This window comes from Dyella psychrodurans, from assembly GCF_003363265.1.
GTDB classification, from domain to species: domain Bacteria; phylum Pseudomonadota; class Gammaproteobacteria; order Xanthomonadales; family Rhodanobacteraceae; genus Dyella_B; species Dyella_B psychrodurans.
In genome coordinates this window covers 1-56,071 of the sequence record NZ_QRBF01000009.1, presented here as the reverse complement: position 1 = coordinate 56,071, position 56,071 = coordinate 1, and the positions used below count along the sequence as shown (strand labels likewise).

The window sequence follows — 56,071 nt, the reverse complement described above, 5'->3', positions numbered from 1 at the left end:
TTTGCTTTTCGCCGTCTGTGCGATGCCCTGGTGGACCTGCCGTTCGCCTTGCCCACGGCGGTGGCGGGCATCGCGTTGACGGCGCTCTATGCGCCGCATGGATGGCTGGGCAGTCGACTGGCACCGTTCGGCATCGATGTGGCCTATACGCGTCTTGGCGTGCTTCTCGCGATGGTGTTTGTCGGTCTTCCGTTTGTCGTGCGCACGCTGCAGCCGGTGCTGGAAAGCATGGAGAGCGATCTGGAGGAGGCGGCCTACACCTTGGGCGCGTCGCCATCACAGCGATTCTTTCGCGTGCTTCTGCCGCTGCTCGCGCCGACTTTGCTGACAGGTTATGCGCTTGCGCTGGCGCGTGCGATCGGCGAGTACGGATCGGTGGTCTTCATCTCGGGCAATCGCCTTTTCAAGACGGAGATTGCGCCGTACCTCATCGTGCAGAAGGTCGATTCGCAATACGACTACCGTGGCGCCGCGGCGTTGGGCGCGGTGATGCTCGCGGCATCCTTGCTGTTGCTGGTGGCGATGGCTTGGCTGCAGCGTTGGACGCGACGATGGGCGGTGACACGCTGATGGCTGCGATATCGGCCATCGTATCGATCGGTGTGCGACCGTCGTGGTCGGCCAGCGTGGTGCGCGTCGTGCTGGTGTCCGCTGCCCTGATGGTGTTGGCATGGTTGCTGGTCCTGCCGCTTGCCGCGATCTTCGCGGAAGCGTTCCGCCAGGGGTGGTCGTTTTATCTGGATGCGATAAGCCAGCCCGACAGCATGGCCGCCGTGCGTCTGACGCTGACCGTCGCGGCCATCGCGGTGCCGCTGAATCTGGTCTTCGGACTGGCGGCGGCGTGGGCGATGACGCATTTCACGTTTCCCGGCAAATCGCTGCTGGGAGCGCTGATCGACTTGCCGTTCTCCGTGTCGCCGGTGGTCGCGGGCATGATGCTGATCCTGGTTTACGGCAAGGACGGCTGGCTGGGTTCCTGGTTCGAAGCACACGATGTCCAGGTGATTTTCGCCTTGCCAGGTTTGGTGCTGGCAACCGTCTTCGTCACGCTGCCGTTCGTGGCGCGCGAGCTGATTCCGCTGATGCAGGCGCAAGGATCGGAGCAGGAGGAAGCCGCGCTCACGCTGGGTGCGAGCGGTTGGCGGATTTTCTTCCACGTGACGCTTCCGCGCGTGCGATGGGCGCTGCTTTATGGCGTGCTGTTGTGCAACGCGCGTGCGATGGGGGAATTCGGCGCCGTTTACGTGGTGTCGGGTCACTTGCCCGGTTTGACCAATACCTTGCCGCTGCAGGTGGATCAGCTCTATCAGGAAAATTTCTCCGCTGCGTTTGCGGTGGCTTCGCTCCTTGCCTTGTTGACGCTGCTTACGCTGGGGTTGAAGCGATTGCTGGAGTGGCGTCACGGCGAAGCGCGCAACGGACATTGAGGAACAAGGTCTCATGGGTATCGACATCTCCCATCTTCGTCGCCGGTTCGGTCAGTTCACCGCATTGGACGATGTCAGTCTTTCGATTGCCGATGGTGAATTCGTCGCGCTGCTGGGGCCTTCAGGGTCGGGCAAGACGAGCCTGCTGCGCATTCTCGCCGGGCTCGATCTGCCCGATGCGGGCAGCATCCTGCGCGATGGCGAAGATCTGCTTGCGCTCGATGCGCGTCGCCGTGGCGTAGGCCTGGTGTTCCAGCACTATGCCTTGTTTCCGCACATGACAGTGGCGCAGAACGTGGCCTTCGGTTTACGTGTTCGTCCGTGGCGCCTGCGGCCCCGTGCGTCGGCGATCAAGGCGAGCGTGGAGGAATTGCTTCGGCGGGTGGAGCTCGACCACTTGTCGACGCGTTATCCGGCACAGCTTTCAGGTGGGCAACGTCAGCGTGTCGCATTGGCGCGCGCGCTGGCCATCCAGCCGAGGCTGTTGCTGCTGGACGAACCGTTCGGTGCGCTGGATGCGCAGGTGCGCGTGACGCTTCGTCGCTGGTTGCGCGAGTTTCATCGATCGCTGGGCATCACCACGTTGTTCGTGACCCACGACCAGGACGAGGCGCTGGAGATGGCCGATCGCGTGGTCGTGATGAATCAGGGGCGCATCGAGCAGATCGGGACGCCGGAACAGATCTATCGCCATCCCGCCACGCCGTTTGCATCGCGCTTCATCGCGCGGGGACAGCCGATACCTGGCGAGGTGGAGCATGGAACCTTGCGTGTGCTCGATCGCGTGTGGGCCGTCGGCGGATTTGCGGAGGATCAGATCACGTCGATCACCGTGCATGTGCGGCCGGAAGACATCTTCCCGACACAAGCCCATCGCGAAGGCTTGGCTGCCCGTGTGCTGAATGTGCGGCATGTTGCCGGTACGGTGCGCGCCAGTCTGGCGATGGCAGGTCTGGAGGAGCCACTCGAGGCGGAGTGGAACGAACGCGAGTGGCATCGGCATCCGGTGGCCGTCGGTGATGTCATCGATGTGCATATTCAATCGCTGACGGTGTTCGGCAGCGATGCGGACGGGCGCGTGGTGGCGCGCAAGGAATTCCAGCCGCCGCACGGTGCGGCGCCTGTCACCCTTGGGCCGTGGCGGCGAGTGGAAGCGTGACGGTGCGGTAGCTGGGCCGATTCGGCGGGGTTTTATCAGCGAAGTGCGGGATGCGGTCATAATGTTCCCATGACTGTTGCATCCCCATCGCTCGAATCCCCCGCGCTGCGTGCCCTGATCGATGATCGTTACGCCCAGCTCGTCGCCCGTTGTCGTGCGGCGGGTGTGCCGTTGCACGACGATGCAGGCGTGGCGGAACGCATCCGCCGCACGCTGCTCGCCAGCGATTTTGCTTTCGAGACATGGCGCAGCCAGCCGCAGCTGCTGGCACCGCAGGGATTGGAGCGCCTGCGTTCGGGAAGCGACGCTTCCGCGCGCATCGATGCGCTCAAGCTCGATACCGACGAGGCGGCGTGCATGGGCACGCTCCGGCGTTTTCGCCATGCCGAGGCCCTGCGCCTGGTGTTTCGCGACGTCAATGGCCTGGACGAGTTGCCGGAAATCCTTTCCGCCACGAGCGTGCTTTATGAAGCATTGCTAGGCAGGGCGCTGGATTGGTCGGAGCGCGCGCTGGTCGAGCGTTACGGTCATGCGCGCAACAGCGACGGTGAGCTCCAGCGGCTGGTGGTGATCGGTTTCGGCAAGCTGGGCGGCAGCGAGCTCAATTTCTCCTCCGATATCGATCTCGTGCTGGCGTATCCGCATGGCGGCGAGAGCGACGGTACGCGCACGCTCGACAACAGCGAATATTTCGTGCGCCTGGGGCGTCAACTCGTACGCTTGCTCCACGAGCCAACCACCGATGGCATTTGCGCGCGCGTGGATCTGCGTTTGCGTCCTTTCGGCAATTCGGGTCGGCTGGCATTGCCTTTCAGCGCGATGGAACAGTATTACCAGCGCGAGGGTCGCGACTGGGAGCGCTATGCGTGGATCAAGGCGCGCACGGTGGCTGGCGATCGCAGCGAAGGCAAGCAATTGCAGGAGATGCTGAGGCCGTTCGTCTATCGCAAATACCTCGACTACACCGCGTTCGCGGGGTTGCGCGAGATGAAGGCGTTGATCGATGCGGAAGTGGCACGCAAGGATCTCGCCGACAATCTCAAGCTCGGTCCGGGTGGCATTCGCGAGATCGAATTCATCGTGCAGTTGGTGCAGCTGATTCGCGGCGGTCGCGAACCGAGCTTGCGTGTGCGCGGTCTGTTGCCGGCGCTGACTGCGTGTGAAGCACGCGGACATATCCCCGCGGCGCGCGCACGTGCCTTGCGCGACGCCTATGTGTTTCTGCGGCGCCTGGAAAACCGCGTGCAGATGCTGCGCGATGCGCAGACGCACGATTTGCCCGAGGATGCGCTGACGCGAGAACGCCTTGCGCTCGGCCTGGATTATCCGGCATGGGAACCCCTCGCCGAGGAACTGGCAAAACATCGCGAGATCGTGGCGACGGAATTCGCCGCCGTGCTGATGCCTGAAGGCGGTTCGCGGGCGAGCGTGCCGGCTGCCGATGCCGTGTTGTGGAAGCGCGCGTGCGACGAATCGCTCGATGCCAAGGCGATGGAAGCCTCCGGTTTTGTGCCGGGCAGCGAAGCGGCCGAGGCCTTGCTCAAGCTGCAGCAGGCGGCGCAGTTACGTGCGATGTCGGCGCGTGCGCGCGAACAGTTGGATCACGTCATGCCGCAGTTGCTGGCGGTCGCTCGCGACACCGCGGCGCCGGTGCCGTGTCTCCTGCGTTTGAGCCGCCTGGTGCAGGCTGTGGCGCGGCGACCTTCCTATCTGGCGCTGCTCGAAGAGCAGCCTGCGGCGCGAAAACGCCTGGCGCAGCTGTTTGCCGACAGCGCCTTTCTCGCCGAGCGGGTGATTGCGCACCCCTTGCTGCTCGATGATGTGCTCGATCCGCGCATCGATCAGCTGCCGCTCAAGCGTGCCGACATCAGCGCCGAAATCGCACACGTGCTGACCACGCTGGACGAGCGCGAAGCCGAAGTCGAGCTTGAACGCATCAACGAATTCAAGTCGAGCATTGCATTCCGGCTGGGATTGGCATTCAACGACGGTCGGGCCGATGCCGTGGCCACTGCGCGTCGCCTGGCCGCGTTGGCGGAATCGGTGGTAAACGCGGTGGCGGCGCTGGCCGAGCGCGAGGTGATCGCCCAGCATGGCCGGTTGCCCGGCGAAGGTTCGGGTTTTTCGATACTCGGCTACGGCAGCCTGGGCGGTGAAGAGCTGGGTTTCGCGTCGGATCTCGATCTGGTGTTCGTCTTCGACGGACAACGTGCGCAGGCGATGAGCGACGGGCCGCGGCCGCTGGAAGGTTCGCGCTGGTATCAGCGGCTGACGCAGCGCGTGATGAACTGGTTGACGGTGTTGACGCGCGCCGGCCGTCTCTACGAAGTGGACACGCGATTGCGGCCGGACGGATCCAAGGGATTGCTCGTGGGCAGCCTGGAAGCGTTCGTGGCCTACCAGGAGAGCCGTGCGTGGACCTGGGAGCATCAGGCGCTGTTGCGTGCCCGGTCGGTGGCGGGCGATGCGGCCTTGAACGCGGAGCTGGCGGAGGTTCGTCGTCGCACACTTTCCGTGCCGCGCGAGCGGCGTGCGGTACTGGTCGAAGTGAGCAAGATGCGCCAGCGGTGGCGTTCGGAACGCGACCGCTCGAGCGAGACGCAGATCGACCTCAAGCAGGGGCATGGCGCGCTGCTCGATATCGAATTTGCCTTGCAAGGGTTGGTGTTGGCGCATGCTTCGCAGTGGCCTGCGCTGCTTTCGGTGACGGCCAATGCCGGATTGATCGAAGCGTGTCGCGATGCCGGATTGCTCGACACCGCCCAGGCGAATTGTTTTACCCGTGCACATGCGGAGTTGCTGCGTCGCGCATTGCTATGCACGCTGGATTTGCGTTCGCGCATCGCAGCTCGCGATGCGGAGCTGGAGGCGTTGTGCAGCGATGTGAATGTGGTGACGCGTGCGCTTGGGTTTGATTTCTAGGCGCTGTCTATCAATGCGGAGTGACTCCCTCCCCTGCTTGCAGGGGAGGGGCGGGGTGGGGTCATGCAATCCTGCGTTGAGGCAAGATTGTTTGACCCCCTCCCAACCTCCCCCTACGAAGTAGGGGGAGGAGCTCAGGCAACAAGGATGCGCCGGCGCAACGCTTCGGCAATGGCCTCGGTTTCGCGCAGCGGCTGCTGATGCGGTGCGGTCTTGTCAGTGAGGTCGTGCAAAAGGCCCGCGTCGCGCAGGCTTTGATGGAATCGCGCAAGTTTGCCGGTCAGCGGTGCTGCCACCCAGGTCTGTACGGTGCAGCCGACCGCGCACGCTTCGCTGAGCATATTCACCGAATCTGGCGTCACGACGAGCCGATCGGACCAACCCAGCACACCGGGGTAAGGATTGCTGTCTTCATCAGGGTCGGGCCAGATCAAGCCGGGCAGGTCGCGCAGACGGGCGCGCATCACGTCCATGACGCTGGCCGGCGTGCGACGCGAGCCAAGCACCAGCAAACTTCCCCCATCGGCACGCTGGTGAGCAAGCAGCAGATCGCACAGCCGCTGTGCGTAAGGCTTGTCGATACGAATGCTCCCGCGAGGACCGCCCAGCAGTACGCCGATGCGCGGCCGGGGTAGAGCACCCAGGGTGGGGAACGCATCGCGACCGTCTTTCAGCCACGCATCGTCGATGGGGTTGAGCGATCCCAGGGGGTTCAGCACGTTCGTACCGGTTGTGCCGTCGTGGCGGGGGGCGATGACCGTGTCCCAGTGGGAGGGATCGATGCGCGGGTCGAGGATCTGCACGGTATGACAGTGCCCCTGTGCGCATCGGCGAAGCACGCGGGTAAGCAGTGCGGCGCCGCGGCCGCATCCGATGGCCACGGTGGGCCACGGCGGAGCAAAGACGGTGCGTTGCGAGGCAGGCAGGACGAGCCGCCCGCCAAGCGCGAGCCGCGGCGCCAGCCACGACCACGGCGCGCGCGGCGAGAGCACGAGATGGCGGACCGGCATGCCCAGCCGTTCAGCCAGTGCCAGCGCCTGGCGCTGATTGCCGGCGGCCTGGTCGGTGATGGCCCAGCATTCGCCCGGCAAGGCGGCCGTGATCATGGGATTGTCGCCCGCTGGTGCACAGTTCGTTTCGTCCCGTTTACTCGTGAGTGGCCAGGCTTGCCCTTACACTCTTGTCCGTTGCGCCATGACGGCGCGTCTATCATGCAGAGGATACCGATGAGCGAGAAGCTTGCCGAGGCAGCACTGGATCAGTTGTTCCGCACTGCCCGCACCTACAACGCTTTCCTGCCCAAGGAAGTGACCGACGAGAAGCTGCATGCGCTGTACGAATTGACGAAATTCGGTCCGACCAGCGCGAATTGCTCGCCGATGCGCGTGGTGTTCGTGAAATCGGCGGCGGCCAAGGAAAAGCTCAAGCCGTTCCTCTCCGAAGGCAATCGCGCCAAGACGATGGCCGCGCCGGTCACGGCGATCGTGGCCACCGACCATGAGTTCTACGAAAAGCTGCCGCAGCTGTTTCCGCATGCCGATGCGCGCAGCTGGTTCGTCGGCAATCAGGACCTGATCGACCGCACCGCGTTCCGCAACGGCACCCTGCAGGGTGGTTACCTCATCATGGCCGCGCGCTCGGTGGGGCTGGATTGCGGTCCGATGTCCGGCTTCGACAACGCCGGTGTGGACCAGGCGTTTTTTGCCGGTACGCCGATCAAGTCGAACTTCCTCATCAATATCGGTTACGGCGATGCCAGCCGTGACCTGTTCCCGCGCAGCCCGCGTCTGTCGTTCGACGAAGCGTGCCGCGTGGAGTGATCCGTGTCGTCTGTCCGCATGACCAGAACCCCTGGCACTTGTCTTGGCACCTGGTCGTCCGGAAGTTTTGCGGGCGGAAAGCCATCGCCCATCCGCAGCTGTTACCCCGATAACCCCTGATCCTCACGTTCGGAGAAATTTATGCGCACGTTCCGCTACGTCCTGTTGGCTGGCCTGCTGGGAGCCGCTCTGTCGGCCCAGGCCGCACCGGTGACCTACAAGCTCGACCCCGGCCATACCATGGTGCTGTTCAGCTGGAACCACTTCGGCTACTCCAACCCCGTCGCCGATATCGGCATCAGCGATGCCACGCTTGTGTTCGATGACCAGAATCCCGCCAATTCGTCGGTGGAAGTGACCATGCCCCTGAGCAAGCTGGACACCCACGTGCCGGCGTTGGACAAGCACCTGAAGGAGCCCGATTTCTTCAATGCCGACAAGTACCCGACGATCACCTTCAAGAGCACCAGCGTGAAGTCGCTGGGCGACAACAAGTACGAAGTGGTCGGCGACCTGAACGCGCACGGCGTCACCAAGCCGGTGACCCTGGACGTGACGCTCAACAAGGCCGGTGTTCATCCGATGCTCAAGGTGCAGGCGATCGGCTTCGACGCCAGCGGTACCCTCAAGCGCTCGGACTTCGGCATGGGCGCCTACGTGCCGATGGTCAGCGACGACATCAAGCTCACCATCACCACCGAAGGCGCGGTGCCTCACGCGGGTGGCGGCAAGTAAGTTTTTCGGTTTTCTCTGCAAGACCCTGGAGCCTGCGCCGTTCGGCGCAGGCTTTTTTATTCAGGGGACAGCTCGGGTTAGGCCATGTCAGCCACTGGCCTGCTAACATTCTCGATCCCACTGTCTCACCCGGAGCAACGTCCCATGTCGGGTTCCACTGCGGCGGTTACGCCGATCCTGGCGAATGCCCAAAATCGTTACGAAGTGACGCGTTCGGACCTTCCGTTGTCCTGTCCGATGCCCGGCATGGCGCTCTGGAACTCTCATCCCAAGGTTTATCTGCCCATCGTCGAAGACGGTGGCGAATCCATTTGCCCTTACTGCGGGGCACATTACGTCCTGCGTGACTGATCGCCTGCCGCCGCCCGGGTCTTTGGGCGCCTACCGGCACGATTGGTGCTTGCTTTGATGGATGAGAGTCGCAAATGAGGGAACCATGTCTGTTGCCGCCACGCCGGCCCGGGCACTGACCGTAGTGCAGCTGATCCCTGCGCTGCGCGCCGGCGGCGCGGAGCGTTCCGTGCTGGAGGCAGGGCAGGCACTGGTTCAGGCCGGCCACCGTTCGGTGGTGATCTCGGCGGGCGGTCGCATGACGGCCCAGCTCGAAGCCGAGGGCAGCGAGCACATCACGCTGGACATCGGTCGCAAGTCGCTGGGTACCCTGGCGCGTCTGGGTCGTTTGCGGCGCATCTTGCGCGAGCTAGGCCCGGACGTCGTTCACGTTCGATCGCGGCTGCCGGCCTGGATGGGCTGGTGGGCGCTCAAGGGCATGTCGCCCAAGCCCCACTTCGTCACCACGGTGCACGGTCTCAATTCGCCCGGCCGCTACAGCGCCATCATGCTGCGCGGCGAGCGCGTGGTGGTCGTGTCCCAGACGGTGCGCGACTACCTCATCAGCCACTATCGCAATCTGGACACCGCGCGCATCCGCATCATCCCGCGCGGCATCGATCCGGCGGCCTTTCCCTATGGTCACCGGCCCGACGAGGCCTGGCAGAAAGCCTTCTTTGCGCAGTACCCGAATCTGGCCGGGGCCCCGTTGCTCACGCTGCCCGGCCGCGGTACGCGCCTGAAGGGCCATCGCGACGCCATCGAACTGGTGGCGGAACTCAAGCAGCGTGGCATCGAAACGCGCCTGCTGCTGCTTGGCGTGATCGAGCCGGGACGCGAAGCGTACATCAGCGAGCTGGGAGATCTGATCAAAGCCCGCGGCATTGCCTCGCAGGTCGTGATGACGCAGCCACGCGAAGACGTGCGCGACATCTACGCCATGTCGGCGTTGATCCTGCAGCTGTCGAACAAACCCGAAGCATTTGGCCGGACGGTGGTGGAAGCGCTTTCGCTATGCCGCCCAGTACTCGGCTACGCACACGGCGGTGTCGGCGAACTGCTCGCCGAGCTCTATCCGGCCGGCCGTGTTCCACCCGGCGATCGCGAGCGTCTGGTCGAGCGAGCCGCCGAACTGCTGCGCGTGGCCCCGCCCATTTCGCCGCTGCACCGTTACCGCCTGATCGACATGCAGCACGCGGCGCTTGCGCTTTACGAGGAAGTGGCCGGCTGATCGGTAGGCGGCGACGACTCGCCTACAATGCAGGGATCGTCGCTCCGGATCCTGCATGAGTTCCTCTACGCTGGCCCAGAAAAATCGGATGATCTCTCCGCTGCTGCCGTTCTGGCTGGTGGTGGCCTTGCTGCCGTTCTGGCGCAGTGCGGAGTTCGGCACGTTCCTGTGCCTGGTCGGTGTGATCGTCGCATGGCGCCGCGAGGGCGGCGCACTGCTCAGGCATGCCGACGCGCGACTGCTGCTGGCATTGCTCGCTTGCTACATCGGTGCGGCACTGCTTTCGTCGTTCACGGCGATGGAACCCCGCAAAAGCTGGACGACGGTGCTGGCGCTGCTGCGCTACGTACCGCTGGGTCTGTATGCGTGCCATGCCATTCGCGGCGAGCGCGGCCTGCAAGGTTTCTACGTCGCCGTGGCAGTCGTGATCGCGTTCTGGACGCTTGATGCGTGGATGCAGATGCTTACCGGCTGGAGCTTGCGCGGGTATGCCGAGCCGCAGCGCATTTCGGGTCTGTTCGGCGCCGACGACCCCAAGCTGGGGCCGACCTTGTCGGTGCTTTCGCCGTTGGCCCTGTGGGTAGCACGCAAGCGTTGGGGCCTGCGGGGATTGATCGTCGCATTTTTGCTGCTGCTGGGGCCGGTGATGTTGAGCGGCTCGCGTGGCGCCTGGATCTGCTTTGGCGTGGTCGCGTTGCTCTTCGCATGGCGTGAGGCGGGGTCGCCTCTGCGATTCATGGCCGCCTGCGCGATCGGCGCCGTGATCCTCCTTGCCGCAGGTGGAATCGCGTGGAAGACCTCCACGCGATTCGACACCCGGATGCAACACACGCTCACCGCATTGGGCGGCAGCGAACAAGATATCAACGAAGCCATGACCGGCCGGCTCGATATCTGGCGCAACAGCCTGGCGATGATCGAGGCGCATCCGTTCACAGGTGTGGGCGTGCGCGATTTCCGCTACGCCTATCCGCATTACGCGCCGGCGAACGATCACTTCATGACGGCGGAAACCTGCGGCGAAGGCGAGGGTGCCTGCCATGCCCATCAGATCGTGCTGGAAATCCTAACCGAAACCGGCGGTATCGGATTGCTGCTATGGGTGACGGCTATCGTCGTGGCCTGGCGCGCGTGGCGTCGTGCGGATGTCGTGGATCGCGAGGGAGCGTTTCCGGTGACTGTTTGCCTGGTGGCGATGCTTTTTCCGCTCAATACGCACCTGGCGTTTTATTCGGCCTGGTGGGGTTTACTATTTGCGTGGTTGCTGGGCCTGTGGTGCGCGGCGCTGTACGCGCAGGCAAAGGAGCAGAGCCATGGCGCGTGAGCTGCTCTCGGTCGTACTGATCACCTACAACAACGCAGACACGCTCGATGCGTGCCTGCGCGAAGTGGATTGGGCGGACGAGATCGTGGTGCTCGATTCCGGCTCCACCGACAGCACTGTCGTGATCGCGCGCATGCATGGTGCGCGCGTGGAAGTGCATCCGTTCGACGATTACGGTCCTCAGAAACAGCGTGCGTACGACATGGCACGCAACGACTGGGTTCTGAATCTCGACGCCGACGAAATCCTCTCGCCCGGCACACGCGCCATCATCGAGCGCGCTTTGGATGATCCCAAACACGCGGGCTTCCGCCTGCCGCGCCGCGAACGCATGTTCTGGACCGAGCAGCATCGCTGGAGCCACCGCAACGGCCATCTTCGCCTGTTCAACCGCAGACGCGGCGGTATGAACGATGTGGAAGTGCACGCGGCCGTGGAAGTGCGTGGCCCGGTCAAGACGTTGTGGGGCGCGGACTTCGTCAACAATGGCGATGGCGACATCGCCACGCGCGTGGAAAAGATCAATCGCTACAGCAGCGGCATGGTCGCGCACAAGTTGCGCCGAGGGCAGCGCTTCACCGGCTTTCGCATGGTGATCTATCCACCGTTGTTTTTTGTCCGGCAATATCTGCTGAAGCGTTATTTCCTGAGCGGCTGGGCCGGTTTCATTGCCAGCGTACTTGGCGCGTTCTACGTCTTCCTGAAATACGCAAAGCTGCATGAAGCACGCAGGGCGAAGGATAAATCGCGATAGCCAAGCGACTTGCAGCGCCTGCTTTTTTGCTCTTAAAAAGTGCGCGCAACGCGCGCATCGGGTCCCCGTATGCGGTGAGTGAGCTGGGGACGATCAGGCCCGCAGGGGGATCGGCATGGATGCCGATCCCTTTTTGTCAGGGCAGGAGCCCTGTCGAAAAGCCCGGCCCCAGCTCACGCCTCGGAGGGCGTAGCCCGGAGAGCACCGCATCCGGGGTGCTCTTTCTTTTGGTTACTTTTCTTTGAGCACGCAAAGAAAAGTGACTCGGCCGTCGGCAGACGGTCGAAAGCCCGCGGCAGGCGAGCAATCTGGAGATAACGCTCAACCAAAAACCGAGGCCACTGGATCCCGGCCTTCGCCGGGATGACGGGAAGAAACGGAACCGCGAGGCGCGCGTTAACTGTCGCCCAAAATCCGCACAAATTCGTCCGCAATCACCCGCGTACTGAAATGCCGATCCACAAAATCGCGCGCCGCAACTCCCATCGGCTTGCGCACTTCCGTATCACACATGCGCAAAATCGCATTGCGCCAAGCCGCCACATTGCCCGGCGGCAGGAGCATCCCGGTCACGTTGGTCGAAAGCGTCTCAGGAATCCCACCGATATTGCTGCCAAGCACCGGCGCACCCGCCGCCTGCGCCTCCACCGAAACACGGCCGAAGGTCTCGGTCGCGATCGAAGGAAACGCGAGCATCGAGATGGCGCTGTAGTACGGATGCACATCGTCGATCCAGCCCAGCATGTGATGCCGATGCGCAAAGGAGCCGGCGTCGATGCGCTCGCCAAGCAACTGCGAGTCAGGACCGTGACCCAGCCACATGCAATGCAGTCGCGGCTCCTGCGCCATCACGCCCTCCGCCGCTTCGAGCAAGGTAAAGATGCCCTTGCTGTGGTGGATGCGGCCGAAATAGCCCAGCACGATCGCATCCTGCGGAATGCCGAGGTCGTGCAGAATCTCGCTGCGCTTTTGCGGATCGGGCTGGCACCACGCCATGTTCACCGGGTTGTACAGCACGCGCACGAGTTGCGGCGGAACGCCGCGTTCAAGATACGCCTGGCGCGCATGACTGGACACTGCAAAGAAGCGCTGCGCAAGACGCGGCACGAGATAGCCGGAAACGCGCCCCATCGCCGGCGTGCGATGACGGAACAACGCCACCGGAATGCCCAGCAAGCGACTGATCAGAATCAGCGGCCAGTATTCCTTGCCGAAATTGCCGACCAGCCAGTCGGGACGAAGATCGCGTGCCGCCTTGAAGGTGGCGAAGTAGCCGCGCAGATCGAACACGTTGCGAAACTTCGCGGTATACAGGCGCGCGCCCGACCTGGCCAGGCTGTTGGCGATCAACCCGTTCGGGTAGACGACCGCGCTGACTTGATGGCCCGCTTCGACCATGGCCTGGGCCAGGGCCACGAAGTGCGTGGCAGCCCCGGTATTTTCCGGGTTGGTGCCGACGAAAAGAAATTTCATGCGCGTTTGCTCTCGTAACGCTTGTTTTCGTAGTTGGTAAACGCACGCATGGCGAACTGCGGCAGCACATGGTGTCGCGCCACTTGCACGCGCGGAAGACGCCACAGGTCGGTGCCGATGATCGCGCGACCGCGGTGCGTGGTGGTGGCAGCCGCGTAACCGGCCGCGCGGGTGACTTCGGCGACATGATCATTCATGTCACCGTAGGGATAACAGAACTGTGTGACTGGCGCGCCCAGGTGGTCTTCCAGGTCGGCTTTGCTGCCAACGATCTCGTCTTGAAGTTGCGCGTCGCTGCACTGGGTCAGGTGCGGATGGCTGCGCGTGTGCGCGCCAACTTCCATGCCACCCTGATGCCAGGCGCGGAGTTGGGCGGCGGTCATCAGCGGTTTCTGTATGCCGAGTTTTTCCGCGTCCCAGTTGTTATAGCGGCCGATACTGCCGCTCACCACGTAGCAGGTCGCGGTGAAGCCGTAGCGCTGCAGTACCGGCAATGCGGATTCCAGGTTGTCGACGTAACCGTCGTCCAGCGTGACCACCGCGATGCGGCCTTTTCGCTCGCCGCGCAGATAAGGCATCGCATCGGACATCGACAAGCCCGTGTAACCCAGCCGCTTGAGCAGCCACATCTGGCGCGCGAACGCGCCGGGACTCACGTACAGGCTGCGCCAGCGGCGCAGGCCGCGCGGTGCCTGGGCGATGTTGTGGTACATGAAAATCGGACAGGCGCCGGCCTGTCCTGGTGTTGCGGTCATGCGGCGCTCCATATGGGCCACGTGCAAGAGCTTACGGCAAACGCTTGAGCCGGGCGGCAGGTCGACCGATAGGGCGGGTGGCGATGAGGCATGGGGGCGGTGTAGGGAAAAGCCAGCCAGCTTATGTACCGGGGGTGCCTGTCGCTGGCCTGTCAGGTTTCAGTAAATCGGTGGTTCGCCTTCCGGACGGGTCTTGAAGCGCTTGTGCACCCACAGATACTGCTCCGGTGCCTCGCGCACCATGTCCTCGATGCTCAGGTTGATGCGGGCGGTGTCGGCCTCGGCGTCCTTGCTCGGCATGTTCTCCAGCGGTGCTCCGAGCCGCAGCGCGTAGCCCTGGTTGCCGGGCAGACGGCGATGGAAGAACGGAATGACCGCCGAGTTGGACATCCGCGCGAGATGATGGGTGGCGTTGATGGTCGCCGCGATCACGCCGAAGAACGGCACGAAGGCGTTGTCCTTGCTGCGCATGTCCTGGTCGGGCGCGTACCAGAGCGTGCCGCCCTGGCGCAGGTATTTCACCGTGCCGCGGATGTCGTCCTTGTCGAACATCGCACGGGCGTAACCAAGGCGTGCGCGCAGCACGGACCATTCGAACACCGGGTTGTCCATGCGGCGATACATGCCCGCGATGCGGATGCGCTGCGATACGAGTCGTGCACAAAGTTCCAGGTGCGAGAAGTGACCGCCGACCAGCAGCACGCCGCGTCCTTCGCGATGCGCGGCTTCAAGGTGCTCAAGGCCTTCGAATTGCACGGGGATGCGCGCGATCGCGCGATCGGAACCCATCCAGCCGAGCGCGAACTCGATCAGCATCATGCCGATGTCGCGCAGGTGGGCATCCACCAGTCGCTTCTGCGCGGGCGCGTCCAGTTCCGGAAAGCACAACGCGACGTTGGTGGCGGCGACCTGACGCCGCGGCGAGGGGAAGCGCTCGATCATCGCGCCGAGGGTGCGTCCGATCGCCATCAGCACCTTCATGGGAAGCATGGCGATCAGTTTCATGATGCCCACGCCGATCCACGCCGGCCAGAGGCGTGGAGCAAGCAGGGAGCGGGTGAAGGCGGGATAAGGCGTGCCGGGCATCCGACGCATTGTAGCGGTCCGGCAGGGTCCCGGTCTGCTATGGGCAGTGGGCCTTTATACTGCCGCGTCACTGCCGGGAATCTCCGTTGCGCTACCTGTATACGATCCTCATGTACCTTGCCACGCCGCTGATCGTGATGCGGCTGCTGACGCGCGGCATGCGTTACGGCAACTATCACCAGCGCTGGCCCGAACGCTTCGGCATTTTCAAGGCGCCGGACCTGCGCGGCAGCATCTGGGTCCACGCCGTGTCGGTAGGCGAGGTCAACGCGGCCGAGCCGCTGATCAAGGCCTTGCGCGACGATTATCCCAATGCGCCGCTGGTCGTCACGACCGTCACGCCGACCGGTTCGGCGCGCGTGCATCAGCTGTTCGGCAACAGCGTGTTTCATGTGTACCTGCCGTACGACTTGCCGTTTTCGGTGCATCGCTTTCTCAAGCAGGTGCGGCCGAGGCTGGCGCTGATCGTGGAAACCGAAATCTGGCCGAACCTGTATTTCGGCTGCCATCGCCGCGGCATTCCGCTGATGATCGTCAACGCGCGCCTCTCCGGCCGCTCGCTGCGCGGCTATGCGCCGATGCGTGCCTTGCTGCGTTCGGCCCTACGTTGCGTGCGCCAGATCGCCGCGCAATCGCGCACCGATGCCGCGCGCTACCGCCTCCTCGGTGCGGACCCTGCGCAGGTTACGGTAAGCGGCAATCTCAAGTTCGATATGCCCGTGCCGGTTGGAGCGTTGGAAGGTGGCTCTGTTTTTCGTCAGCAATGGGGGCGGCTGCGTCCCGTGTGGATCGCGGCGAGCACACACGAGGGCGAAGAGCTGGCTGTGCTCGAAGCGCACCTGGAAGTGCTGAAGCGGTTGCCGGATGCCTTGCTGTTGATCGCGCCACGTCATCCGGAGCGTTTCCGCGTCGTCGAACACTCCGTTCGCAGTCTCGGTTTTTCGATGGCGATGCGTAGCGCGGATCTCGTGCCCGGCGCGTCGCATCAGGTCTTCCTGATCGACACGATGGGCGAGCTGATGCCGTTTTTTGCCGCGTCCGATCTCGCTTTCGTAGGCGGAAGCCTGGTGCCGATCGGCGGTCACAATGTGCTGGAACCTGCTGCCTTGGCACGGCCGGTGCTGGTCGGGCCGCATACCTTCAACTTCGAGGAAATCACGCTCACGCTGATTCGCGGCGGTGGTGCGAAGCGCGTGTTGCAAAGCGAAGCCCTGGGTGGCGAGGTGCTGGAGCTGTTGCAGGACGAGGTGCGCTGCAAGCAGATGGGACAGCAGGCGCGCGTGGTGTTCGACAGCGAGCGTGGCGCTGTAGGTCGCGTGATGAAGCTGATCGATCGCATGCTCCAGGAATAAAAAAGGCCGGGATGATCCCGGCCTTTTTTATCGAGTTTCTGCAGGATTACTGCAGCAGCGAGTTGGCGTATTCCATGTCTTGGTATTCGATCGTGCCGGCGGATTGCTTGAGCAGCAGCCGATCGAGCACGAGCGTGTGACGCGCCACCGAGTATTGGCTTTGCGCCTGCGTCAGGGTCTGAATCGCGGTCAGCACATCCAGCATGATCTGCGTGCCGACCTGGAAGCCCGCCTTCGTGGCATCCAGCGCTTTCTGGCCGGCGTCCACGGCAGCCTTGCCCGATTGCACTTCGCTGATCTCCGAGTTCACCGAGTTGTAGAAGTTCAGGGTGTTCTGGATCGTTTGGCGACGGGTCAATTCCAGCGAGTCCTTCGCTTCCTCGCGCTGGTCGATCGACTGACGAACCTTCGATTGCGTCAGGCCGCCGGAAAAGATCGGCACGGACAGCGTCACGCCGATGGTGTTGCCCCAGCGGCCATTGCCGGCCGCGTTGTAGCTGCCGTTCTCGAACCACGCGGTCGTTTTCGAGTGGCTGAGGCTGGCGGTGATCGTCGGCAGGTGGCCGGCGCGCGCCGCGTTGACGCTGTGGTCCGCGGCATCGACCGACAATTGCGCCGACTGCAGCGTGGGGTTGTTCTTCATGGCCATGTCGACCCAGGCCTGCGGATCGGAAGGCGTGGGTGCATCCATCGGCAGCTCGGGCCTCAGCTTCTTGAGATCACCCACGGGTTGGCCGGTGATCACGGTAAGCGCCTGGCGGTCGTTGGCGAGCGTATTTTCCGCTGTGATGGTGGTCGCCTTGGCCGACTCGTAGAACGACTTGGCCTGATAGACGTTGGTGACCGCCGCGATACCGACTTTGTACTGCTGATCGGCCTGATCGTAGGTCACGCGAAAGGCCTCTTCGTTCGCCTTGGCGTAGGCCAGCTGATCTTCGTCGCTCAGCACCGTGAAGTACGCGGTGGCCACGCGGATGAAGAGATCCTGCGCCGCGGCGTCGTACGTTTTCTGTTGCGCATCGGAGGTCGAGTGCGCGGCCTGCAGGTTGGCGATGTCGGCCAGGTTCAGGATGGTCTGATCCACTTCGGCGCCGATCGTGCGCGAGCGGATGTGTCCAAAGTCGCCGTTTCCACCGGTGGTGCTGTTGTTGTTGTTCGAGTTGTTCGACAGAGCGCCGCCGCTCTGCTGCTGCAGGCTCAGCGAGCCGTTGATCTGCGGCAGCAACAACGCGCGCGCCTGCGGCACGCCTTCGTGCACGGCAAGTCGGGTGGCATCGGCCTGGGCCAGGACAGGGTCGTTTGCACGCGCCTGACGGTATGCATCCAGCAAATCCTCGCCGTGGCTGGGCAGGGACACTGCAGCCATCGTCAGGGCAAGGGTCAGAAGCTTCAAGCGCATGATTCGCCTCGTAGGTTTCGGGGTCGGTAGCGGGGTTAAAAAACGAAACGGCGGGGTGGTTCTGCGTTAGCGAGGTAGGGCAGGTCGGTTTCGAGCAAGCTCTCTTCCCGGTAACGGCCGTTGCCCTCGTGGGTGAGCAGCACGACCTGTTGCACCGGCGACTCGCCGCGAATGACGAGCAGGCGGCCGCCAGGCTTCAGCCAGCCCAGGAAGCGGTCCGGAATACGGTAGACGGCGCCCGTGACAACCACGGCGTCGAACGTGCCCTGCGGCTGCCAGCCGTTGACGGCCTCGCCCGTCGCCAGCTGCACATTGCCGATGCCGGCGGCCTGCAGGCGCTGGCCGGCGGTGGCGGTGAAGTCGGGGTGGATGTCCACGCTGGTCACGTGCGCGGCGAGGCTGGCCAGGCAGGCGGTGAGGAAGCCCGAGCCGGTGCCGATTTCCAGCACCTGATCTTCCGGCTTCAGCTCGAGTGCCTGCAGCACGCGGCCTTCCAGTACCGGCTTCATCATCACTTCGCCATGGCCGAGCGGCAGGCTCAGGTCGGCAAAAGCCAGCTGACGATGCGCCGGCGCGACGAATTCCTCGCGGCGGACGCGGCTGAGCACATCGAGCACGCGGCCATCCAGCACCTCCCAGGGGCGCACCTGGTTCTCAACCATGTTTTGACGCGCCTGATCGAAGTTCATCGCCATGAGAAAACAAGCCTTTGGGGATCGGAAAAAAGGTCAAAAAGGATAAGCGCTTAGCCCCTGTTCCGACAATGGTTAGGGTGCGGGCATACCCATCGTCGACGAAGTGCCGGAAGTCATCGCGACGACCTGACGTAAGTCATGAAACTAGCTGTGTCCGCGGACACTTACGCACTTTTCCAATGCTGTCGAACCACCAAAAACGGCACGCTGACGGGCAGGCGCGAAAGCGCGTCGAAAGTACTTTTGCCGAGCATATCGTCCAGCTGCCGGATCCGCCCGAGGATCGACTCCCCCTGGCTTGCGCCCGCCACGCACAGCCATGCCAGCCAGCGTGACAGGCTGTGCCGCTCCGTAGCATTCAATGCCGCCACCGCCGTGCGTAGGGCAAAGGCCTGGCGCCGCGCCTGGATACGGTCGCGCTCCAGCCAGATCGCCAGCAAACGCTGCGCCTGGCGGTACGGGGCGCTGAGCGTCAATTCGGGGGTGGTTGAGCACATGGGGCGAGAATTGGGTATCATTCAGAAAATAATTAAACCGTCCCGTATAATAAATTGGGTTTTTAGATTTGTGAAGGTGCAACCATGAACTCGATCCCGCTTCCCAAGGCGCACGGGCCAGGTCGCCCGAAGGACATGGAAAAGCGTGCGGCAATCCTTGAGGCTGCCAAGGCTCTGTTCATTCGCAACGCCTTCGCCGGCACCAGCATGGATGCGATCGCCGCCGAAGCCGGCGTTTCCAAGCTGACCGTCTACAGCCATTTCGGCGACAAGGACAACCTGTTCCGCGAGGTCATCCGCGCGCGCATCCAGGACTTGTTGCCCGAAGAAACCTATGGCTTCGACCCCAGCGCGAAGATCGGCGACATCCTCAACCGCGTCGCCCTCATCCACGCGCATCTGGATTGCGATCCGGAAAACGTGGGCACGTTCCGCGCCATTCTCAGCGATTGCCGCCAGGGCAACCCCCGCTACGGCAAGTTGATGTGGGAAGAAGGCCCCATGCGTACGCGCGCCCTGATGGAGCGCCTGCTGCAGCAGGCCGCCGATACGGGCAAGCTCGATATTCAGGACGTGTCGCGCGCCAGCGTCCAGTTCATGTCGCTGATCAAGGGCGACATGATGATGCGCCGTATGTTCGGCTGCGCCGATTGCGCGCAGGCCTATGCGAAGGAAATCGAGGAAAACGCCCTTGCTGGCGTTGCCATGTTTCTGCGCGCCTACGCCCCGCGGTGAGTCCGCACTCGTCACTGCCCCCGCTTCGTGTTCCAATAAGCACTTAAGGAAGCGGGGGTGCCGACCGCAGTCGGCTGAGAGACACCCTTCGAACCTGATCCGGTTAGCACCGGTGTAGGGAGCTTCGCCGCACGGAACATCGTGCGTGGGCGCCGTCGCTTCGATCCTGTGCGGATTCCGCACGAACTCCGCGCAAACCGTGCGGATAGCTGAAGGACGAATGCCGATGAATGCCTTGCCCTCCGATCTGGTGCGCGCCGCACAAGAACTCTCCGAAGCCGTGACGCGACCCATTCCGGGCTCGCGCAAGATTCACGTGCAGGGCAGTCGTCCGGACCTGAAGGTGCCGATGCGCGAAATCTGCCAGGCGCAGACGCCCACGCTGTTCGGTGGCGAGACGAATCCGCCGGTTACCGTTTACGACACCTCCGGTCCTTACACCGATCCCGACTACACCGCCGATCTCGCAGCGGGCTTGCCCGCACTGCGCGCAGGCTGGATCGCCGAGCGTGGCGATGTGGAAGAACTGTCCGGCCTCAGTTCCAAGTTCGGTCGCGAGCGCGCCGCCGATGCGAAGCTCGATCCCGTTCGCTTCGCGCACATTCGCAAGCCGTTGCGCGCGAAGGCCGGTGCGAATGTCACGCAGATGCACTATGCGCGTCGCGGCATCGTCACGCCGGAAATGGAATACATCGCCATTCGCGAGAATCAGCGTATCGAAGCGCTGCAGAACAGCGCATTGCGCACGCAGCATCCGGGCGAGTCGTATGGCGCATCGCTGCCGAAGCTGATCACGCCGGAATTCGTGCGCGACGAAGTGGCGCGCGGCCGCGCCATCATTCCCGCCAACATCAACCATCCGGAAAGCGAGCCGATGATCATCGGCCGCAACTTCCTCACCAAGATCAACGCGAACATCGGCAACAGCGCCGTGTCGTCGGGCATCGCCGAAGAAGTGGAAAAGCTCGTGTGGTCGATCCGCTGGGGCGGCGACACCGTGATGGATCTTTCCACCGGCAAGAACATTCACGAAACGCGCGAGTGGATCATCCGCAATTCGCCGGTGCCGATCGGCACCGTGCCGATCTACCAGGCGCTGGAAAAAGTCGGCGGCGTCGCCGAAGACCTTACCTGGGAATTGTTCCGCGACACGCTGATCGAGCAGGCCGAACAGGGCGTGGATTACTTCACCATCCACGCGGGCGTGCTGCTGCGCTTCGTGCCGCTGACCGCCAAGCGCGTGACCGGCATCGTGTCGCGCGGCGGTTCCATCATGGCCAAATGGTGCCTCGCGCATCACAAGGAAAATTTCCTCTACACGCACTTCGAGGAAATCTGCGAGATCATGAAGGCGTACGACGTGTCCTTCAGCCTCGGCGACGGCCTGCGTCCGGGCTGCATCGCCGACGCGAACGACGCCGCGCAGTTCGGTGAACTCGATACGCTGGGCGAACTCACGCAGATCGCGTGGAAACACGACGTGCAGACCATGATCGAAGGCCCCGGCCACGTGCCGATGCAGTTGATCAAGGAAAACATGGAGCGCCAGCTGGAGAAGTGCCACGAGGCGCCGTTCTACACGCTGGGGCCGTTGACCACCGACATTGCACCCGGCTACGACCACATCACCAGCGCCATCGGCGCGGCGATGATCGGCTGGTTCGGCACCGCGATGCTCTGCTACGTCACCCCGAAGGAGCATCTGGGCCTGCCGAACAAGCAGGACGTGCGCGATGGCATCATCGCGTACAAGATCGCCGCGCATGCCGCGGATCTCGCCAAGGGCCACCCCGGGGCGCAGGTGCGCGACAACGCACTCAGCAAGGCACGTTTCGAATTCCGCTGGGACGACCAGTTCAACCTCGGTCTCGATCCGGAAAAGGCGCGCGAATTCCACGACGAAACGCTGCCGAAGGATGCGCACAAGTCGGCGCACTTCTGCTCCATGTGCGGGCCGAAGTTCTGCTCGATGAAGATCACGCAGGACGTGCGCGATTACGCGGCCGAGCACGGCGTCGACGAAGTCGCCGCGCTGGACGAAGGCATGGCCGAGAAGTCGGCCGAATTCCGCGCGCAAGGCGCGGAGGTTTATCACAAGGCGTGATGCCGCCCGGCAGTGTCACTCGTACAAAATCCCTCTCCCGGATGGGAGAGGGATTGGACAAGTTCCCTAACTGCAAGCAGTCCGAAGCGGAAAGCAATAGAACAGAAACTGTCGTCAGGTGCCGGATTGACCTTCGGCCCGCGCGTATTCGGTAGGTGAACGCCCGACCAGCTTGCGGAAATCGCCGATAAAGTGCGCCTGGTCGAAATAACCCAGCTTTAGCGCGAGTTCCGTCCAGGCTATGGGTGTGCCCGCCTGCAATTGCGCCACGGCTTCGTGAATCCGGTAGCGGTTGATCACCCACTTGGGACCGATGCCGACGTATTGATGGAACAGCCGCTGCAGCGCGCGCTTGGTGAGTCCGGTCTGCGTTACCAGCTTGTCGACCGACGTGAGGTCTCTGTCTGCCGCGATGTGGGCGACCAGCGTGCTCACGCGTGCGACGTTAGCATCATCGGGAGGTCGATGTGCCAGCAGAAGCCGTTCGGCGAGCGTCGACATGGCATCCATGTCCGGTGCGGCGAAGATGTCCGATTCGAAGCGCGTGGCGTCGTCGTCGAAAATGCGAGACGGTTCGAGAGAACGATCCATCAGCTCAGAAACCGGGGCACCGTAAAAGGGAAAGAAGCCGCCAGCCTTGAACTTGATGCCGAATACGCGGCCCTGTCCTTCAAGCACGCGAATGAATCGTCCCGTGTGCACGCCATAAATGCCGGTCACTCCTGGCTCCACCACGAACTGCACGTTCGGATGAGGCAGGGTTTCCTGCTGCTGCGCGGGCAGGTCGCGCAGATCCCACGACACATGCCAGTAGTGCTCGATCAGGCCGGCCAACGCGGGCGAGGGTGCTTGGCGGGCATGCTGGAATTCGCCGTGTTCCAGCCGCTGGCGCAGCACGCCGCGCGGTTTGCCTATGTCGGTGCTCATGATGAGCGGGTCCGGTCATCGCCAAATTGTCGCGTTTTTCCAATCGCCATGGAGGTACCTTGTACTAAGGTCACGACCGGAAAGCGACTGGAGAATCTCATCATGCAGGCAAGCGGACCCTTCGAAGTGAAACTCGCGCCCCAACCGGCCGCATCGGGCATCGAGCAGGCCAATCTCGGGCGACAGACCATCAACAAAGAGTTCCATGGCGATCTGGAGGCGACAAGCCTCGGCGAAATGCTGTCGGCCATGGGCAACGTGCAGGGTTCGGCCGGCTATGTCGCCATCGAGCGCGTGACCGGCACGCTGCATGGCAAGCGCGGAAGCTTCGTGCTGCAGCACACCGGCACCATGAATCGCGGTGTGCCGCAACTGTCGATCACCGTCGTACCCGATTCGGGGACGGATGCATTGACGGGACTCACCGGCTCCATGCAAATCCAGATCGAGCAGGGAAGGCACGCCTATATCTTTGATTACGACGTGCCGTAATAAAGCTATTTACCAGCCCAATATCACCAGCTTGCCGATGGTAGTGCCCGATTCGAGCCGGCGATGTGCTTCGCGCATGTTTTCCGCGTTGATCGGACTCAGGACTTCGCGCTGAATGCCGCGCAATTCGCCTTCATCGATCAGCGCGGCCACACGCGCAAGGATGCGCCCTTGTTCGGCCATGTCGGGCGTCTTGAAGCGCGAACGCGCGAACATCATTTCCCAATGGATGCCGATGCACTTGGCTTTGTAGGGGTCGCCGATATTCAAGGGCGTCGCCGGTTCGACGATCAGGCCGACATGACCTTGCGGCGCGAGCAGTTCGCCAAGCTCTGTCCAGTACTGCTCGCTCTTGGCGAGATTGAGTGCCGCATCGACTTGCTCGAAGCCCAGTGCGGCCAGCTGCGGCGTCAACGGCTGACGATGATCGATCACATGCTGCGCGCCCATGGCGCGACACCACGCCTGCGTCTCCGGCCTCGATGCCGTGGCGATCACCGTGAAGCCGGCGCGTCGCGCCAGCTGGATCGCGATGGAGCCCACGCCACCGGCGCCGGCAATGATCAGCAGCGACTTGCCTTCACCACCGTTTTCACTGTTGTAAGGCATGCGTTCGAACAGCAGTTCCCATGCCGTGATGGCAGTGAGCGGCAACGCGGCTGCGGCGCAGGCATCAAGGCGGCGTGGACGATGGGCGGCGATCCGCGCATCGACAGCCTGATACTGCGCATTGCTGCCGGGCCGGGTGATGTCGCCGGCGTAATACACCTCGTCACCCGCTTTGAATCCGTTCACCTCGGCGCCGACCGCTTCGACCGTGCCCGCGGCGTCATAGCCGATGATGCGCGGCTGCGATTCCACCTGCGGCTTCGGCGAGCGAACCTTGGTATCGACCGGATTGACCGAAACGGCTTCGACGCGAACCAGCAGGTCGTGGGGCCCGATCTCCGGTTTCGGCAGTTCCACGTCGACCAGCGATTGAGGGTCGTCGATCGGCAGGTAACGCGTAAAAGCGACGGCTTTCATGGGGGATGTCTCCGCAAATCAATCGAAAAAGATGGGGTTGAGACAGCAGGCGCGTGACGTACGGTGGAAAGGAAACGGTACGGCGTGTTTATACGTCCAAATGGATGAACCGGGATGCGGTGCTCTACGGGCTTACGCCCTCCGAAGCGTGAGCTGGGGCGGGGCTTTTCGTCCCCAGCTCACTCACCGCCTACGGGGCCCGATGCGCGCGTTGCGCGCACTCTTCACAAAAGCAAAACCTGAAGAGCGAAGAACAAATGACAGGCACAAAAAAACGCGCCGCCGTTAGGCGACGCGTTTTTTGTGCATTTCAGCTTTTTATTTCTTCGCGCGTTCGACGCCGGCCTTGATTTCGGCCTTGGCTTCCTCGGCGCCGACCCAGCCTTCCACCTTCACCCACTTGCCCTTCTCGAGGTCCTTGTAGTGCTCGAAGAAGTGGCCGATGCGTTCCAGCCAGTGCGCGGAGACGCTCTTGATGTCGTTGATGTGGGCGTAACCGGGGAAGATCTTGGGCGAGGGGATCACGATCAGCTTTTCGTCGTTGCCGGCTTCGTCGGTCATCTTCAGCATGCCGACGGGATGGCAGCGGATCACGGAGCCGGGGACCAGCGGCAGGGGCAGGATCACCAGGGCGTCGAGCGGATCGCCGTCGCCGCCGAGGGTGCCCGGCACGTAGCCGTAGTTGCAGGGGTAGCGCATGGGAGTGGAGAGGATGCGATCGACGAAGATCGCTCCGCTTTCCTTGTCCACCTCGTATTTGACCGGTTCCGCATCCTTGGGAATCTCGATGACGACGTTGATTTCGTGCGGCACGTCGCGGCCGGCGCTAACCATATCCAGGCCCATGGGGCACTCCTTACATCTATCCGAAGCGGGGAAAGCTGCTCAGGATACGGCAAACCTTGCCGCAGCGCACCAAGACGGGGCTGCGGGACGCCGTGTCGTTCAGGCAGGTGTCGAGTTGGACGGCAGGCTGCGTGCGGGGAAGGAGCGATCAGGCCGCGTCGAAATGATCCAGGCACTGGCCGAACAACTGCATGGCTTCGCGCAGTTCGGCCACGGAAAGTCCGCAATAACCGAGGATCAAGCCCTGCTGCGCGGGCGGATGGATGTAAAGCGGACTCATCGGATACAGGCCCAGGCCGCGTTCGTGCGCATACGCGGTCAGCGCTTCGCAGCGGGCCCGATCGTAACCGCGCAACCAGACGACGACGTGCATGCCGGCGGGCGTATCGCTGATCTCGATGCGATCCCGGGCATGTTCTTTCAGCCCGGCGATCAGGGTTTCGCGGCGTACCTTCAATTCCTTGCGCGCCAGGCGCAGATGGCGTTCGAAGCCGCCGTCTTCCATGAAGCGGGCCAGCGCAGCCTGTTCGATGATCGGACAGGCGATGTCGCCGAGATATTTCGCATTGAGAAAATCGACGCGAAGCGCGGTGGGCAATACCATGTACGCAAGGCGAAGGCCGCCGAACATGACCTTGGAGAAGGTGCCGACGTAGATCACGCGATCGCTCTCGTCCAGCGCCCTCAGCGCGGCCAGCGGATGCGCGTCGTAGCGGAATTCGCCGTCGTAGTCGTCTTCGAGTATCCAGCAGTCGTGTTCTGTCGCGTAGCGCAGGAGTTCGAGCCTGCGTTGCAGCGACATGACGGCGCCGGTCGGAAAGTGGTGCGAGGGCGTGACATAAATCAGTCGCGGCGGCTCGGCGGGAAGCCGCTCGCAGATCAGGCCTTCGTCATCGGTATTCACCGGAACCAAATCGACACCGTGAGCCACCAGCGCCTGATGCGCGCTGAAATAGTGAGGTTCCTCCAGCACGACACGATCGCCTTCGTTCAGCAGCACGCGTGCCGCGAGGTCGATGGCTTGTTGCGTGCCGCCGACAATCAACACGTCGTCGGGTTCTGCATGCACGCCGCGTCGGCGTGCGAGGTAGTCGCATGTCTGCTTGCGCAGCGCCCCCAAGCCGGCCACTTCGTTGACGTTCAATCGCGTGTAGGCCGCCGCACGCGCCAGCTCGCGTCCCCACGCATTGTTGAGTGCCGGATTGAGCTGCGGATTGCCGTATTGCAGGTTGTAACGAAGATCGCGATGAATGCGCGGAATGTCCCAGTTGCGCACTTCGCGCGCGCGTTGCGCATAGCGGGAGGGCGCAGGGATTTGAGTCTGGATGTGGTGCAGCACCGGTTTGGCGCGCAGGTCGCTGACATAGCTGCCTGAACCGACGCGGCCGTCGATGTAACCCTCGGCGCGCAGTTGTTCGTAGGCGGCCAGCACCGTGGTGCGCGAAAGCTCGAGTTCGTCGGCCAATTCCCGGGTTGGCGGCAACTGGGTGCCTGCGACGATCCGACCATCGAGAATGGAAGCTTTCAGCGCACGTGTCAGCTGATCGTAGAGCGGTCCTCGCCCATCCAGTTCTAGGTACACGCGATACCCTCCAATTGGTACCTGGAAATTACGAGCAATTGGCTATGGAGGGAATGTGTCTACATACCTAGTCTGAATTCGTCGCTGATTCAGAAAAGTTTCCCGGCCCCTCCCCAGGCTGGAACCTCGGCGGCGATGTCTCCCACAGTCCCCGCCCCCGCGGGGTGGCTTGAAGCCGCCACCCCGCGGGTTCTTCTTAATTGAGCCGCGAAACCGTTGTCATCTTTCGCCAAACTGAAGAGCGTTTGCCCATGTCGATCGCCCATGCCGATTCGCGCGCCGTCGCCGTGAATCGTTTCATCGCGTCCGCAGCCCTGATGGTTTTTCTGCTTGCCTCCGCGGACCTGATTTTCGCGTGCACCTATTGGCATCAGCTGTACGCCGTGCCATGGTCGCGCCTGGTGCAGAACATTGCAGCGGGGTTGCTCGGCAAGCGTTCGTTTGCCGGAGGAGCGCCCACCGTCGTGCTGGGCGCGCTGCTGCAATATTTCATGATGTCCATCATGGTGGGCGCGTACTACGCAATCAGTACGCGCATGCACGTGCTGCGCGAACGACCCTGGCAGTACGGTTTGCTCTATGGCGTGGTGCTGTTCGTGGTGATGAATTTCATCGTGCTGCCGCTGTCGGCGGCACCGAAAGGGCCTGTCGTGCCGAGCTGGATCGTCGGCAGCGTCGTGGTGCATTTGATCATTGGGGTGTCTATTGCGCACGGCGCGCGCTGGGCGGTACGCCGCGACTAAACGGATTTATCACGCTACTTGCGCGAGGGCGCCTGAAAGGGTCGCTCGCGCAGCCATTTGGTGGCAATCCACTTTTCTCCCTTCAAGACCGGCAGGCCCGCGTGCAGGGATGCCGTATCGCCCGTGTCATAGGCGAAATAGACGGCTGAACCGCGTAACGCGGTCACGGTGAGTCCGATTTCAGGAAAGGCCGTGCCGCCGCCGGCTTCCGGCGTGTTGAGATACATCACCACGCTGGCGATGCGCTGGCCGCCCTTGGCGGTGATGGCGGCGAAGCCGGGTTGCTCCGGATCGAACCAGTCGTGATGCGGCTCGTATTGCTGACCCGGCAGGTAATGCAGCACCTGCAGACCCTCGCCGTGATCGACGGGAATGCTCAACAACGTGGCGATGCGTTGCTCGATGCGCTTGACGAGCGTCGTTTCGCCGATGCCGAAGAACATGCCTTCGCTGGTGCGGCGCGCATCCACCTGTTGCTTGCCGCCGCTGTCCACCGTCATGGCGCGTTGCAGGCGCGGTTTCGCTTCGAGGATGAGCGCTTCGCATTCCCCCTGCGACAGCAGGTTGTTGAGCACGCGCAAGACAGGCGACTCGACGCTCAGCGAGACATCGATGGTGCGTCCTTCGGCGATCGCCTGCGGCGGTTCGGGATGGCGCGTGCGGCGGCCCTGGCTCTTTGCCGGCTGCGCATGAGCATCGAGCGCCGAGATCGGCATGTTGAGCACGGTGGCGACGATCGTGCGGCTTTGCCGCGGGTCGTAGCCGGAGTCCTGCATCAGCTTGAGGACGGCATCGACGCTGTGGCCGGCGCGGGTCGTGGAAAGAATCCAGTCGCGTAGTTCAGGGCGGATGGGGAGATGCGATTTCATCGGGAAAGCATGCCACAGCAAGGCATCCGGCTGCGACGCAGCCGGATGCTTTCAAGCACTTACTGCAGGCGATCCCACAGGAAGGTGTAGGCAAGCGCATGCATGTACGCGGTCTGTTTATTGTCCGCGCCGGCACCATGGCCGCCTTCGGTGTTCTCGAAGAACCACACGTTCTTGTAATCCATGCCTTCCATCTTGGCGGCCATCTTGCGCGCCTGCACCGGACCCACGCGATCGTCGCTGGTGGTGGTGTAGAAGAGCACCGGCGGATAGGTCGCGTCGGCTTTCACGTTCTGATACGGCGAGAACGTCTTGATGAAGTCCCACTGCTTGGGATCGTCCGGATTGCCGTATTCGGCGATCCACGATGCGCCTGCGGAAAGGTGCGTATAGCGCTTCATGTCCAGCAGCGGCACTTCGCAGGCGATGGCGCCGAACAAGTGCGGATAAAGCGTAAGCATGTTGCCCATCAGCAGGCCGCCGTTGCTGCCGCCTTCGGCACCCAGATGTGCCGGCGAGGTGACGCCGCGCTTGACCAGATCCTGCGCGACAGCCGCGAAATCCTCATAGGCGCGCAAACGGTTGGCCTGCAGTGCCGCCTGGTGCCAGCGCGGTCCGTATTCGCCACCGCCGCGGATGTTGGCGATGACATACACGCCGCCGCGCTCCAGCCATGCACGACCCATGCTGCCGCTGTAGAACGGCTGCAGCGACACTTCGAATCCGCCATAGCCATAAAGCAGCGTGCGGTTGCCGCCATCGAGCTTCATGCCCTTCGGCGCGATCTCGAAGTAGGGCACTTTTGTGCCGTCGCGCGAAGCGACGAAGTGCTGGCTTACTTCGAATCTGGAGGCATCGAAAAATGCGGGGCTCTGCTTGATCGTCTGCGCCTGATCCTCGCCCAGCACGCCGCGCTCGAGCGACGAAGGCGTGAGGAAGCCGGTCACGCTCAGCCAGTATTCGTCGCTGTTGTCCGGATCGGTATCGACGACCTCGACAGTGCTGAATTGCGGCGCGCCAGGCATGTCTTCGCGCGCCCAGGTGCCATCGTCTTTTGGGGTCAGCACGTCGAGGCGGCTTTTCACGTCGTCCATGATGTCGAGGATGAGGTGATGCCGCGTCCAGGCATAGTTGGACAGCGCGGTGTGTTCGTCGGGCGCGAACAGCGTGGTGAACTGGCGCTTGCCGGCCATGAAATCGTCGTACTTGATGGCAATCAACGCGCCGGACGGGTAGGTGGCGCCGCCGACTGTCCATGCCGAACGCAACTGCACCAACAGCCATTCGCGGTGCGGGTCCGCGTTGGCGGCGTCGGAGGGCACGTCCAGGTGGATCAGCTTGCCGTCCTTGAGCTGATACGTGTCGCTGTGGAAGAAGTCGTGCGCCACGCTGATGAAATCGCGTTCGAAGCCCGGCGTGCGATCGTGCGAGGCACTGACGGCAAGATCGTCGGTCTTGCCTTCGTACACCGTGACCGCAGCGCTGAGCGGCGTGCCGCGCGTCCACACTTTTGCGATGCGCGGATAGCTCGACGACGTCATCGAACCCGGCCCGAAATCGGTACCGACGTAGATATGGTTGTCGTCGATCCAGCTGGCCTGCGTTTTCGCGACCGGCAATTCGAAGCCGCCTTTCACGAAGGATTTGCTGGGGATATCGAACTCGCGCACTTCGACCGCGTCGCCGCCGCCCGGCGACAGCGAGACCAGGCAGCGCGTGTATGCCGGTTTCAGGCAATCGCCGCCCTTGAACACCCAGTGCTTGCCTTCGGCCTTGTTCAGCGCGTCGATGTCCAGCAGCACTTCCCAGTGCGGATCGGACTTGCGGTATTCGGCCAGCGTGGTGCGGCGCCAGATGCCGCGCGGATACGTCTTGTCCTGCCAGAAGTTGTAGAGGTAATCGCCGCGCCGTTCGACATAGGGAATGCGTGCGTTGGAATCCAGCACTTCCAGGATGCGATCGCGCGTCTTGGTGAATTCCTGGCTGTCGGCGAACTGCTTTTGCGTGACGGTGTTCTGGGCCTTCACCCAGTCCATCGAACGTGTGCCGTGGATATCTTCCAGCCAGAGATAGGGATCGTCGCTGGGTGCCGCCGTGCCGGCAGTCGTGGTGTCGTTTGCTTGGGCCATGCCGCCCATTATGACGGCGAGTGCCAAGACGAGCTTGATCGGGTTCTTCGCACGCATGCTTCCGCTCCGTGGTGGGCGCGGGCTGCTGGCCTCGCGCGGAATGTCAAGCATGCATGTCCTGGCCCGCCGCGCCAGTGGAGAAGGTCAGAGGCGGATGTGGGTCAAACGCGATTCCGCAGGACTTGCCCCGCTTTTAACGGTCTGGAGGTGCGCTGGCCGATCAGGCGATTCAGGGCCAGCGCCATGCGCCGCACGGCTTCATCGAGTTCGGTTTCGTTGAGGTAGCTGAAACCCAGGCGCAGGTAAGGCTGCTTGCGCTGATGGAAGTCGTAGCGGCTGGCTTCGTAGAACTGCACGCCTTCGCGTTCGCTTTCATGAGCCCAGGCGGCAAGGTCGATGGCTTCATCGACATGCGCCCACAGTCCCAGGCCGCCGTCTGGAACGCGAAAGTGCAATGCGCTGCCGAGATGGCGATGCAATGCGTCGGCCAGGACATCGCGGCGCGCTTCATAGGTGCGCCGCATGCGGCGTACGTGGCGAAGCAGTTCGCCATCTTCGAACAATTCGGCAATCGCGCATTCCATCGCCACGTCGCTGCGTGCATCGCTGGCGGCGCGCAGCGACGCGAGAGATTCGAACACCGCAGGCGGGGCAAGGACGAAACCGGTTCCGATGCCCGGTGCAAGCAAGTTGGATAGCGATCCCACGTAGATGACATTCGCTCGTCCGCGGCCTGCGGCAATCGGCAGGACCGGTTTTCCAGCGTAGTGGAATTCGTGATCGTAGTCGTCTTCGATGATCGCAAAGCCGTGCAGCAGCGCAAGGTCGGCCAACCGCGCGCGTCGCGACGGCGACATGACGACAGTCGTCGGAAATTGATGATGCGGAGTGAGGAACACCGCGCGGATGCGTTGCGTCGCCAGCAATCGTTCGAGCGCCTCGACATCCAGCCCATCGTCATCGAGCGGCATGGGTACGAGCTGCGCACCCGCGAGACGCAATACGCTCCAGGCAGGCGGATAGCCGAACGCTTCCACGGCCACCACATCGCCGGGCTTGATCAGCATGCGTGCGACCAGATCGATGCCTTGTTCGAGGCTGCGCGTCACCATCAGGCAATCGGCGGTGGCGGGGAGTCCTCGCGTGCTGCCAAGCATGTTCGCCAGCTCTTCGCGCAGGCGCCGATGGCCGCATGGATCGGCGTAGCCGATCAGCGAGTGGCCGCGTTGCGCGATGGCGCGACGAAACGCACGCGTGAGCGCTGCGGCTGGAAACAGCCGTGTGTCGGGCAGGCTGTTGGCGATGACCAGCGTACCGGGTTTAGGCGCCGTGGCGAACGGTGCCGTGTGTTCGGGTGCCGAGAGCGCGTAAGTAGGCGAGTCGCCGGTGGGCGGCACCGCGTGAGCGACCGTCGGCATCGGCACGGAAACGAACGTGCCGCCGCCCACGCGTGTGTTGACGAGTCCTTCGGCCGCCAACTCTTCATAACCTGCGACGACAGTATTTCGATTGATGGCCAACTGCTCGGCCAGCTCGCGCGTACCGGGCAGCGGCTCACCGGCTTTTAGACGTCCGGATCGGATGTCGTCCGCAATCGCGTTCGCGAGCTGCAGGAAGATCGGCAGTTCGTGTTTGGGATCGAGCGCAATCGTCAATTCCCAGCGACGCATAACCGGACTATAGCGCGGACCGGACTAGCTGGCGTCGCAAAAGTGGTGCTTTTTCTGCTGGTCCGGAGTGACCAAGCTACAACCGTTCGTCCTTATGGCTGTATGTCGTTACAACTGAATGAAGGAGCATCCCATGCGTCGGATAACGAGCGTGATGGTAGCGGCTGCGTGCGTCACGGGCCTGATGGCAGCGCAGGTTCCGGTGGCGGCAGCTACGCAATACCAGGTTCACAATCTGGGCTCGCTGGGCGGTACGTCCAGCGCGGGTATCAGCATCAATAACGTCGGTTTGGTCAGCGGTTTTTCCAATCTCGCCGGTAACCAGAGCATGCATGCGGCGTTGTGGCTGGGCGGCACGGCGTTCGATCTGGGAACCCTGGGCGGCGCCAACAGCGGCATCACCTGGCCGGTAAAAAATGAATTCGGCGTGCTGGTGGGCATTGCCGAAACGGCCCAGGTGGATCCGCTGGGCGAAAACTGGAGTTGTTCGGCGTTCTTTCCCACCACCACCGGCCATGTCTGCGTTGGCTTCGTGTGGCGGTGGGGCCATATGCAGGCGTTGCCTACGCTGGGCGGCAACAATGGTTTTGCGACGGGTGCCAACAATTTTGGTTTGATTGTGGGATGGGCGGAAAACACCATTCACGATCCCACTTGCGATCCCACGTCAACGCAGGTGTTGCAGTTCAAGCCTGTCGTGTGGGGGCCGGACGATAACGACATCCAGGCGTTGCCGTTGATCGGCACCGATACCTCCGGCGCGGCCACGGCCATCAACGATCGCGGTCAGATTGTCGGCATATCGGGCATTTGCGATCAGGCCGTCGGTCGCTTCTCCGCCATCCATGCCGTGGTGTGGCAGAACAACAAAGCGAGGGATCTGGGCAATCTCGGTGTCGGTGCCTGGAATACGCCGATGGCGATCAACGAGCGCGGCGTGATCGTAGGTTTCGCCAACGTGCCGGGCGGCGGTGATCCCGGAAATTTCAATGCCCATGCATTCATCTGGACGGCCAGTGGCGGCATGCGCGATCTGGGTACGTTGCCGGGCGATACGATCAGCGAAGCGCTGGGCATCAATGACGAAGGATTGATCGTGGGCGAATCCTGCGGTGCAAACGGATGTCGCGCCGTGTTGTGGCAGAACGGCAACATCGTTGATCTCAATACGCGGGTTGCGCCGGGCTACAGCGATCAGCTGGTTTATGCGAATGACATCAACGATGAGGGTGCCATCACGGGACAGTCCTTGAATGCGACGTCGGGCGTGAGTTTGACATTCCTGGCCGTACCGAATGGACACTGACGAACGGTGAAGCGCGCTGTGAGATTCCCCTCGCCATGAGAGCGAGGGGAATCCATCAGGGAACAATCAGAGCAACGGAATCAGCAACAGCGCCACAATGTTGATGATCTTGATCAGCGGGTTCACCGCGGGGCCTGCAGTGTCCTTGTAAGGATCGCCCACGGTATCGCCGGTCACCGCCGCCTTGTGCGCATCGGAACCCTTGCCGCCGAAGTTGCCGTCCTCGATGTACTTCTTCGCGTTGTCCCACGCGCCGCCGCCGGTCGTCATCGAGATCGCCACGAACAAACCCGTGACGATGGTGCCGATCAGCAGACCGCCCAACGCGACAGGACCGAGCAGGAAGCCGACCAGGATCGGGATCAGCACCGGCAGCAACGATGGAATCATCATTTCCTTGATCGCCGACTTGGTCAGCATGTCCACCGCGCGCGAGTAGTCGGGCTTGGTGGTGCCTTCCATGATGCCTTTGATCTCGCGGAACTGGCGGCGCACTTCTTCCACCACCGCGCCCGCCGCACGACCCACTGCTTCCATCGCCATTGCGCCGAACAGATATGGAATCAGGCCGCCGATCAGCAGACCGACGATCACGCGATGATCGGAAAGATCGAACGTGAACACCTTGCCGGGATGATCGAGCGCAAGGCGGTGCGTGTAGTCCGCGAACAGCACCAGCGCGGCCAGGCCCGCCGAGCCGATCGCGTAACCCTTCGTCACGGCCTTGGTGGTGTTGCCGACTGCGTCGAGCGGATCGGTGACGCCGCGCACTTCCGGCGGCAGTTCGGCCATCTCGGCGATGCCGCCGGCGTTGTCGGTGATCGGACCATAGGCATCGAGCGCCACGATCATGCCCGTCATCGACAGCATCGCCGTGGCGGCGACGGCGATGCCGTAGAGTCCCGCCAGCGAAAACGCACCCCAGATCGCGGCGCACACGGCCAACACCGGCAACGCGGTGGATTTCATCGACACGCCGATGCCGGCGATGATGTTGGTCGCATGACCCGTCGTGGACGACTGCGCAACGTGACGCACCGGTGCGTACTCGGTCGCGGTGTAGTACTCGGTGATCACGACAATGATCGCCGTCAGCACCAGCCCGATCAGCGCGCTGCCGTAGAGGTTTTTCACGCCCAGCGTGGCATCGGCCATCAGCGCGGTGGTGATGGGCCAGAACGCGATGGCGGCGAGCACGCCGGACACCATCACGCCCATGTACAGCGCGCTCATGATCTTGGCGCCGCCACGGGCACGCACGAAGAACGTGCCGATCACCGAGGCGATGATCGAAGCGCCACCCAGCAACAACGGATATAGCACCGAGTTGGAACCGGCCTGATCGCCGAGCACGCCGCCCAGCAGCATGCTGGCGATCAGCGTCACCGCGTAGGTTTCGAAGAGATCCGCGGCCATGCCCGCGCAGTCACCTACGTTGTCGCCCACGTTGTCCGCGATCACGGCAGGGTTGCGCGGGTCGTCTTCCGGAATGCCGGCTTCCACCTTGCCGACCAGGTCGGCGCCCACATCCGCACCCTTGGTGAAGATGCCGCCGCCCAGGCGCGCGAAGATCGAGATGAGCGAGGAACCGAACGCCAGGCCCACCATCGCGTGCAAGGCGTGCTCGGTGTCGTAGCCGAAGTGAGTCAGCGCACCGTAGTAGCCCGCCACGCCGAGCAAAGCGAGGCCCACCACCAGCATGCCGGTGATCGCGCCACCGCGGAACGCAACGTTCAACGCGGCGGCGAGACCGCCGCGCGCTGCCTCGGCCGTGCGCACATTGGCGCGTACCGAGACATTCATGCCGATATAGCCGGTCGCCCCCGAGAGGATGGCGCCGATCGCAAAGCCGATCGCCGTGCCCCAATCCAAGGCGAATCCGATGATGACCAGCAGCACCACGCCAACGAGCGCGATCGTGCGGTACTGGCGGTTGAGGTAGGCGCGTGCGCCTTCCTGAATAGCCGAGGCAATCTCTTGCATGCGTTCGTTGCCCGGCGATTTCGCCAGGATCCAACGCACGGAAAACGCCCCGTACAAAATCGCCACGACCGCGCAAGCCAACGCGATCCACAAGCCATACTGCTGCAGCATCGGTGCCTCCCCTCCAGTTGTGTCGACCGCCCGGACGGACGGTTCCGGTCGAGTATAGGCAGAGGATGTGTGACGGAATGTTGTGCGGCGCAGCGGATCGGCGCGGATTTCACCGATTTCCTCGCGCACGATTCGCTCGCGCTGATGCTCTTCCCCCTGCTTGCAGGGGGAGGTTGGGAGGGGGTAACGCTCTTGCTAGATTGCTTGACCCCTCCCCAGCCCTCCCCTGCAAGCAGGGGAGGGAGTGCGCGATCAATGGGAGAATTCGGGGAGTCGTTTGGCGACGGCGACGTTCTTCATCTGCACATATTTAGGCAAACCGTCGCGGCCATACGGCAACGGTGCCTCGCCCTGAATCAGCGGCGCGAGATAGCGACGTGCGGCAGCCGTGATGCCGAAACCGTCGCGCGTGAGGAAATTCGCCGGCATCTTCTTTTCACGATTGGCGATCTTGTCCAGCGAAGCGGGTTCGATCTTCCAGCGATAAGGCGCATCGGACGAGCGCACGATCACCGGCATCACCGCGTTCATGTCCTTGAGCGCGTATTCCACTGCCGCCTTGCCCACGGCGTAGGCCTGGTCCGCATCGGTCTTGGAAGCCAGGTGGCGAGCGGAACGCTGCAGGTAATCGGGCAGCGCCCAGTGATACTTGTAGCCGAGCTCTTCCTTTACCAGCGCAGCGAGCACCGGCGCCACGCCGCCCAGCTGCGTGTGACCGAATGCATCGCGCGTGCCGGCTTCGGCAAGGAACTGGCCTTCGGCGTTGCGGATGCCTTCAGAGGCGACCACCGTGCACCAGCCCACACGCTCCACCGTGGCTTTGACTTTCGCGATGAACGCGGCCTCGTCGAACACGCGCTCCGGGAACAGGATGATGTGCGGCGGCGCATCCTCGCCTTCGCCGGCCAGTCCCGATGCCGCGGCGATCCAGCCTGCGTGACGACCCATCACTTCCAGGATGAACACCTTGGTGGATGTATCGGCCATCGACGCGACGTCGAGGCTCGCTTCCAGCGTGGACACAGCGGTGTATTTCGCCACCGAACCGAAGCCGGGACAGCAATCGGTGACGGCCAGATCGTTGTCCACCGTCTTGGGTACGCCGATGCAGCGGATGTCGTAGCCCATCGCCTTGCCGAGCTGGGAGATCTTCAGCGCGGTGTCGGCCGAATCGTTGCCGCCGTTGTAGAGGAACCAGCGGATGTCGTGCGCGCGCAGCACATCGATCAGGCGCTCGTACTCGGCGCGATTGGCGTCCAGCGATTTGAGCTTGTAGCGACAGGAGCCGAACGCACCGCCAGGCGTGTGGCGCAGTGCCTCGATGGCGGCGGCGGTTTCCTTGCCGGTATCGATCAGTTCCTCGCGCAGCGCGCCCAGGATGCCGTTGCGTGCCGCGTAAACTTTGACGCCGTGCGCACGCGCTGTCTGGATGACGCCCGCGGCGGTGGCATTGATCACGGCGGTGACACCGCCGGATTGCGCATAGAGCATGCGACCGGTAGCGGGGCGGGCTTTGGACTTCATCGATGCTCTCCAGGCAGATATGACAGTACGACTTCAGTCGCGGAACGCATGCGGATCAGATACTTGGCCGCTTTTCTACCCTTTTGCGGTTTGACGGCACCCCCCGCAGACGGTACTTTGGCCGTATCATTTGAGGAATCCGTGGAACTGCCGCAGTGTGCGGCAGAACGCGGGTCTTGTGGAGTTCTATGCGACTTGTCCTCCTAGGTGCGCCCGGCTCGGGCAAGGGTACCCAGGCTGCCCGGCTCAAGGCCGATCTGGGTGTGCCGCACATCTCGACCGGCGACATGCTGCGCGCGGCGGTGAAAGCAGGTACTCCGCTGGGTCTGAAGGCCAAGGCCGTGATGGATGCGGGCCAACTGGTGTCCGACGACATCCTGCTCGGCATGTTGGAAGAGCGCCTCGCCGAATCGGACGTGAAGTCCGGTTTCATTCTCGATGGGTATCCGCGCAATCTCGCGCAGGCCGACGCGCTCGATCACCTGCTCACCAAGATCGGCCAGCCGCTCGATGCGGTGGTGAAGCTCGAAGTACCCAACGAAGTGATCATCAAGCGTTGCGAGATCCGCTTTGCGGCGGAGCACCGCAAGGACGACGATCCGGTGGTGGTGCGCGATCGCCTGAAGGTCTACGCGGAGCAGACCGCACCGGTCGCCGATTTCTATGTCCGGTGCAGCAAGCTGCAAGTGGTGGATGGTGTCGGCGAGCTGGACGATGTCACCGCACGCGTCAAGCGAGCGCTCGCCGGCGAAACGGCGGCCGCCAACGGCTGACGACACGGGCCGCCACAAGCGGCCTGTTTGTTTTTGCGCGTTGTTCTGCGCGCCACGAAACACGCACACAGGTCTTACATGCGTCTGCACATCCTCGGCATTTGCGGCACCTTCATGGGCGGCGTCGCCGCATTGGCGCGCGAGCTTGGCGAAACGGTGGAAGGTTCCGACGCCAACGTCTATCCGCCGATGAGCACGCAGCTCGAAGCGCTCGGCATCGGCTTGATGCAAGGTTACAAGGCCGAGCACCTGCAACCTGCGCCGGATCTCGTGGTCGTGGGCAATGCGATGGTGCGCGGCAATCCCGCGGTCGAATACATGCTCAACGAGCAGCTGCGCTATGTTTCCGGCCCGCAGTGGCTGGGCGAACGCCTGCTGGTCGAACGCGAAGTGCTTGCCGTCGCCGGTACGCATGGCAAGACGACCACCACCAGCCTGCTGGCGCATTTGTTGGAAAGTGCAGGGCTCGCTCCTGGGTTCCTCGTGGGTGGCGTACCCGGCAACTTCGGCATTTCCGCGCGACTGGGGCAGGGCAAGCATTTCGTCATCGAGGCCGACGAGTACGACAGCGCGTTCTTCGACAAGCGTTCGAAGTTCGTGCATTACCGTCCGCGCATAGCGATCCTCAACAATCTGGAATACGACCACGCGGACATCTTCCCCGATGTCGCCGCGATCCAGCGGCAGTTCCATCATCTCGTGCGCACCGTGCCAGGCAATGGACGGTTGATCGTCAACGCGCACGACGCCTATCTCGCTGAAGTGCTGGCAATGGGCTGTTGGACTCCGGTGGAAACTTTCGGCATCGGCAAGGGCGACTGGCAGGCGACGCTGATCGCCGCGGATGGTTCTGCCTTTGCCGTGCACTACAAGGGCGAGTCGATCGGCGAGATCCGTTGGTCGTTGCTTGGCGACCACAGCGTGATGAATGCGCTGGCCGCGCTGGCCGCGGCTACGGCGGCTGGCGCCGATCCGCGCGCATTGCTGCCAGCCTTTGGCAACTTCGAAAGCGTGAAGCGGCGCATGGAAGTGGTGGGCGATATCGACGGCGTGCGCGTCTACGACGATTTCGCACACCATCCCACGGCGATCGCCACGACCTTGGCCGGCTTGCGCGCCAAGGTGGGCAAAGCACGGATTCTCGTTGCGCTGGAACCGCGTTCCAACTCCATGCGCCTGGGCGCGCATGCCGATGGCCTCGCGCCGTCGCTGGCAGACGCCGATGCCGTGGTGTTCCTGCATCGGCCCGAATTGCCGTGGGACGCCAAGCGCGTGACGGACGCATTGCACGGTCGCGCCATCACGGCGCCGACGGTGGATGACTTGCTCGCGTCGCTGAAGTCGCAGGCGCACGCCGGCGACCACGTCGTGTTCATGTCCAATGGCGGTTTCGAGAATGCACCTCGCCGCTTCGTGGCGGCGCTGAGCGATTCATCGCGCTAACCGATCGGTGTATCGAAGCAGGGCGAGCGCAGCTGATATTCGCGCTGCGCCGCAAACCAGGCGCCGAAACTGAAGCCCAGCGTGATCGAGGCCAGTACGCTGCCGCCGATGACGTAACCGGCCCAGCCGACCAGCCAGTAGCCGCCCCAGTACACGCCCATCACGCCGAAGATCAGCACCGCGTTCACCAGTCTTCGTCCAGTCATGCCTTCCGGCCCTACCAGATGGACGGCCAGCGCCGCCAGGCTCGCCGACGCCGATACGATCGCTGCGACAAACAGCATGTGCCAGGGGTCGTCCGCATGCACCAGCACCGCACCCAACGCGGTGTAGATCAGTGCGGTGAGGATGCTGATCGGCACCAGCACGATCAGCGCATCCGAGATGGTTTTCTGATACTCGGAGCGCGTTTCCGGCGCCAGCGTGAGATAGAGATCGGCCATGTTCGGGCGCATGCGCACCATGCCGGCGTTCAATTGCGGAAACCGCGACACGCTCACCATGATGGCGTATCCACCGATGATCACCGGATTGAAATGCTGCCGGTGCATCACGGCGAAAAAGTAGAAGCCGACGATCACGGCCACCATGGCGATGCGCAAGGCGATGGCTTCGGGATTGTCGTGAGGCAGCAACAGGCGGCGCACCAGCACCATGCGCCGCGTAAACGTGGGATATTTTTCGTACATCGCGAGTGCGCGATCCATCGCGCGTTGCGATGCGCGGTCGAAGAGCGCGCTGATGCGACGGGTGAAAGCACCCGTGCGCCGCAGTTCGCCGGGAATGCTGCGCGATGCGGTGCGCCCCAGGCTGGTGCTTTCGAGCGGCGAGGTATCGGGCTCGCGGTCTTCGATGCGCAGCAAGGGCCGGATGCTGAGCTGGAGCAGCAACATCGAGGCAGCTATCAGCAACAGCGGCGTGAGCGGCGATTGCAAGGCCTGTTCGAGGATTTCGAGAAAGAGCCTGGGCATCCAGCCGAACAGAACGAAGATCGGCCATATATACAGGCCAGCCGTTCGGTTCGCGCCCATCGTCAGGCCGAGCGAGGCGAGGAGCAGCGAGCCGCACGCGACAAGAAGCAGATAAGGCGCATGCAAGGCCGCGGCCACCAACGTGGGCACGAGCACCCACATCAATCCGTCGACCGCGCCGTACTCCAGCAGGCGGCGCCGGAATTGCGGCAGCAGAAAGCTTTCCGGCATACACAGGACGCGCAACAGATGGCCTTGGCCAATGTGCCAGATCCACGTTGCAAGACCGAACAGGGTTGCCGTCAACGGCATCATCCTGGGAGAACCGTCCCATGTGCGGAAGGCGAAATACACCGCGGCGACTCGCGCGAGATTGGCCACCACGACGACCACCGGCAGGCGGCGAAAAAGCTGCATCCACAACTGCCGGATGACGTTCATGCCAGTTCCACGAACAGGTCTTCCAGCGTCGGCGTTTCAACGCGCAGGCTGGCGTTTTCACGGTCGGCGAAGGCATGGAGACTGTCCAGCAGCGGATTTTCAATCAGCAGCACGGCCTGTTCGCCTTGCACATGCGACTTCAGCGCACCCGCCACGACAGGGGCGTGCGACCAGCCTTCCGCGCGCGTGAACACGACACGCCGAAGACTTTCGCGCAGCTCGGCCAGTGGCCGGGTGAATTGAATGCGACCGTCGCGCAACAGGGCGATATCCGCATCGGCGCGTTCCAGATCCGCCGTGATGTGCGTGGAGAAAATCACCGTCTTGCCGGGCGCGCGCATCAAGGCGAGCAGTTCGCCCATGAAGGCGCGACGCGCCTGCGGGTCAAGGCTGGCAACGGGTTCGTCGAGCACCAGCAAATCCGGATCGGGCGCGATGGCGCGCACGATGGCCAGTTTCTGGCGCTGGCCTTGCGAGAGTTCGCCGATCTTCTGTTTCGCATCGAGCTCCCACTCGTTCAACAGTCGATCGACCAGCGTCGCATCCCAGCGCGCGTAGAACGCGGCGGTGAAATCGAGATACGCACGCACTTTCATCCATGGAAACAGATCGAACGTCTGCGGCACGAAACCGACGCGGTGCATGCGATCCCCGCCCGGTTCCAGCATGGGGTCGCCGAACAGCTCGATGCTGCCGCCATCGATGGGCGACAGGCCGAGCAGGCAGCGCAGCAGCGTTGTCTTGCCTGCGCCGTTGCGGCCCAGCAGGCCGACCACTCGACCAGATGGCACGCTCCAATCCAATCCCTTTAGCACCTGACGCTTCTTGAAGGACTTTTCCAGGCCGCGCACTTGCAGCACCGCAGGTGCTGCAAGATCGAGTGCAGGCATCGAGGCGGACGGTGCGGCGGCCAAGTTGGAAGCGGTCATCCGTGAAGTACTCCGTCATATGGTTCGACGCACTCTGCCGTGTGCCGAGGCTGGCCGTCCAGTGGCTTTGTGTCCGTTAAGATGGCCACATGGCTGCCCAGCTTCCAAGTCTCGAAGTGCCGCTGTTCCCGCTCAATACCGTGTTGTATCCGGGCGGACAACTGCAGTTGCGGATCTTCGAACCGCGCTACCTGGACCTCGTCCGCGAGTGCACGCGCACCGGCTCGTCGTTTGGCATCTGTTTGATTCTCGAAGGAAGCGAAGTGGGGGCGCCGGCGCGGCCTGCTGCGGTGGGAACGCTGGCCTCCATCACGGATTTCGGTCATCGGGCGGACGGGCTGCTCGGCATCGCGACGGAAGGCGGGCAGCGCTTTCGCGTACTGCGTACGCGCGTGCGCTCGGATGGGCTGCTGCGCGGCGACGTGGAGCTGTGGCCGACGGAGGGGGCACAACAGGTGCCGGTGGAGTTCGCGTTGCTGCCGACCATCCTCGAACGCCTGATTGAAACCATGGGGCCGCAATGGCGCGCCGCGCCGCGTTCGTCGTATGACGATGCCGGCTGGGTGGGCTTTCGCCTGGCCGAGCTGCTGCCGCTCGCGGGCGAGGAACAGCAACAACTGTTGGAAATGACCGATCCGTTGCAACGGCTGGCGGTGTTGCGCGATATCCTTCCGCGTTTCCAGAAAGGGTGATGACATGAGCAATCTGGCGGGCAAGACGCTGTTCATCACCGGTGCGTCGCGCGGCATCGGTCTGGCGATCGGATTGCGCGCCGCGCGCGACGGCGCCAATGTGGTGATCGCCGCCAAGAGCGGCGTTCCCAATCCCAAGCTGCCCGGAACCATTCACACCGCCGCGGCTGCCGTGGAAGCGGCCGGCGGCAAGGCGCTCGCACTTCAGGTCGACATTCGCGACGAAGACGAAGTGCACACCGCCATGGCGAAGGCGGCGGAGCATTTCGGCGGTATCGACATCCTGGTGAACAACGCCAGCGCGATCTGGCTGGCGGGTACCGAAGGCACGCCCATGAAGCGCTTCGACCTCATGCATCAGGTCAATACGCGGGGCACGTTCATGGTTACGCAGGCGTGCCTGCCGTACCTCAAGAAAGCCGGCAATCCGCATGTGCTGATGCTGTCGCCGCCGCCGAATCTCGATCCGAAGTGGTTCGCGCCGCACACTGCGTACACCATCGCCAAGTACGGCATGAGTCTTTGCGTGCTGGGCATGAGCGCGGAGTTTGCGCCGATGGGCATCGCCGTGAATGCCCTGTGGCCGAAAACGGTGATTGCCACGGCAGCCATCGCCATGATCGATGGCGTGAAGCCCGAGCAATGCCGCCGCCCGGAGATCGTGGCCGACGCGGCGCATGCCTTGCTGGTTCAACCCGCTCGGCAGTGCACCGGCCGCTTCGCGATTGACGAAGACGTCCTGCACGAGGCCGGCATTCACGACTTCGAGGCCTACGCTTATAAGCCCGGCGGCGCTTTATTGCCGGATTTATTTTTGAACTAAGTAGTTCAATAATTTCCCGGGAGCTGTCATCAGGGCGCCGTCATTCGGCGCGTAAGATCCCATCGCGCATCGCTCTCCACCGGGACGGTGGACGGGCGAGGTATCTGCTCAAAAAGTGATCACCGGTATAGAATTGGGTGTATATTCCGTGAACTGCATCGCTTTTTTGTGGCGCGTGCTTGTTATTTGGGGTGGGGCAGGAAACCTGTTGACTTGGACGTGACAGGGGCTGTGATCAGCAATCCTGGAGGGAGGCGTTGCGATGACGAGCGACACGTCGATCCGGTGTGTGGTTTGGTTTGGTCAGCCCACGAGCGCTGAAAGAACGCGCTTGGCGCAGGCAGGTTGGCATACACGAGTCGCGGATGCGAACGCGCAGGGAGGTGGCGTAGGCATCCGACGTGGCGACACCGTGGTAGCGATGGCGGATCTGCGCAACGCAGATGCCGATGCATTGCGCGAGATGGCGCGGCTGATGGCCGACCATCCGCGACTTCCATGGTTGGCCTTGCTGTCGACCGAGACGGTTGTGCAGGCGCCCGAAGTAGAACGCGTTCTTCGCGCGAGCATCGATTTCTTCACCGCGCCCATCGACATGCAGCGTTTGATTGAGACGCTCGGCACACTGGCGGGCGATGCACCTGCGCCGGTGCCTTATGCCGATGTCCCAGGTATCACCGGTTCCAGCGCGGCGATGATGGCGGTGGTTGCCAGCCTGCGCAAATACGCACCGGTGGATTTGCCGGTGCTGATTACCGGCGAAACCGGCACGGGCAAGGAAATCGCAGCGCGCGCGCTACACAAATTGTCGCCGCGGCGGGATCATCCGTTCGCGGCGATCAATTGCGGAGCGCTGCCGGCCAACCTCGTGCAATCGGAATTGTTCGGTCACGAACGCGGTTCGTTCACCGGCGCCAATGCGCGTCGTATCGGCCATTTCGAAGCGGCCGCGGGCGGCACGGTTTTTCTCGATGAAGTCGGCGACCTGCCGCCGGACGCGCAGATCAGCCTGTTGCGGTTGCTGCAGGAAGGCACGCTGGAGCGCGTAGGTTCCACGCAATCGATCAAGCTCGATGTGCGTGTTTTGGCAGCCACCCATGTGGACCTGGAAAAAGCGGTCGCCCAGGGTCGTTTCCGCGAAGACCTGTACTACCGGCTCAACGTGCTGCGGCTGCGCATGCCGGCCCTGCGGGAGCGCGAGGACGATGTGCTGCAGCTGGCACAACTGTTCCTGGACGTATTCCGCAAGCAACACGACTGCAACGCACGCACCTTCAGCGCACTGTCGCGCAAGGCACTTCGCGACTTTGCGTGGCCAGGCAACGTGCGCGAACTGCTCAACCGCGTGCAGCGTGCCGCGGTGGTCGCGGAGGGCGCACAGATCAGCGTTGCCGACCTGGATCTGCAGGATGCGATAACCATGCGCGCGGGACATTCCAGTCTCGGCCTCACTCGAACATCGGCCGAACGCGATGCCGTGGTGGCCTGCCTGCGCGAGACGCGCTTCAACATCAGCGAATGCGCGCGTCGCCTGAAGGTGTCGCGCGTAACGATCTATCGGCTTTGCAAAAAGCATCAGCTGGTGCTGGAAGACATGCATTGACGCCGAGGCGCAGGCCATCGGCCTGCGCCTGTCCATCGCACGTCAGAACATGTAGGGAACCTTGAACGTCAGCGTGAAGTCCGGCGCATCGGGTGTCATGCCCATGCCAAGCAAGGTCACGATCGTCGTGTGCGCGTTCACCGCATAGGTGAAACCGAGGTTCAACGTCGCCGCGTTCGCCTGGCTGCCGATGATCTTGGTCCACGAGCCGCCGGTTTCGCGCAAGGAATCCTTGCCGTTGATGCGGTCGCTGAACGACAGGCTCAGACTGGCGCGATCATTGAACGCAAATGCCAAACCCGCACCGAAGTAGAAGACATCCGCCAGCTTGACGCTGCCTGGCGTGACCACCTGCGGATCGGTGTTGATGTCGTTGAAGCCGCGGATGAAGGAGTGGATGTACCCCACGTTGCCGAACACGATGGCAGGATCGATGGTCTTCACGAACGACGATCCGAGTGATGCTTGCCACACGCCGTTGCCGGTGGGTTGCCTGGACGGCACCGCAAACTCTTCAAATTGCGAACTGGCGACGTTGTACCACTTGATGCCATACGGCGCGCGGCCGCTGGGAGCGGTCATGCCAAAGGTCAGCACGGTATCGGGCCGGCTTTGCGTCTCCGTCAACAGCTTGTAGTTGACGGAGAAACTGACGTCGCCGATGGCCTTGCCGGTGGATTGCTTTTCATCGATGGCGGCTGCCGATCCGCCGGCGCCACCTTGCTGGTAATCCGTGGCGCGTCCGACGTACGGAACATCCAGGTTGAAACTCAGGCGCGGCGTGATCGCATAACGTCCGATCATGTCGTAGGTGAGCGAATCGGACGTCACGCGATCGATGGCGATGTTGCCGAGGAAGATCGAATTCAACGCCAGGAAGCCGTTGAGCGTCAGTTCCGCGCGATCGTAATGGTTGTAGGTGAGGTCGTTTTCAAAGGTGAATTTGCGACTGAAATACGCGTTCTGTTCCTGCTCCAGGACATCCTGGACACTGCGGCTCTGGGTTGAACTGGCGGTCTGTGCTGTCTGAGTTGTCGACGCTGCCTGCGAGCTTTCCACGCCACCCGGCGCCGACACGGTCGGGGCGTTTGCCGTTTCCGAAGGTGGAACGGCTTCCGCTGGAAGCGGCGCCGTGGCGTTCTTTCCGGTCAGGCGCGACTGCAGCGCTTGTACCTGGGCATCGAGCACGCGCAGCTTGCGTACCTCCTGCGCATAACTCACCTTGAGCATCTGCAGCTGGCGGACGAGCTCCTGCACGTCCGCCTGATTCTGCGCGCTCGTGGCCGGTGCTGCGGTGGACTGGGCATCCTGGCCGAACGTGCTGAAACTCGCGAAACCGGAAATCCAACTGCATGCCACCGCAGTGGCCAAAAGTGTCTTGCGCATAGTGGTATCCCCTGCATGTAGTGAGCGTGCGCTGGGCTAGGGCGCGCGCTCAGTGGCCGATGGTGTGGGACAAGTTCATGGACTGCGCCAGGCTGTGCGCGACTTGCGACGTGGTCGAAGCGATCGACTGCGTCACGAGACTCACGATCATCTGGTTTGTTACGACCTGGTTGTCGGTGGTCAATGCGATCGTCTGGCCCAGGTTGCCAGCATGAATCCACTGCGACACGTTGCCCTGTCCGGTTACCGACAGGGAGACTTCGGCACTGTTGTTCGAGTAGGTCGACGATGCCGTCGCATTGCCGGCCGTGGCCGTTCGGCCGGTTGGCGTGCTTACGCCTGTGTTGGTGGTGATTGTCGACGGCGTGGTGGTTGTACTGTTGCCCGCAGAAGCAGCGTTGTTGGTGCTGCTCGCGCTGTTCGAATTGTTCGAGGCGATGCTGTTGGTATTGCTGGTATTGTTCGAATTGCTCGAGGCGACGTTGTTGGTATTGCTGGCATTGCTCGAGTTGTTCGAGGCAACGTTGTTGGTGCTGCCGGCATTGCTCGAATTGTTCGAAGCCACGGTTGTGGTAGATGAGCTGGTATTGGCCGTCGGGCTGTTCACTGCGACACTGGCGCTGGATGAAGGCGGCGAAGTGTTCGGCGTTGTCGTCGACGTGCTGCTGCTAGTGGAGCTATTGCTTGACGACGGTGCGCTACCGCCGTTCTGAATATTCAAGCTGGCAACGTTGGTTGCGGCATTGTTGTCGCCGGCGAGCTGCACGCTTTGTGTCAGGCCGCCCACGTTTGCGACGCCGCCACTCTGCACGCTGCGATTGATCGTGGAAGGCGTTACGGAGGTCGGCAAAGGTGCGTCGGAGGTGGTGATCGTGACGGTCGGAACGAACGTTACCTGCGGACGATTGGGGTTCTTGCTGAAGTTCATGCTCACGGTCATCGCGCTCTGCAGCGTCTGCCCCGTGTTGGTTTGCCAGGTGGAAACCATCTCCACGCCGAACCAGACAACCGTGTTGTCGCCGGCGGTATAGCGGCCGCGCATGGTGGCCAGTTCGTCGTCGCCCACTTCGTTGATGCCGGGTGCGAGGTGTTGATCCGTGGTTTCGCTTGTCGGCATTTCGTTGGCGAGCAGGGGGGCGCATCTGCACGCCATTGCCAGCGCGAGTGCGGTGAAAATCAATGAACGCTTATACATGGCCAAGCCCTCAGAACAGATCGGCATGGGTGAAGCCGAAATCCAATAGTTCGGCGTCGGTGATAGCGCCACCTTGGCGCTCGAAGAGGCTCCGTGCACTGGGCTTGTCGACCGGCTGAAGAAGTACGGTGCTGCGGTCGAAATCGCTCCCAATCACGACAAAAAGGACATGCGAGGGCCAGGCTTTCATGAAATCGTCGAGCATCATGGTGCGGTTGCCGAGGATCGGATCGGCGAGTTCTACATGATCGCCATGCACCTGCTTGAGCACGACGAAGTGGCGATAGCCGCGCACGTCCATCAGCACGATCACGGGTACGCGCAATGTGTGCAGGCGTGCCGTGTCGACGCGATAGCCGCGTCCGCGCATGCCTAACGATTCCACGTAGTGCTTGATGTCGAGCATGGAAAAGCCGCGTTCCTTGACCAGCGTCGGATCGGCCTGGCCGAGCATGCCGTCGATGACGGTGTATTCGTCGACATCGAGGTGATACGCGTAGCGCAGGATCGTCGCGAGCGCGGCCGCGCCGCAGCTGTAATCGGTGTGCTGGCGGACGATGTTGGCGAAACGCAGTTCCTGCATGCTGGTGACGCGCGTTTCGTATTGCGCGCCATTGGGCAGCACGTTGGCGAAACTCACGTCGCCCGCGAGTGCATGCATGCTCCAGCACGCCGTGGCGAGCCCGAGCAGGCCAGCGATGTGTAAACCGGCTAATCGCACGTCCCTATCCCCGCATCCATCGAAGGGAAGACCCCCTGCCCGCAGGGGACGGGCAGGGGGCTTCCACATGGTGCCCGGCGGCATGTCGCCGGGTTACCGCCCTCATTGCCGTCTTGCGACGGCGCATTCCTCCACTCCCTCCCCTTATTACGGGTTGGCGACCGCCATGGACAGGCTGTTGCTCTGCGCGTTGCCGGTACCCGCGGCCTGGTTGATACCCAGGTTGCCGCTGAAGTTGGCAGCGACATTGCCCTTCAGGACGCTGGTGTTGGTCGTGGCCTGCGGATAGCTGCACCAGCCGAGCGTGCCTGGATCGTTGCTCACGCTGTTACCAGTGATTTCCTGGTCGAGCGTCGAGGTGGCCAGCGCATACACGTTGTTCGACGTGGTGGCGGCGGCGAGCGAGTTGCTCTGCTCGTTGTTGTCGCCCGAGGCCTGGTTCACACCCACGTTGCCCGATGCATTGTCGAAGGCATTGCCGCTGATGTTCGACGAGTTGGTCGTGCCGTGGTTCCACGTCCGGTCCTGATGGACAGACTGGCTCGTGAACGTTTCGGCATCTGCCATGCCGCCGGCATTCGGATCGCTACCGCCGCCGTTGTTGCCGCAGCCGCCGCCGTGTTGGCAGTCGAACGTAAAGCTGGTATCGCTGGTGGAGCTTCCGGCTGCCGCGATAGCAGCGCTGTTGCCTTGAGCGTTGTAGTCACCGGATGCCTGGTTGACGCCCACGTTGCCCGATGCGTTCTCGCCCACATTGCCCGAGATGTCGGACGTGTTGGCTACGTCATGATGATTGCCGACGGTGTTCCATGCCGAGGTCTGGGTGGTGTTGGACAGCGCCACGGCCGCGGCGTTGATGTCGATCTGGCCGCTGACCCTGGGGTCGCCGTTGATGTTGATGTCGGAGCGCAGCGAAACTTTCTTGCTGATCTTCACGCTGCTGCTGTTTCCGCCGTCATCGTGAGCATAAGCAACCGACGCGCCGAATGCGCCTACCACAGCCAATGCAATCAAAGTCCTTCTCAGATTTGCGTTCATGGTGTCTTCTCTCTTGACTGGATGTTGCGGATGATTAATGCGAGGAGGCAGGCGCCGACAACAAAAGCAAGTTGTCCGAGGCGTTGCCGGATCCCGCGACCTGGTTGAGTTGCATCACACCGTTGAATCCTTCCATTGCGGACGGATCGACTCCCACGCTCCGCGTGCCGCCGGCCTGTGCATGTTGTGGATTCGACGATGATTGCCCCCCTGCCGACGCAGAGACAGTGGCCGACAGGGTGCCGTCCGTCGCCTCGCGTATGCCTTGTGGTGTCAGCGTTCCGGTCACACCGTTGAGCTGGGTGTTGCCGTTGCCGCTGACCTGGTTGATCGATGCGATGCCTTGCCCGTTGTCGTAGGCGTGACCGCCGATCATGGCGGTGGCATCGAGTGGAACATTGGGTGCGTTGAAGCGTGTGCGCTGTCGCGCCAGGATCAATGTCTGGTTCTGGCTCCCCAACGCGAAAGCATGGATATTGGCCTGCGCATTCGCATCGCCCGATGCCGTGTTGACGGAGCTGATGCCTTGCGTGCCGGACAGGGCATTGCCGCCGATGGTGTTGCTGTCCAGATAACTCAGCATCGACGCATAGCTGTCCGCATTCGCGGTTTGTGCGAAGACGGATGTATTTGGTGCGATGGCGGCGAAGGAAACTGCCGCGCAAAGCGCGAGATGGCGAAGAATCGGCATCATGGCGCGCCTCAGTGACCCGCGCCCAGCATCGGAATCTGCGACATCGCGCCGGTGACTTGATCACCGATGCCGCGCGTGCTGTCTGCAACCGCAGCACCTGCGCCGGCTCCGCCGGTGGCGCCGCTTACCAGATTGCTTACGCCGTTATTGCTGACGGCGCCGGCACTGTTTCCTCCTGAATTGGTGCCGAGCGCTGCGTTGAGCGAGCGTTGTACGTTGGTCTGTCCGGGCGCCGCGCCTCCCGCGGTGGGACCGGCATTCAGATCGGCGATTTCCGCATCGGTAATCTCGCCCGATCCGGTGGACCCGTTCATTCCATTGGCAAGTTGCGGATTGGGCGATGCGCTCACCATCAGCGCCAAGCCCGGCGCCGTCGGCGGACGATCCGCAGGACGTGCGGCCACGTTGCGGATCAGGACTATCTCGCCCGGTTTGGCCTTCTGGGCCACGCGCGCGCCATCGGCAAAGGAGACAACAGGAATGAGTGCGAGAACGAATGCTCCCGCGAGGAATGCGCAACGGCATGCCTGGCTGTTCACAGATGGGTGCGAGCTGTCCATGGGCGAGTTTCCCCTTCAAGTCCCTGATGAATGAAGGGCAAACACCGTGCCATCGCCTGAAAACCCAGCAAAACTGCGGTGTGGCGTGAATAGTTCGTCCACATGGCGTGGAGGTCGTTGTTACATGCTGTTACAGGATGCGGGCGCCTGGTGCTCTCTCCAGCCTTGCCGTGGCGCGGTTTTCAGCAGGTGTAACATGCTTGTTACAGGTCACGTTGCGGTGGACAACGCCGGCGTATGTTGGGTTCGGCTGGCGCGCTAAGACCACGATGGCTAGGATGTTGCTTATCCCCCGGTTCCCTTCTGACGGCACGGCCACGGCGGTCGCGTCAGAAGCGGTGCACGTATTCAATGCAGGAGTTCTCGGTGCAATCTCTCGTCGATCTCGGCAAACGCTATTGGCTGCCGGTGTACAAACCGCGCGATCTGGTGCTCGATCACGGCAAAGGTGCGCGCGTGTGGGACACGGAGAGCCGCGATTACATTGATTTCGGCGCAGGCATCGCTGTCAATGCGCTCGGGCATCAGGATGCCGATCTGCTTGCCGCGTTGACCGAGCAAGCAGGCAAGCTCTGGCATACCAGCAACGTGTTTTATTCCGAGCCGCCGTTGCACCTGGCACAGGAACTGGTGCAGGCGTCGGGTTTTGCCGAGCGCGTGTTTCTTTGCAACTCCGGCGCCGAGGCAAATGAAGCGGCCATCAAGCTGGTGCGCAAATGGGCCGCGTCGCAGGGCCGGTCGCCCGAACAGCGTGTGATCGTCACGTTCCGTGGTTCGTTTCATGGGCGGACGCTGGCGACCGTGACCGCTACGGCGCAACCGAAGTACCAGGAAGGTTATGAGCCGCTGCCGGGAGGCTTTCGTTATCTCGACTTCAATGATGTTGCCGCGTTGGAGCATGCATTCGCAAAAAGCGAGGTCGCTGCAGTGATGTTGGAGCCGGTGCAGGGTGAGGGTGGCGTGCTGCCTGCTGCGCCGGGCTTTCTCAAGCGCGTGCGCGAACTCTGCGATTCGCACGGTGCGTTGCTGGTGTTGGATGAGATTCAATGCGGCATGGGGCGTACGGGAACGTTGTTCGCGCACGTGCAGGATGACGTGACGCCAGACATCGTGACGTTGGCAAAAGCGCTCGGTTGCGGTTTTCCGATTGGTGCGATGCTGGCCGGACCGAAAGTTGCCCAGGTCATGCAGTTCGGCGCTCACGGCACGACATTCGGCGGTAATCCGATGGCGGCGGCGGTTGCGCGCGTCGCGCTGCGCAAATTGTCTTCGTCGGCGCTGCTTGGGAACGTGCAGCGCCAATCGGAAAAGCTGCGTGATGCGCTCGCCGCGTTGGGAACGGAGCTGGGTGTGTTTTCCGAGGTGCGCGGGCGTGGTCTGATGCTGGGTGCCGTACTGGCTGAGTCCTATCGTGGCAAGGCTGGTGAGATTCTCGATCACGCCGCTGCGCATGGTCTGCTGGTTCTGCAGGCGGGTCCGGATGTGCTGCGTTTCGTGCCGCCGCTTAATATCTCCGACAAAGAACTCGACGACGGCCTGGCGCGCCTTCGCGCCGCACTGACGGCATTCGTCGGACGATAAGGATGTTTACCGAAGTCATGGCAACTGGAATATCTCGATGAAATATCTGCACAGCATGGTTCGTGTGCACGACCTCGATGCTTCGCTGCGTTTTTACTGCGACGGACTTGGCCTTAAGCAGGTGCGTCGCATGGATGTGCCCGAAGGCAAGTACACGCTGATTTATCTGGCGGCACCTGATAATCCCGAAGTGGAAGTCGAGCTGACGCATAACTGGGGTTCGGACGAGGATTACGGTTCGGCGCGAAACTTCGGCCATCTGGCGTTCCGCGTCGAGGACATCTACGCCCTGTGCGAGCACCTGCAGTCGATGGGTTACACCATTCACCGTCCGCCGCGCGACGGTCACATGGCGTTCGTGCGTTCGCCGGATCGCATTTCCATCGAGCTGCTGCAGGACGGTCGCCTGCCGCCGCGCGAACCCTGGGCGTCGATGCCTAACACCGGGACCTGGTGAGCTTCGGCTCCTGCGGCGTCAATCGTTCTTGGCAGGTAAAGCCGCGCCGCAGATGCGACAGTAAACGGCATCGCCATCGTGGTCGGCTTGGCCGCAATGCGTGCATGACGCATATTTGCGCTTGGCGCGCATGCCGGCCGCCAATTCTGCCGTGAAGATGCCGGTGGGAACGGCGATGATGCTGTAGCCGATCAGGATGATCAGCGACGTAAGCAATTTTCCAAGCGTGGTTTTCGGCGTGATATCGCCGAATCCCACGGTGGTCATCGTCACGATGGCCCAGTACATCGACGTGGGGATCGAGGTGAAGCCATCCTCGGGCCCTTCGATCAAATACATCAGCGCGCCGAAGATCAACACCAGCGTAAGAATAGTGCTGAAGAAGATCAGTACCTTCCGGCGCGCCCTCACCAGCGTCAGCCACAAGAGGTCGGCCTCGCCTACGTAGCGAGTGAGTTTGAGTATTCGGAAAATCCGCAGGATGCGCAGCGCACGCACGACCAGCAGGTACTGGCTTCCCACTGCCACCAGGCTGATCCAGGTTGGCACCACCGCGAGTACGTCGACGATGCCGTAGAAGCTTCGTATGTATCGCCACGGGCGATCGACCACCGCGATGCGCGTGATGTACTCCAGCGTGAAGGCCAGCGTGAACAGCCACTCCAGCGCATAGAAGATGGCGCCATAGCGTGCGTGGGCTTCCGCCACGGTATCGAACACGGCGACGGCGATACTGCCGAGAATGGCGATGATCAGCAGGACATCGAAACGACGCCCCGCGGCATCTTCATGCCCGAAGATGATATGGAACCAGCGCGCCCGCCATCCCGTTTGCGTTGCGGGGCCGAGTTCGTCGGCGAATGGCGGGCGCGTGGGCATGGCCGTCAGCCGGTGCGTGCCGCGCGCATGGCTATGCGCGCGGCGTCGAATGTCGCGGCGATGTCGTCATCGCTGTGCGCCGACGACAGAAAACCCGCTTCGAACGCGCTGGGTGCGAGATACACGCCGCGTTCGAGCATGCCGTGGAAGAACCGGTTGAACAGCGCAACGTCAGCCGCGGTGGCCTGTGCGTAGCTTTCCACTTTGTCGCGCGTGAAGAACAGTCCGAACATGCCGCCCACCCGGTTGGTGCTAAAGGGGACACCTTCGCCATCGGCCACCGCCTGCAGGCCATCGGTGAGCAGGCGCGTGCGTGCGGCCAGCGTATCGTAGAAACCCGGTGCCTGTATCAACTCCAGCATGGCCAGCCCCGCTGCCATCGCCACGGGATTGCCGCTCAAAGTACCGGCCTGGTAGATCGGGCCGGCGGGAGCGATTTGCTCCATCAGGTCGCGACGGCCGCCGTAGGCGCCCACCGGCATGCCGCCACCGATGATTTTGCCGAAGGTGGTGAGGTCGGGCTTCACGCTGTAGTGTGCTTGTGCGCCGCCGAGCGCGACGCGGAAGCCTGTCATGACTTCATCGAAGATCAGCACGGCACCATGGCGCGTGCACAGATCGCGCAGCGCCTGCAAATAGCCTACCTTCGGCGGAATGCAGTTCATGTTGCCGGCGACAGGTTCGATGATGAGTCCGGCGATGTCGGCGCCGTGTTCTGCGAACAATGCTTCCGCCGCGGCAAGGTCGTTGTAGGGCAGAGTGAGGGTGAGGTCGGCATTGGCCTTGGGTACGCCCGGAGAAGTAGGCACGCCGAATGTCAGGGCACCGGAGCCGGCTTTTACAAGAAAGCTGTCGCCGTGGCCGTGATAGCAACCCTCGAATTTCACGATCTTGCTGCGGCCGGTCGCGCCGCGTGCGAGACGGATCGCCGACATCGTCGCCTCGGTGCCCGAGTTGACCATGCGCACCATATCAATCGACGGCACCAGTCGCACGATGGCTTCAGCCATGGTGACTTCGGCAGGGCAGGGCGTGCCGAAGGACAATCCATCGCGCACGGCGCGTTCCACCGCTTCGCGCACTTTCGGGTGGTTGTGACCCACGATCATCGGTCCCCACGAACCGACGTAGTCGATATAGCGCTTACCTTCCACGTCCCACAAATAAGCGCCATCGGCGCGTGCGGTGAAGAACGGTTCGCCGCCTACCGATTTGAATGCGCGTACGGGGGAGTTCACGCCACCGGGCATCAGTTGCAGGGCGCGCTGGAACAGTTCGTGGTTCGTCATGGAGAAACGGCTCGATCGGAAGAATAAAGTTGGGTGAAGCGTTGCGCGGCTGCGCGAATGTCGGTGGTGCCGAATACAGCGGAAATCACCGCCAGATAGTCGGCGCCTGCAGCAACGAGATCTTCGCCATTGTCGGGCGTGATACCGCCGATCGCTACTCTGGGGATGCCTAGCGTGGCGCTGTGTCGCAGCAGATCGATGCTGGCACGTCGCGCGCGAGGCTTCGTCGGTGAAGCGAAAAAAGCGCCGAAAGCGATATAGCTCGCGCCATGTCGCGCCGCTTCTTGTGCGCGTTCGAGCGAGTCGTAACACGACACGCCAACGATGGCATCCGGGCCCAGCGCAGTACGTGCTTTGGCGATGCTGTCGTCTGCTTCGCCCAGATGTACGCCGTCTGCGTCGATGGCGTGCGCGAGCGCGATATCGTCATTGATGATCAATGGCACTGCGTGTTCGCGGCATAGCGCGAGCAGAGTGCTGGCTTCGGCGTGGCGTCGTTTCGGCTCATGCGTCTTGTCGCGGTACTGCACTAATCGCGCACCGCCGGCGAGGGCCTGATTTACGGCTTCCATGAGATCGGGTCGTGGGCCGTCTGTGATGACGTAAAGGCCTCGGCCCGGAAAGAGGAGGGAAGTCATGAATTCGCAGACAAAGATGGGTTTGGCCGACTTTCGCATCGGCGGAGGAGTTGCGAGAATGCACTATTCACTCCGATCTGGCGACGTACACATGAACCAAGTTTCCACCGATACCACCCTGCGCAAATGGATGTGCGTGGTTTGTGGCTTCATCTATGACGAGGCCTTGGGCTTGCCCGAGGAAGGCATCGAGCCCGGTACCCGCTGGAGCGACGTGCCCGATACCTGGACGTGCCCGGATTGCGGCGCCACCAAAGACGACTTCGAGATGGTCGAAATCGACTGATTCGCCGCGCGCTGCCTGCAAATCGCCCGATTTCGCCAGCGCCCAGGCCGTTTCCCCTGTTGGAATGATCCTCGTGCGAATCCTGATCCCCGAGGAGCGGCCATGCAGCAATTCATACCCTTTGAAGACGACTGGGACGCGCTGGAACAGCTGCGTCCCGAGGCCCTGATTCCCTATCGCGTGGGCCTTGTTCAGGCCCACGAGCCGGTAAGACAGGCGGGCGCTTCATTCGATGCACAGAAATCGAACGTGGCCGCAGCCATCCCGCTTGGTTGCAGTTCCGCTTCTCCGGGTGGTTCCGGCACTTAAATAGCCGATTTGAACTGGATGGGCGCGCCGATCGGATAGATCCGCGCGCCCATAGGCATGCACTCGCCTTTTACATGGCCGGGGATCGGGCTCGGCCAGTCGGGCTATTTGCTGACTCTAGGTGAGCTCGGCGGATGATTTGGTGCGATAGGGCGTTTTTACCCCTTCACAGGGACTGAGACCGGCGCTATGATTCCACCCCCTTCGACGGACAGCCCTTTTTCGAAGGTTCCCCTAAAAACTCGCCGCAACGTTCCAAATTTTGGGTGTTGACGGAAGGCCAAAGGGATGTAGAATGGGCGGCTCACCCGGGACGAAATGCTTCGGGGCGATCTTCAAGAGAAGGTTGCAAGTGAT

General features: G+C 62.7%; 52 protein-coding genes and 1 riboswitch (1 of these 53 cut by a window edge). Of the genes, 25 read left to right on the top strand and 27 right to left on the bottom strand.

Features of this window, described 5'->3' with window-relative positions; translation table 11 throughout:
• The 4 genes from cysT to glnE form a co-directional block, all read left to right on the top strand.
• On the top strand, positions 1-570 hold the 3' portion of the coding sequence (gene cysT / locus DWU99_RS18900; protein WP_115479648.1) for a sulfate ABC transporter permease subunit CysT. The gene continues 255 nt to the left of window position 1, outside the view; the window shows 570 of its 825 coding nt (coding positions 256-825); the start codon falls outside the window, past its left edge; the stop codon is at positions 568-570.
• Positions 552-1,427, top strand: coding sequence for a sulfate ABC transporter permease subunit CysW (cysW, locus tag DWU99_RS18895; RefSeq protein WP_115479647.1), 876 nt, complete (start codon positions 552-554; stop codon positions 1,425-1,427). The genes cysT and cysW overlap by 19 nt, the downstream gene beginning before the upstream one ends.
• Positions 1,428-1,440: 13 nt before the next feature.
• Entirely contained in the window at positions 1,441-2,586 is a 1,146-nt protein-coding gene (locus tag DWU99_RS18890) for a sulfate/molybdate ABC transporter ATP-binding protein (RefSeq protein WP_115479646.1), read from the top strand.
• A gap of 69 nt (positions 2,587-2,655) precedes the next feature.
• Positions 2,656-5,508, top strand: a complete 2,853-nt coding sequence (gene glnE / locus DWU99_RS18885; RefSeq protein ID WP_115479645.1) for a bifunctional [glutamate--ammonia ligase]-adenylyl-L-tyrosine phosphorylase/[glutamate--ammonia-ligase] adenylyltransferase — start codon at positions 2,656-2,658, stop codon at positions 5,506-5,508.
• A gap of 134 nt (positions 5,509-5,642) precedes the next feature.
• Here the strand turns inward: glnE and DWU99_RS18880 are convergent, their stop codons facing one another.
• Positions 5,643-6,614 (bottom strand): mitochondrial fission ELM1 family protein, encoded by a 972-nt coding sequence (locus DWU99_RS18880; RefSeq protein WP_115479644.1) that lies wholly within the window; start codon positions 6,612-6,614, stop codon positions 5,643-5,645.
• Between the two features lie 120 nt (positions 6,615-6,734).
• Between DWU99_RS18880 and DWU99_RS18875 the strand changes: the two genes are divergently transcribed.
• The 6 genes from DWU99_RS18875 (at position 6,735) to DWU99_RS18850 (ending at position 11,702) form a co-directional block, all read left to right on the top strand.
• Positions 6,735-7,328, top strand: coding sequence for a malonic semialdehyde reductase (locus tag DWU99_RS18875; RefSeq protein WP_115479643.1), 594 nt, complete (start codon positions 6,735-6,737; stop codon positions 7,326-7,328).
• 141 nt (positions 7,329-7,469) lie between these two features.
• Positions 7,470-8,063, top strand: coding sequence for a YceI family protein (locus DWU99_RS18870; RefSeq protein ID WP_115479642.1), 594 nt, complete (start codon positions 7,470-7,472; stop codon positions 8,061-8,063).
• A 144-nt stretch (positions 8,064-8,207) separates the two neighbouring features.
• Positions 8,208-8,414, top strand: coding sequence for a zinc-finger domain-containing protein (locus tag DWU99_RS18865; protein ID WP_115479641.1), 207 nt, complete (start codon positions 8,208-8,210; stop codon positions 8,412-8,414).
• An 85-nt stretch (positions 8,415-8,499) separates the two neighbouring features.
• Positions 8,500-9,624: a glycosyltransferase gene (locus DWU99_RS18860; RefSeq protein WP_115479640.1), complete on the top strand. Its 1,125-nt coding sequence runs from the start codon at positions 8,500-8,502 to the stop codon at positions 9,622-9,624.
• A 55-nt stretch (positions 9,625-9,679) separates the two neighbouring features.
• Complete coding sequence (locus DWU99_RS18855; RefSeq protein ID WP_115479639.1) at positions 9,680-10,948, top strand: O-antigen ligase family protein; 1,269 nt, start codon at positions 9,680-9,682, stop codon at positions 10,946-10,948.
• Entirely contained in the window at positions 10,938-11,702 is a 765-nt protein-coding gene (locus DWU99_RS18850; protein WP_115479638.1) for a glycosyltransferase family 2 protein, read from the top strand. The genes DWU99_RS18855 and DWU99_RS18850 overlap by 11 nt, the downstream gene beginning before the upstream one ends.
• A gap of 396 nt (positions 11,703-12,098) precedes the next feature.
• Here the strand turns inward: DWU99_RS18850 and DWU99_RS18845 are convergent, their stop codons facing one another.
• The 3 genes from DWU99_RS18845 to lpxL all read right to left on the bottom strand — a co-directional run bounded on the left by DWU99_RS18845 (position 12,099) and on the right by lpxL (position 15,025).
• Positions 12,099-13,175, bottom strand: a complete 1,077-nt coding sequence (locus DWU99_RS18845) for a glycosyltransferase family 4 protein (RefSeq protein WP_115479637.1) — start codon at positions 13,173-13,175, stop codon at positions 12,099-12,101.
• On the bottom strand, positions 13,172-13,930 hold the full coding sequence (locus tag DWU99_RS18840) for a polysaccharide deacetylase family protein (RefSeq protein ID WP_233511216.1): 759 nt from the start codon (positions 13,928-13,930) through the stop codon (positions 13,172-13,174). Before DWU99_RS18840 ends, DWU99_RS18845 begins: the two co-directional genes overlap by 4 nt.
• Before the next feature lie 159 nt (positions 13,931-14,089).
• Entirely contained in the window at positions 14,090-15,025 is a 936-nt protein-coding gene (gene lpxL, locus DWU99_RS18835; RefSeq protein WP_115479636.1) for an LpxL/LpxP family Kdo(2)-lipid IV(A) lauroyl/palmitoleoyl acyltransferase, read from the bottom strand.
• A 77-nt stretch (positions 15,026-15,102) separates the two neighbouring features.
• Here lpxL and waaA point away from each other — a divergent pair, with 77 nt between their 5' ends.
• Positions 15,103-16,368, top strand: coding sequence for a lipid IV(A) 3-deoxy-D-manno-octulosonic acid transferase (waaA, locus tag DWU99_RS18830; protein WP_115479635.1), 1,266 nt, complete (start codon positions 15,103-15,105; stop codon positions 16,366-16,368).
• A gap of 46 nt (positions 16,369-16,414) precedes the next feature.
• Here waaA and DWU99_RS18825 read toward each other — a convergent pair whose 3' ends face one another.
• The 3 genes from DWU99_RS18825 to DWU99_RS18815 form a co-directional block, all read right to left on the bottom strand.
• Entirely contained in the window at positions 16,415-17,767 is a 1,353-nt protein-coding gene (locus DWU99_RS18825) for a TolC family outer membrane protein (RefSeq protein WP_115479634.1), read from the bottom strand.
• A gap of 35 nt (positions 17,768-17,802) precedes the next feature.
• On the bottom strand, positions 17,803-18,462 hold the full coding sequence (locus tag DWU99_RS18820) for a protein-L-isoaspartate O-methyltransferase family protein (protein WP_115479633.1): 660 nt from the start codon (positions 18,460-18,462) through the stop codon (positions 17,803-17,805).
• A gap of 164 nt (positions 18,463-18,626) precedes the next feature.
• Positions 18,627-18,902, bottom strand: a complete 276-nt coding sequence (locus DWU99_RS18815; protein WP_147292975.1) for a hypothetical protein — start codon at positions 18,900-18,902, stop codon at positions 18,627-18,629.
• Positions 18,903-19,043: 141 nt separating this feature from the next.
• Between DWU99_RS18815 and DWU99_RS18810 the strand changes: the two genes are divergently transcribed.
• Positions 19,044-19,694 carry a TetR/AcrR family transcriptional regulator gene (locus DWU99_RS18810; protein ID WP_115479631.1) on the top strand — a complete coding sequence of 217 codons (651 nt, stop codon included), beginning with the start codon at positions 19,044-19,046 and terminating at the stop codon, positions 19,692-19,694.
• A gap of 43 nt (positions 19,695-19,737) precedes the next feature.
• Positions 19,738-19,832, top strand: a riboswitch (TPP riboswitch).
• Between the two features lie 88 nt (positions 19,833-19,920).
• Positions 19,921-21,798, top strand: coding sequence for a phosphomethylpyrimidine synthase ThiC (thiC, locus tag DWU99_RS18805; RefSeq protein WP_115479721.1), 1,878 nt, complete (start codon positions 19,921-19,923; stop codon positions 21,796-21,798).
• Positions 21,799-21,912: 114 nt separating this feature from the next.
• On the opposite strand, the gene DWU99_RS18800 is transcribed toward thiC, so the two are convergent.
• Entirely contained in the window at positions 21,913-22,725 is an 813-nt protein-coding gene (locus DWU99_RS18800) for a helix-turn-helix domain-containing protein (RefSeq protein WP_115479630.1), read from the bottom strand.
• Positions 22,726-22,827: 102 nt separating this feature from the next.
• Between DWU99_RS18800 and DWU99_RS18795 the strand changes: the two genes are divergently transcribed.
• Positions 22,828-23,217 (top strand): DUF3224 domain-containing protein, encoded by a 390-nt coding sequence (locus DWU99_RS18795; RefSeq protein ID WP_115479629.1) that lies wholly within the window; start codon positions 22,828-22,830, stop codon positions 23,215-23,217.
• A gap of 9 nt (positions 23,218-23,226) precedes the next feature.
• On the opposite strand, the gene DWU99_RS18790 is transcribed toward DWU99_RS18795, so the two are convergent.
• From DWU99_RS18790 to pdxR (DWU99_RS18780), 3 genes are all read right to left on the bottom strand, one after another.
• Entirely contained in the window at positions 23,227-24,243 is a 1,017-nt protein-coding gene (locus DWU99_RS18790; protein ID WP_115479628.1) for a zinc-binding alcohol dehydrogenase family protein, read from the bottom strand.
• A 318-nt stretch (positions 24,244-24,561) separates the two neighbouring features.
• A complete protein-coding gene (gene ppa, locus DWU99_RS18785; RefSeq protein ID WP_115479627.1) occupies positions 24,562-25,089 on the bottom strand; it encodes an inorganic diphosphatase in 528 nt (175 codons plus the stop codon).
• 148 nt (positions 25,090-25,237) lie between these two features.
• The gene (gene pdxR / locus DWU99_RS18780; RefSeq protein ID WP_115479626.1) at positions 25,238-26,671 is read right to left on the bottom strand and encodes a MocR-like pyridoxine biosynthesis transcription factor PdxR; all 1,434 of its coding nucleotides are present in this window, start codon (positions 26,669-26,671) and stop codon (positions 25,238-25,240) included.
• A 251-nt stretch (positions 26,672-26,922) separates the two neighbouring features.
• On the opposite strand from pdxR (DWU99_RS18780), the gene DWU99_RS18775 reads away from it, so the two are divergent.
• The gene (locus DWU99_RS18775) at positions 26,923-27,414 is read left to right on the top strand and encodes a DUF1129 domain-containing protein (protein ID WP_115479625.1); all 492 of its coding nucleotides are present in this window, start codon (positions 26,923-26,925) and stop codon (positions 27,412-27,414) included.
• Positions 27,415-27,428: 14 nt separating this feature from the next.
• On the opposite strand, the gene DWU99_RS18770 is transcribed toward DWU99_RS18775, so the two are convergent.
• The 3 genes from DWU99_RS18770 to pdxR (DWU99_RS18760) form a co-directional block, all read right to left on the bottom strand.
• Entirely contained in the window at positions 27,429-28,283 is an 855-nt protein-coding gene (locus DWU99_RS18770) for a 2OG-Fe(II) oxygenase (protein ID WP_115479624.1), read from the bottom strand.
• 59 nt (positions 28,284-28,342) lie between these two features.
• Positions 28,343-30,469 (bottom strand): prolyl oligopeptidase family serine peptidase, encoded by a 2,127-nt coding sequence (locus DWU99_RS18765; RefSeq protein ID WP_115479623.1) that lies wholly within the window; start codon positions 30,467-30,469, stop codon positions 28,343-28,345.
• 104 nt (positions 30,470-30,573) lie between these two features.
• On the bottom strand, positions 30,574-32,082 hold the full coding sequence (gene pdxR, locus DWU99_RS18760) for a MocR-like pyridoxine biosynthesis transcription factor PdxR (RefSeq protein WP_115479622.1): 1,509 nt from the start codon (positions 32,080-32,082) through the stop codon (positions 30,574-30,576).
• 133 nt (positions 32,083-32,215) lie between these two features.
• Here pdxR (DWU99_RS18760) and DWU99_RS18755 point away from each other — a divergent pair, with 133 nt between their 5' ends.
• Positions 32,216-33,388, top strand: a complete 1,173-nt coding sequence (locus tag DWU99_RS18755; RefSeq protein WP_158543360.1) for a hypothetical protein — start codon at positions 32,216-32,218, stop codon at positions 33,386-33,388.
• Positions 33,389-33,454: 66 nt separating this feature from the next.
• Here the strand turns inward: DWU99_RS18755 and DWU99_RS18750 are convergent, their stop codons facing one another.
• A complete protein-coding gene (locus tag DWU99_RS18750; RefSeq protein WP_115479620.1) occupies positions 33,455-35,482 on the bottom strand; it encodes a sodium-translocating pyrophosphatase in 2,028 nt (675 codons plus the stop codon).
• A 252-nt stretch (positions 35,483-35,734) separates the two neighbouring features.
• Entirely contained in the window at positions 35,735-37,006 is a 1,272-nt protein-coding gene (locus DWU99_RS18745) for a 6-phosphofructokinase (RefSeq protein WP_115479619.1), read from the bottom strand.
• A gap of 188 nt (positions 37,007-37,194) precedes the next feature.
• Here DWU99_RS18745 and DWU99_RS18740 point away from each other — a divergent pair, with 188 nt between their 5' ends.
• Both DWU99_RS18740 and mpl read left to right on the top strand, forming a co-directional pair.
• Positions 37,195-37,779 (top strand): adenylate kinase, encoded by a 585-nt coding sequence (locus DWU99_RS18740; protein ID WP_115479618.1) that lies wholly within the window; start codon positions 37,195-37,197, stop codon positions 37,777-37,779.
• Positions 37,780-37,857: 78 nt separating this feature from the next.
• Complete coding sequence (gene mpl, locus DWU99_RS18735) at positions 37,858-39,222, top strand: UDP-N-acetylmuramate:L-alanyl-gamma-D-glutamyl-meso-diaminopimelate ligase (RefSeq protein ID WP_115479617.1); 1,365 nt, start codon at positions 37,858-37,860, stop codon at positions 39,220-39,222.
• Here the strand turns inward: mpl and DWU99_RS18730 are convergent.
• Entirely contained in the window at positions 39,219-40,634 is a 1,416-nt protein-coding gene (locus DWU99_RS18730) for a hypothetical protein (RefSeq protein WP_115479616.1), read from the bottom strand. The genes mpl and DWU99_RS18730 overlap by 4 nt on opposite strands.
• A complete protein-coding gene (locus DWU99_RS18725; protein WP_115479615.1) occupies positions 40,631-41,563 on the bottom strand; it encodes an ABC transporter ATP-binding protein in 933 nt (310 codons plus the stop codon). The genes DWU99_RS18730 and DWU99_RS18725 overlap by 4 nt, the downstream gene beginning before the upstream one ends.
• 89 nt (positions 41,564-41,652) lie before the next feature.
• Here DWU99_RS18725 and DWU99_RS18720 point away from each other — a divergent pair, with 89 nt between their 5' ends.
• From DWU99_RS18720 to DWU99_RS18710, 3 genes are all read left to right on the top strand, one after another.
• Positions 41,653-42,255: an LON peptidase substrate-binding domain-containing protein gene (locus DWU99_RS18720; RefSeq protein WP_115479614.1), complete on the top strand. Its 603-nt coding sequence runs from the start codon at positions 41,653-41,655 to the stop codon at positions 42,253-42,255.
• 4 nt (positions 42,256-42,259) lie between these two features.
• Positions 42,260-43,078, top strand: coding sequence for an SDR family oxidoreductase (locus DWU99_RS18715; protein ID WP_115479613.1), 819 nt, complete (start codon positions 42,260-42,262; stop codon positions 43,076-43,078).
• A 262-nt stretch (positions 43,079-43,340) separates the two neighbouring features.
• Entirely contained in the window at positions 43,341-44,681 is a 1,341-nt protein-coding gene (locus DWU99_RS18710; protein ID WP_115479612.1) for a sigma-54 dependent transcriptional regulator, read from the top strand.
• A gap of 42 nt (positions 44,682-44,723) precedes the next feature.
• On the opposite strand, the gene DWU99_RS18705 is transcribed toward DWU99_RS18710, so the two are convergent.
• The 6 genes from DWU99_RS18705 to DWU99_RS18680 form a co-directional block, all read right to left on the bottom strand.
• Entirely contained in the window at positions 44,724-46,067 is a 1,344-nt protein-coding gene (locus tag DWU99_RS18705; protein ID WP_233511215.1) for a hypothetical protein, read from the bottom strand.
• A gap of 49 nt (positions 46,068-46,116) precedes the next feature.
• Positions 46,117-47,262 carry a hypothetical protein gene (locus tag DWU99_RS18700; protein ID WP_115479611.1) on the bottom strand — a complete coding sequence of 382 codons (1,146 nt, stop codon included), beginning with the start codon at positions 47,260-47,262 and terminating at the stop codon, positions 46,117-46,119.
• A 10-nt stretch (positions 47,263-47,272) separates the two neighbouring features.
• Positions 47,273-47,923 carry a C39 family peptidase gene (locus DWU99_RS18695; RefSeq protein ID WP_233511219.1) on the bottom strand — a complete coding sequence of 217 codons (651 nt, stop codon included), beginning with the start codon at positions 47,921-47,923 and terminating at the stop codon, positions 47,273-47,275.
• A 207-nt stretch (positions 47,924-48,130) separates the two neighbouring features.
• A complete protein-coding gene (locus tag DWU99_RS18690) occupies positions 48,131-49,021 on the bottom strand; it encodes a hypothetical protein (RefSeq protein ID WP_147292974.1) in 891 nt (296 codons plus the stop codon).
• Positions 49,022-49,055: 34 nt separating this feature from the next.
• Complete coding sequence (locus DWU99_RS18685) at positions 49,056-49,715, bottom strand: hypothetical protein (protein WP_233511214.1); 660 nt, start codon at positions 49,713-49,715, stop codon at positions 49,056-49,058.
• An 8-nt stretch (positions 49,716-49,723) separates the two neighbouring features.
• On the bottom strand, positions 49,724-50,275 hold the full coding sequence (locus tag DWU99_RS18680; protein WP_115479609.1) for a hypothetical protein: 552 nt from the start codon (positions 50,273-50,275) through the stop codon (positions 49,724-49,726).
• 351 nt (positions 50,276-50,626) lie between these two features.
• Here DWU99_RS18680 and DWU99_RS18675 point away from each other — a divergent pair, with 351 nt between their 5' ends.
• Together DWU99_RS18675 and DWU99_RS18670 are read left to right on the top strand one after the other, a co-directional pair.
• Positions 50,627-51,856, top strand: coding sequence for an acetylornithine transaminase (locus DWU99_RS18675; protein WP_115479608.1), 1,230 nt, complete (start codon positions 50,627-50,629; stop codon positions 51,854-51,856).
• Positions 51,857-51,893: 37 nt separating this feature from the next.
• Positions 51,894-52,313, top strand: a complete 420-nt coding sequence (locus DWU99_RS18670; RefSeq protein ID WP_115479607.1) for a VOC family protein — start codon at positions 51,894-51,896, stop codon at positions 52,311-52,313.
• An 18-nt stretch (positions 52,314-52,331) separates the two neighbouring features.
• Here the strand turns inward: DWU99_RS18670 and DWU99_RS18665 are convergent, their stop codons facing one another.
• The 3 genes from DWU99_RS18665 to thiE are packed head-to-tail and all read right to left on the bottom strand — an operon-like array spanning position 52,332 to position 55,119.
• On the bottom strand, positions 52,332-53,192 hold the full coding sequence (locus DWU99_RS18665) for an ion transporter (protein ID WP_115479606.1): 861 nt from the start codon (positions 53,190-53,192) through the stop codon (positions 52,332-52,334).
• Positions 53,193-53,197: 5 nt separating this feature from the next.
• On the bottom strand, positions 53,198-54,481 hold the full coding sequence (gene hemL / locus DWU99_RS18660; RefSeq protein ID WP_115479605.1) for a glutamate-1-semialdehyde 2,1-aminomutase: 1,284 nt from the start codon (positions 54,479-54,481) through the stop codon (positions 53,198-53,200).
• Entirely contained in the window at positions 54,478-55,119 is a 642-nt protein-coding gene (gene thiE, locus DWU99_RS18655; protein ID WP_115479717.1) for a thiamine phosphate synthase, read from the bottom strand. Before thiE ends, hemL begins: the two co-directional genes overlap by 4 nt.
• Positions 55,120-55,210: 91 nt before the next feature.
• Between thiE and DWU99_RS18650 the strand changes: the two genes are divergently transcribed.
• Positions 55,211-55,405, top strand: coding sequence for a rubredoxin (locus DWU99_RS18650; protein ID WP_115479604.1), 195 nt, complete (start codon positions 55,211-55,213; stop codon positions 55,403-55,405).
• A 102-nt stretch (positions 55,406-55,507) separates the two neighbouring features.
• The gene (locus DWU99_RS18645; protein ID WP_115479603.1) at positions 55,508-55,714 is read left to right on the top strand and encodes a hypothetical protein; all 207 of its coding nucleotides are present in this window, start codon (positions 55,508-55,510) and stop codon (positions 55,712-55,714) included.
• The last annotated feature ends 357 nt before the right edge of the window (positions 55,715-56,071 follow it).

What these genes read in the sequence shown, in the direction of transcription:
- DWU99_RS18820 (WP_115479633.1), bottom strand. Translation starts at nt 18,462, where the DNA reads ATGGCGATGAACTTCGATCAGGCGCGTCAAAACATGGTTGAGAACCAG.
- DWU99_RS18730 (WP_115479616.1), bottom strand. Translation starts at nt 40,634, where the DNA reads ATGAACGTCATCCGGCAGTTGTGGATGCAGCTTTTTCGCCGCCTGCCG.
- DWU99_RS18770 (WP_115479624.1), bottom strand. Translation starts at nt 28,283, where the DNA reads ATGAAATCGCATCTCCCCATCCGCCCTGAACTACGCGACTGGATTCTT.
- DWU99_RS18850 (WP_115479638.1), top strand. Translation starts at nt 10,938, where the DNA reads ATGGCGCGTGAGCTGCTCTCGGTCGTACTGATCACCTACAACAACGCA.
- ppa (WP_115479627.1), bottom strand. Translation starts at nt 25,089, where the DNA reads ATGGGCCTGGATATGGTTAGCGCCGGCCGCGACGTGCCGCACGAAATC.
- DWU99_RS18680 (WP_115479609.1), bottom strand. Translation starts at nt 50,275, where the DNA reads ATGGACAGCTCGCACCCATCTGTGAACAGCCAGGCATGCCGTTGCGCA.
- glnE (WP_115479645.1), top strand. Translation starts at nt 2,656, where the DNA reads ATGACTGTTGCATCCCCATCGCTCGAATCCCCCGCGCTGCGTGCCCTG.
- DWU99_RS18720 (WP_115479614.1), top strand. Translation starts at nt 41,653, where the DNA reads ATGGCTGCCCAGCTTCCAAGTCTCGAAGTGCCGCTGTTCCCGCTCAAT.
- DWU99_RS18670 (WP_115479607.1), top strand. Translation starts at nt 51,894, where the DNA reads ATGAAATATCTGCACAGCATGGTTCGTGTGCACGACCTCGATGCTTCG.
- DWU99_RS18845 (WP_115479637.1), bottom strand. Translation starts at nt 13,175, where the DNA reads ATGAAATTTCTTTTCGTCGGCACCAACCCGGAAAATACCGGGGCTGCC.
- DWU99_RS18880 (WP_115479644.1), bottom strand. Translation starts at nt 6,614, where the DNA reads ATGATCACGGCCGCCTTGCCGGGCGAATGCTGGGCCATCACCGACCAG.
- DWU99_RS18740 (WP_115479618.1), top strand. Translation starts at nt 37,195, where the DNA reads ATGCGACTTGTCCTCCTAGGTGCGCCCGGCTCGGGCAAGGGTACCCAG.
- DWU99_RS18685 (WP_233511214.1), bottom strand. Translation starts at nt 49,715, where the DNA reads ATGATGCCGATTCTTCGCCATCTCGCGCTTTGCGCGGCAGTTTCCTTC.
- thiE (WP_115479717.1), bottom strand. Translation starts at nt 55,119, where the DNA reads ATGACTTCCCTCCTCTTTCCGGGCCGAGGCCTTTACGTCATCACAGAC.
- DWU99_RS18645 (WP_115479603.1), top strand. Translation starts at nt 55,508, where the DNA reads ATGCAGCAATTCATACCCTTTGAAGACGACTGGGACGCGCTGGAACAG.
- DWU99_RS18890 (WP_115479646.1), top strand. Translation starts at nt 1,441, where the DNA reads ATGGGTATCGACATCTCCCATCTTCGTCGCCGGTTCGGTCAGTTCACC.
- DWU99_RS18765 (WP_115479623.1), bottom strand. Translation starts at nt 30,469, where the DNA reads ATGCGTGCGAAGAACCCGATCAAGCTCGTCTTGGCACTCGCCGTCATA.
- DWU99_RS18855 (WP_115479639.1), top strand. Translation starts at nt 9,680, where the DNA reads ATGAGTTCCTCTACGCTGGCCCAGAAAAATCGGATGATCTCTCCGCTG.
- DWU99_RS18675 (WP_115479608.1), top strand. Translation starts at nt 50,627, where the DNA reads ATGCAGGAGTTCTCGGTGCAATCTCTCGTCGATCTCGGCAAACGCTAT.
- DWU99_RS18790 (WP_115479628.1), bottom strand. Translation starts at nt 24,243, where the DNA reads ATGAAAGCCGTCGCTTTTACGCGTTACCTGCCGATCGACGACCCTCAA.
- lpxL (WP_115479636.1), bottom strand. Translation starts at nt 15,025, where the DNA reads ATGCGTCGGATGCCCGGCACGCCTTATCCCGCCTTCACCCGCTCCCTG.
- DWU99_RS18665 (WP_115479606.1), bottom strand. Translation starts at nt 53,192, where the DNA reads ATGCCCACGCGCCCGCCATTCGCCGACGAACTCGGCCCCGCAACGCAA.
- DWU99_RS18705 (WP_233511215.1), bottom strand. Translation starts at nt 46,067, where the DNA reads ATGCGCAAGACACTTTTGGCCACTGCGGTGGCATGCAGTTGGATTTCC.
- DWU99_RS18840 (WP_233511216.1), bottom strand. Translation starts at nt 13,930, where the DNA reads ATGACCGCAACACCAGGACAGGCCGGCGCCTGTCCGATTTTCATGTAC.
- DWU99_RS18795 (WP_115479629.1), top strand. Translation starts at nt 22,828, where the DNA reads ATGCAGGCAAGCGGACCCTTCGAAGTGAAACTCGCGCCCCAACCGGCC.
- DWU99_RS18745 (WP_115479619.1), bottom strand. Translation starts at nt 37,006, where the DNA reads ATGAAGTCCAAAGCCCGCCCCGCTACCGGTCGCATGCTCTATGCGCAA.
- DWU99_RS18870 (WP_115479642.1), top strand. Translation starts at nt 7,470, where the DNA reads ATGCGCACGTTCCGCTACGTCCTGTTGGCTGGCCTGCTGGGAGCCGCT.
- DWU99_RS18775 (WP_115479625.1), top strand. Translation starts at nt 26,923, where the DNA reads ATGTCGATCGCCCATGCCGATTCGCGCGCCGTCGCCGTGAATCGTTTC.
- DWU99_RS18860 (WP_115479640.1), top strand. Translation starts at nt 8,500, where the DNA reads ATGTCTGTTGCCGCCACGCCGGCCCGGGCACTGACCGTAGTGCAGCTG.
- DWU99_RS18810 (WP_115479631.1), top strand. Translation starts at nt 19,044, where the DNA reads ATGAACTCGATCCCGCTTCCCAAGGCGCACGGGCCAGGTCGCCCGAAG.
- cysW (WP_115479647.1), top strand. Translation starts at nt 552, where the DNA reads ATGGGCGGTGACACGCTGATGGCTGCGATATCGGCCATCGTATCGATC.
- DWU99_RS18825 (WP_115479634.1), bottom strand. Translation starts at nt 17,767, where the DNA reads ATGCGCTTGAAGCTTCTGACCCTTGCCCTGACGATGGCTGCAGTGTCC.
- pdxR (WP_115479622.1), bottom strand. Translation starts at nt 32,082, where the DNA reads ATGCGTCGCTGGGAATTGACGATTGCGCTCGATCCCAAACACGAACTG.
- DWU99_RS18690 (WP_147292974.1), bottom strand. Translation starts at nt 49,021, where the DNA reads ATGAACGCAAATCTGAGAAGGACTTTGATTGCATTGGCTGTGGTAGGC.
- DWU99_RS18725 (WP_115479615.1), bottom strand. Translation starts at nt 41,563, where the DNA reads ATGACCGCTTCCAACTTGGCCGCCGCACCGTCCGCCTCGATGCCTGCA.
- DWU99_RS18800 (WP_115479630.1), bottom strand. Translation starts at nt 22,725, where the DNA reads ATGAGCACCGACATAGGCAAACCGCGCGGCGTGCTGCGCCAGCGGCTG.
- DWU99_RS18865 (WP_115479641.1), top strand. Translation starts at nt 8,208, where the DNA reads ATGTCGGGTTCCACTGCGGCGGTTACGCCGATCCTGGCGAATGCCCAA.
- DWU99_RS18695 (WP_233511219.1), bottom strand. Translation starts at nt 47,923, where the DNA reads ATGCATGCACTCGCGGGCGACGTGAGTTTCGCCAACGTGCTGCCCAAT.
- DWU99_RS18650 (WP_115479604.1), top strand. Translation starts at nt 55,211, where the DNA reads ATGAACCAAGTTTCCACCGATACCACCCTGCGCAAATGGATGTGCGTG.
- DWU99_RS18750 (WP_115479620.1), bottom strand. Translation starts at nt 35,482, where the DNA reads ATGCTGCAGCAGTATGGCTTGTGGATCGCGTTGGCTTGCGCGGTCGTG.
- mpl (WP_115479617.1), top strand. Translation starts at nt 37,858, where the DNA reads ATGCGTCTGCACATCCTCGGCATTTGCGGCACCTTCATGGGCGGCGTC.
- DWU99_RS18715 (WP_115479613.1), top strand. Translation starts at nt 42,260, where the DNA reads ATGAGCAATCTGGCGGGCAAGACGCTGTTCATCACCGGTGCGTCGCGC.
- DWU99_RS18700 (WP_115479611.1), bottom strand. Translation starts at nt 47,262, where the DNA reads ATGTATAAGCGTTCATTGATTTTCACCGCACTCGCGCTGGCAATGGCG.
- hemL (WP_115479605.1), bottom strand. Translation starts at nt 54,481, where the DNA reads ATGACGAACCACGAACTGTTCCAGCGCGCCCTGCAACTGATGCCCGGT.
- DWU99_RS18755 (WP_158543360.1), top strand. Translation starts at nt 32,216, where the DNA reads ATGCGTCGGATAACGAGCGTGATGGTAGCGGCTGCGTGCGTCACGGGC.
- DWU99_RS18875 (WP_115479643.1), top strand. Translation starts at nt 6,735, where the DNA reads ATGAGCGAGAAGCTTGCCGAGGCAGCACTGGATCAGTTGTTCCGCACT.
- thiC (WP_115479721.1), top strand. Translation starts at nt 19,921, where the DNA reads ATGAATGCCTTGCCCTCCGATCTGGTGCGCGCCGCACAAGAACTCTCC.
- DWU99_RS18710 (WP_115479612.1), top strand. Translation starts at nt 43,341, where the DNA reads ATGACGAGCGACACGTCGATCCGGTGTGTGGTTTGGTTTGGTCAGCCC.